The following is a 57,339-nucleotide window of genomic DNA, read 5'->3' on the forward strand; positions in this document are numbered from 1 at the left end:
GCGGCTCCAGCAATTGGCCGATCCAGCCGTTGGGGGCATAAAGCGTCGCCAGCGCAATGCCGGCGACCGCCGTCGGCAGCGCAAACGGCAGGTCGACCATGGCGTCGATCACCCGCTTGCCGGGGAAACGATAGCGCACCAGCACCCAGGCGAGGATGACGCCGAAGATGAGATTGACGATGGCGGCGACAAAGGCCGTGCCGAAGCTGATCCTGAGCGCATTCAAGGTGCGGGTGTCGAGCGCCAGCGTCATGAACTGCGACCAGCCAAGACTGCTCGAGCGCCAGATCAAGCCCGACAGCGGGATCAGGATGATCAGCACCAGCCAGGCCAGCGTGACGCCGAGCGCCAGACCGAACCCGGGAAGCACACTCGGCTGGCGAAACCGCCAGCGCCTGTTGTGGCCATGCTCACTCAAATCCAGCTCACCTCTTCCATGCGCCCGGTGAAACCGAAGCGGTCCCCTGATGCCCGCAATTCCCCTGCAGGCTTGTCAAAGCAATCGGCCGGATCGGATGGTCCGGCCGATTGCATCCTGTCGCAAGCAAGGTGCGATTATTGGCCCGGCTTGTAGATCTGATCGAACAGGCCACCTTCGCCGAAGAACTTCGGCTGCGCTTCCTTCCAGCCGCCGAAGTCGTCGATCGTCACGAGCTTGAGCTCACCGAAGCGGGCGACATCCTTGGGATCGGCGACCTCCGGCTTGAACGGGCGATAGTAGTGCTTCGCCGCGATTTTCTGGCCGGCATCACTGTAGAGGTAACCGAGATAGGCCTCGGCGACCTTGCGTGTGCCCTTGGCATCGACATTGCCGTCGACAAGCGCGACCGGAGGCTCGGCCTTGATCGAGATCGACGGCGTGACGATGTCGAAATTATCGGGCCCGAGTTCTTCAAGCGAAAGATAGGCTTCGTTTTCCCAAGCGAGCAACACGTCGCCAAGGCCGCGCTGGACGAAGGTGGTGGTCGAGCCACGTGCACCGGTATCGAGCACCGGCACGTGCTTGAACAGCTCCGTCACGAATTCCTGTGCCTTGCCATCGTCGCCGCTGTTGGCAGCGCGTGCGTAAGCCCAGGCTGCGAGGAAGTTCCAGCGCGCGCCGCCCGACGTCTTCGGGTTCGGCGTGATGACCTGGACGTCGTCCTTGACGAGATCGCCCCAGTCCTTGATGCCTTTCGGGTTGCCCTTGCGCACCAGGAAGACGATTGTCGACGTATAGGGTGCGCTGTTGTTTTCGAACTTGGTCTTCCAGTCGGCCGGGATCTTTCCGGTTTCCTTGGCGATCGCGTCGATATCTGCCTCAAGCGCGAGGGTTACGACATCGGCCTGCAGGCCATCGATCACGGAGCGGGCCTGTTTGCCCGAGCCACCATGCGACGTCTGGATCGTTACCGTTTCGCCTGTGTCCGCCTTCCACTTTTCAGCGAAGGCTGCGTTGAAGTCCTTGTAAAGTTCACGTGTCGGGTCATAGGACACGTTCAGGATCGTCGTATCGGCAAAAGCCACACTTGCAGCGCCAAGCTGCAGGCCTCCGACTACAATTGCCAGTCCCACAATTCCGGTAATTCGTCCAAAGCCCATCTCGACCTCCATCGGTTACCAGATAAAACTATCAATTTAATCGACTGTCACAACGCAAACTGATGATGCCGGAAGCGGCTATCGGGAAATGTCCTATCGTTATTGTGCCTTTTTCGGGAACGGTTTGCCCGATGCCGGTTTGCCCGCCGATCTTCGCTACTCGGCGAACGGGCTGGAGAATAGCATGGCGTCTTCTCAGCCGCGCCCCAAAATTCCGATTGGTGATTCTCCGGGGCTGCCGTTTGGCCGCGGCTTCGACAATGCGATTCACGGGTATCTGCCCCGTCAGGCGGACGGCCAGCGTTGGAAAGGTTGGCCATACGGCGATTGCGTCCGCTGAGGGACTAGAGGACGTGGCCGCGCGCGACGATCGGCCAAATGGTCTTGGGCTCGTCGCCTTCAACGATATGCACGGCGTCGACCATGTTGGTGACGACGCAGGCGTGGTTGGGAACGATCCGCAGTTGCTCTCCAACAGTCAAGCCGATCGGTCCGTCGCTCACCAGCCTGCCATGTTCCTCCGAGAGCTGGTCTATGCGGATGTCGTCGCGGCCGAGCACATGCCCATAGCCTGTCAGACCCAGAAGGTCGGCGGTCAGGACCTTGCTGCCGGCATCGATGATCGCGCGGTGTTCCGACGGCACAGAGACGACGGTGGCGAGCACGGTGAGGGCACAGTCGTCCCAGGTTGCGACGCCGCGCGAAACGAGGGAGCGGTCGTTGTAGATGTAGGTGCCGGGCCGATACTCGGTCGCAATCGGCGCGCCGGCCGCATGCATCATGCTGGGCGTGCCGCCGGAGGTAATCGCAGGCACGGCGATGCCGTCCGCCTCGATCAGGCGCTTGGCTTCGCTCATGAAGGCCTGGACCTTCGCCTCACCGGCGATCGGCGGATAGGTCATCAGTCCAGCAAATTCGATGCCCTTGGCATCGTTGATCCGCTTCGCCAGACGTGCGGCATCCTCGGGCGTGCCGACGCCGCAGCGGTCCGCGCCGGTATTGCATTCGACGAACACGCTGAGCGGCTTCACCTTGTCGGCGAAATGGCCGGAAAGCCCGTCGATGACCGTCTCATTGTCGGCGACGACGGCCAGCGCGATGCGCCGGTTGAGGCGTTCGAGCCGGTTAAGCTTTGGCGTGCCGAGGATGTTGTAGGTGATCAGTACGTCTGAGATCCGCTCGCTGCCGTCAACCATGGCTTCGGCTTCGGTCACCTTCTGGCAGGTGATGCCAACGGCGCCTGCCTCCAGTTGCAGCTCAGCCATCTGCGGCAGCTTGTGGGTCTTGATATGCGGCCGCACGCGGATGCCATGCGCGTCCGCGTAGCCTTGGAACGTGCGGATGTTGCGTTTGGCAATCTCGATATCCACCAGGACGGCGGGTGTTTCGATCGGCAGGGGCATCGCTCATCAATTCCTTTTGTCAGGCGCGGCACACGACGAAGCTACATCATCCGCCCTTGATAAGTTATGACCATCGGCTTTTCATACGTCAAACCATTGTTCAGGACTATAGTCCGTTGTATGGGAACAATAATCGGGAACCCAAAATGGGAGAATGCAGGTGATCAAGGGGCTCGCGGCGGACGGGATGAGCATGTTGCTCGTGACCCACGAGATGCGGTTCGCCTATGAGGTTGCTTCGCGTGTGATCTTCATGAACCAGGGATGCATCGGCGAAGAGGGCAGCCCGAGGGAAATGTTCCTGAAGCCGCAGACCGAGCGCTTGGCCGAGTTCCTGAAAACGTCGTCGTTCAATTGAGACCCGGGCACCGGTCGCAAGGGTCGGCCATGGGATGCGACGCGGAAACGCGCCATCGCCGCCCTTGCGGCCGTTCTAGACTCTGGACACGCAGCGAGACCGACTGAACCTTGCCTCGCATTAACCCAGAAGCAGCGATCGCCCCGTTTCCGAGTCGAACAGATGCAAGGCGCCCTCGTCGAAAGCGAATATTCGCTCCGCATCGATCGCCAGCTGCGTGCGCGGCGGCAGACAGGCGGTGATGCGCTGGCCGCCGATGCGTGCCGTTACCACCAGTTCGGGGCCGGTCAGTTCGACAACCTCGACGCGCGCCGTCAGTCGCAGCGCATTTGCCTTGTCTGTTGCAAGCCGCAGCGCCTCCGGGCGGATGCCGACCTTGACACGTTGGCCATTCGACACCTTGCCGTGAAAACGCGTCGGCAGGGCGATCGGAGCGTCGCCGCCTTCCACGCGCAAACCGCTGTCTGATACGTCGGCCTCGAAAATATTCATCGGCGGCGAGCCGACGAAGCCGGCGACATAGAGAGTTGCCGGGCGATCGTAGATCTCTTCCGGCGTGCCGAGCTGTTCGATACGGCCATCGCGCATGACGGCAATGCGCGTCGCAAGCGTCATCGCCTCGATCTGGTCGTGGGTGACATAGACCACGGTCGTCTTCAGCAATTGGTGCAGCCGCTTCAGCTCCGTGCGCATTTCCATGCGCAGCTTGGCGTCGAGGTTCGACAGCGGTTCGTCGAAGAGGAAAACCTGCGGGTTTCGCACCAGTGCGCGGCCGATGGCGACGCGCTGGCGCTGGCCGCCGGAAAGCTGGCTCGGCTTACGCTCGAGCAAGTTTTCGATCTGCAGCAGCTTTGCCGTTTCATTGACCGCCTTTTCTCGCTCAGGCGCCGGAACTTTACGCATTTCAAGGCCGAAGCCGATGTTTCGGGCGACGCTCATGTTCGGGTAGAGCGCATAGGATTGGAACACCATGGCGATGTCGCGATCCTTGGGATGCACGCCGACGATCGACCGGGTGCCGATACGAATGTCACCGCCGCTCGGCTCGGCAAGACCGGCAATGATATTGAGCAGGGTCGACTTGCCGCAGCCCGAAGAGCCGAGCAGCACAAGGAACTCACCGCTCTCCAGGGCGATGTCGATGCCCTTCAGCGTTTCGACTTCGCCGTAACGCTTGTGAATGTTGCGGATCTCAAGCGCGCTCATGCGATCGTCTCCTGAAGAAAGGCGGACAAGGGTTTTCCGTAGCTGCGCGGCAGCGTTGAGATCGCCTCCGAGGCGATGGTGACGCCGGTGCGCAGGCACTCTTCCAGCGGCATCCCGGCGGCAAGGGCGGCGAGGAAACCGGCGTTGAACACGTCACCCGCGCCGATCGTGTCGACCACTTTGACCAGGGGCGCGGCGACGGAGACGATGTCTCCGGTCGGGCCGAGGGCAAGCGCGCCATTCGGCCCGCGCTTGACGACGACGATCGCGTCGGCGGGCATGTGTGTCTTGAGCGCGCGCGCCGCCTCTGCGACATCGGCAAGGCCGGTCAGCGTCGTCGTCTCGACTTCGTTGAAGAGCGCGAGCCGGCAGCGCGTCAGCCAGCTGATGGTTGCGGCACAGTTGACATCCGTCCAGCCGTCGAGCGGCCAGCCGGTGTCGAGCGCCACGGCGATATCCCGCGCCTCGGCCCAGTCGAAGACATCGTCATAGGCGGCGGTCAGGGCATCGGTCAGGAACGAGCCGGCAAGCAGCGCCAGGCCGCCACGCAGGCGCTCACCGTCAAGCATCGCGCGGACTTCGTCGAAGCTGAAGAGCGGCAGGTGCCCGCGGGTGGTGAAAAAGGTACGCTCGCCATCTGGGTGGGTGATGCCGACCGACAGTGTCGTGCCGACGCTTTCCACCGGCCAGGCGCTTGCTCGCTCGGCAAAGGCTTCCTTCAGCCAGGTGCCGAACTGGTCGTTGCCGATATTGGCGGCGATCGCATAGTCGACGCCGAGCGAATCCCAGGCGAGCGCGCTGTTGCCGGCACACCCGCCGACGCGCAGCTCGTCGTGATCGACGATGATTTCGGTGCCGGCCTTCGGCCAGGGCGCAGCCGGCCCGAGAATAAGGTCGACGTTGACATTGCCGATGACGACAAGAGGACGCATGCTTTACTCGCTCCGGGTGATTTTGGTCGACCTGACCGGCGTTCCGGCATCGGCGACGCGTGCTTCGGCAAAGGCGATCATGAACAATTGCGCCACCGGCAGCATCGCAAAGATCGCCGCCATTCCGGCGGCTGGTTTGAAGGAAAGGGTGGTGACGCCAGGGATCGGCGCTTCGCCGGAGGCATCGAATACGACGACCGGCGAGCCGGCTTCGGCGGCGGAAACCGCCATGGCACTGACGAGGCCGGCGGTCGCATCGGCGGCGCGAAACAAGACGACGCCAACGGACGGGCCGAGCATTTCCATCGGCCCGTGCCGGAGTTGCCCGCCTTCGAGGGAGAAGCAGGGTAGCCGGGACAGCTCCGTCAGCCCGAGCCCGATCGCTTCGGCCAGTCCTTGCATCTGGCGCCCCGAGGTGACGACGGCGCGAACGTCCGCGAGCGTCGCCAGTGCTGCCGTCAGGTCAGGCGCTTGGCAGTTTTCAATCGCCTGTAGTGCCGATGAGGGATCGTCGCCAAGGGCGGCGAGGACCGAAAGATGCAGCGCAAAGCTGATCGTCAGGCTGCGTGTCGCGGCGAATGCCTTTTCGGTGCCGCCGACGCCGACCAGGGAGGGGGCGTTGCGGGCCAGGAACGAACCCCCTTCGAGGGTCAGACCGAAGATATCGCCGGTCGCACCATTCGTCTCGGCGAACCAGCGCAGAACCTCGGCGCTTTCTCCGGACTGGGAGGTGACGAGGATGGTTTTGCCTTCGATCGGCAGCGGCTGCCCAAGCTGTTCGGACAGCGGCAGCGCGATCGCATCGATGCCGTGGGCCCGGTAGAGCGGTTCGACGGCGCGGCCGACCGCATGCGAGCCGCCCATTCCCAGCAGCAGCAGCTTTCCGGTCGCTTTGAGCGACGCGGCGATCTCTCGGGCAAGCGCCTGTGCTTCGTGGAATGACGCGACGGCGTCAGCGGCCTGGCGGGCCATTTCGTGGTCGATTGCAATGAGCCCGGCCGGGCGGTTTCTGGTATCGGTCATGGTCATCCCTTGACGCCGCCGCTGGTGAGCCCGGAAATCAGGGCTTTCTGCATGACGAGGCCGATCAGCACCGGGGGCAGGGCGGCAAGCACGCCGGCGGTTGCGATCAATCCGTAGTCGGAAACCCGGCCGCCCGCGAGATCGGCGATGGCGACCGTCAGGGTCTTTGCGCGCAGGTCCGAGGTGAACAGCAGCGCATAGAAGAATTCGTCCCAGGCCAGCAGGAAGGCAAAGAGCGCCGATGTCGCCATCACGGGGGCGGCGAGCGGCAGGGTAATTAGCCTGAGGATCTGGTCGAGCCTGGCGCCGTCGATCATGGCAGCGCTCTCGATCTCCTTCGGAATGGAATCGAAGCCGGATTTCAACAGCCAGGTGGTGAAGGGCGCAAGGATGGTGAGATAGACGAGCGCCAGGCCGAAGACCGAATTCAACAGGCCGAGATAGGCAAGCCCCATATAGAGCGGCACGGCCAGCGCCACTGGTGGCAGCATGTAGGTCGCGATCACCGCATAGAGCGACCACGAGACTGAGGGCGTGCGCGACACAGCCCAGGCCGAGGGGATGGCGACGGCGATCGCCGCAAGCGTCGCCATGCCGGCGACCTTCAGGCTGTTGAAGATCGAAGCGACGAAGGCGGCGCCAGCGCTGTTTTCGAGCGTGCTCAGCAGCAGCCCGTAGCGTGAAAGGTCGATCTCATCAGGCCACCAGTTGAGCGGCTTTGCCGAAAGGTCGGCCGCAGACGAAATGCTCATGATGAAGAGCCACAGGACGGGCGCCAGGATGACGGCTGCCAGCAACAGGGCTGAGGCGTAGACGAAGGCGGTGAACAGCGGGCTCTGGCGTTCCATCAGGTGGCTCCTGCAGCTTTGCGGACCAGGGCCGCATAGGCGACCGCCAGGATCGTGACGAGCAAGGTGACGATCAGCGCCAGCGAGGCGCCGGATCCTGCCCGCTGAAACGAGAAGGCTTCCTGATAGACGAGGATCGACAGCGTGCGTGTGCTGTTGGCCGGACCGCCGCGGGTCATCACCCAGATGATGTCGAAAACCTTGAAGGCTTCGATCGTGCGCAGCACGAGTGCGACGAGCAGCGGGCCCGCGAGATAGGGCATGATGACATAGCGGAAGCGGTTGAACGGGCCGGCGCCGTCGACGAGCGAGGCGGCCGTGATGTCGCGTGGCACGGCCTGGAGGGCCGCAAGCGCGATCAAGGCCACGAGCGGAAAGTTCTTCCAACAGTCGGCGATGATCAGGGCCGTCAGCGCCGAGCTGGGTTCGCCGAGCCAGGAGCGATAGCTGTCGATCAGTCCGATCTGCGTCAGGGCCGCGTTGAGCGCGCCATATTCCGGATTATAGATCAGCCGCCACAGCGTCGCGTTGACGACTGTCGGCAAGGCCCAGGGCAGGATCATCAAAGCGCGTAGCGCCGTGCGGCCGCGGAACTGCTGGTTGAGCAGCAGCGCCGCCAGCACGCCGATCACCATTTCGGCGGTCACGGAGACAACCGCGAACCATGTGGTCGTGACCAATGCCCGCTGGAAGTTCGAACCGCCGAGAACTTTGGCATAGTTGTCGAGGCCGACGAAGCTGCCTTCGGTGCCGACGAGCTTTGCGTCGGTGAACGAAAGCCTGACGGTGTCGACCAGCGGCCAGCCGATGACAGCGATCATGACTACGAGCAGCGGCAGCATCAGAAGCCACGCGCGCGTTGTTATCCAGGTACCGGACATGGGATGGGAACCTTTTAGGCCATTTTGGCCATCATGCTATTGCCGGTGAAACCGTTCCGGCGAGTCCCGGGCGGCAATGCCACCCGGGAGGTCGAAACCGAAGCGATCAGAGTCCGCTGTTTTCCGCGGCGGTCTTGAGCGCATCCTCGGCGGATGCCTGGCCAAGCAACGCTTCCTGGATCGCCTGCTGCAGGGCTGTCGAAAGCTCCTGGTATTTCGGCGTCGTCGGGCGCGGATACATGGCTGCAAGACCGAGCTTGGCAGCGGCGATCAGCTCTTCCTGGCCCTTGGTGACGGTGGCATCTTCATAGGAAGAGGCCCAGATCGGCAGGCTCAGCTTGGCATAGGCGTTCTGCGTCTGCTGCGAGGTCATGTGGACGATATACTTCCACGCCTCGTCCGGGTGCTTGCTGGTCGAGGTAACGCCGAGGCCCATCGAGCCGTTGACGGCCGAAACCTCGCTCTTGCCTGCGACGCCCGGTGCCGGCACGACGCCGACCTTGCCGGCGACCTTGCTTTCCTTCGGGTCGTTGGCGAGGTTGTACATGTAGGTCCAGTTGAGCGCGAAGGCGGCTTCACCGTTCTGGAAGACCTTGCGAACGTCTTCCTCAAGGAATTCCTTCGAGTTCGGATTGGTCAGGCCCGACGAGTAGCTGGTCACCATGTAATTGAGCGCGTCGAGACCGCCGCCCGAGGTGAACGCCGGCTTGCCGCCGTCGATGAACTTGCCGCCATAGGCGCTGACAAGCGTGGTGTAGTCGCAGATCGCGGCTTCGGCTTGCGACCAGCTCCAGGCGATCGGCGCTGCGACCAGCCCCTTGTCCTTGATGATCTTGGCCTGTTCCGTCAGTTCGTCCCAGGTCTTCGGCGGCGCCTTGATGCCGGCCTTCTCAAGGATTTCCTTGTTATAGAACAGGTATTTGGTGTCGAGGATCCACGGCATGCCGTAGCGCTTGGCGTCATATTCGACCGTCGTCCAGGCGCCCGGCAGGATACCTGATTTCATCTCGTCGGTAATGCGGTCGGACACATCGACCAGCACCTTGTTGGCGGCGTATTCGGCCGGCCAGATCACGTCGAAGAGCACGACGTCGTAGCCGCCGCCGGAGCCCTGCGCCAGCACGGTCTTGTCGTGCAGGCCTTCATAGGGAACGAATTCGAGGTTCACCTTCACATCCGGGTTGGCCTTGGTGAAGGCCTCGGTCATGGCGCGCACGTCGGCCTCGCTATAGGCCGCCTGCGCCATGAACAGCGCGTTGAGCGTCGTTTCGGCATAGGCGTGGCCGGCAAAGGACAAGCCGAGCAAGGTCGCGCTGAGCAACGTGGTTTTAATGGATTTCAACATTCCTGCCTCCAATAGCTGAGTGGTTCAGTTTTCCCGGCGTACCTCCCCGGTGCACCGAATATGAGAAATCCGCCCGCTTGCGGACGGCCGTCGACATATCTATCGGAGCGTCTGTGACGACCTGGGGTCGTCGCCGTCGTTCCCCCGGAGCTCTTTGCGGCTCCCAATTAAGTCAATTGTCTTGACTTATTTCTTGTTCAATATTCTAACAGTGTCAAGAGGGGTTTTGGAGATGAATGATTTACGCCCGATCCGGGCCAAGAGCGGCACCAACCAGGAAGGGACGAGCGCCCACAACCGTCGCGTCATGATCGATGCGTTGCGGTTGAACGGGCAACTGTCCCGCGCCGACCTTGCCCGCGCCACGGCGCTGACGAAGCAGACGGTTTCCAACATCATCGAGGAGCTGGAGCGTGACGGGTTGGTCCAGTCGCTGGCAGTCGTGCGCAGCGGCCGGGGGCAGCCGTCGACGCCCTATCGCCTGGTTGCCGAAGGTGCCTTCGCCATCGGCCTGCAGATCGATCGTCACGTCACCCGCACCATCGCTGTCGACCTCGTGGGCACGGTTCTCGCACGGGGAGAGGCGAACCTTCCGGTCGGCGGGCCGGCGACCGGCGTGAAGACCCTTCTCGACCTGATCGAAAAGACTCGACGCGACCTTGCGTCGATCGCGCCGCAATCAGAGGATCGCCTGGTTGGCCTCGGTGCGGCGATGCCCGGTCCCTTCGGTATCGAAGGGGAGGACGACGATCCCTGGATGATGGCGGCCTGGCAGAATTTTCCGCTGCTTGAAACGCTTGCCGCCGGGACCGGCCTCGATGTTGGTCTGCAGAACGATTCCGCGGCGGCGGCAACGGCCGAGCGTTTGGTCGGCGCGGCGCATGGCGTCGATCACGCGATCTGCATCTATCTCGGCTACGGCCTCGGCGCCGGGCTGATCCTCAACGGCGAGCTTTATCGCGGCGCCAACGGCAATGCTGGCGAGATCGGCATGATCCTCAGCCTGCCGCGCGGTGCAAGCGAGCAAGAACGCACGCCGCTCGAACATCGCGCGTCGATCGCCTCCCTGTGCAAATTGCTCGAGCTCGATCCGGCCGACCCGGACCTTTATGCCCGCATCGATGCGGCCGTGACCGGCGAGGATGTCCGGTTGCCCGGTTGGCTGGACGCAGCGGTTTACGAGTTGCGTGCGGCCGTCCAAGCGCTCGAAACCATCTTCGACCCGCAGACCGTGATCCTTTGCGGCGGACTTCCGCCTGGCCTGGCGCGGCTGATCACGGATGCGATGCAGCCGCTGCTTCCGTCCCTCGCCGATCGCCGCGATCGCAGCCTGCCGCGCCTGCAGATCGGCTTTACCGATCCCTGGGCGGTCGCGATCGGCGCTGCCGCCGAGCCGATCAGTCGCACCTTCGACCCGCGCTTTTCCGCGATCCTGAAGATCCGTACAGCCGACCTTTCGTAAAGCTATCGTTCAGCGGTGCGTCCTGGGCTGCCGGCACCGATCATGTTTTCGGTTCGTCCAGGCGTGCGAGTTCGGCATATTCGGCCGCGAGGAAGTCGAGCAATGCCCTGACCGAGGGAAGCAGTCCGCGCCGGGATGGAAAAGCGGCGTGAATGATCCCGGCCCGAGGCGCCCAGTCGGGCAGCACGTCGACCAGCGTTCCATCCTTCAGGTCCTGCCGCACGACCATTGCAGGCAGTTGCGTGACGCCGACGCCTTTCAGGGCCGCAAGGCGCAGGGCGACCATGTCTTCGGTAACGAGCCGCGGGTAATGGCGCACGATGGCGCTGGCGCCATTCGGCCCGTCCAGGCACCAATCATGCTCCTGCCGGTTCGAATTCCAGGCCATGCTCGGGAGGGCCGTGAGATCGGCCGGCGTCAGCGGGCGGGTGTCATGGCCGAGCAATATGGGGCTGGCGACCAGACGTTGAGCGCTCTCGGCCAGCCTCTTGACGACGAGATCGCTCTCCTCGAGCGGCGGGAAACGGACGCGAATGGCGATGTCTATGCCTTCGCGCAGCACGTCCACCTGTCTGTTGGTGCTTTCGAGCACCACCTCGACCTTCGGGCAGCCGGCCATGAAGCGGGCAATCATCTCCCCTACCTGGAAATAGAGGACCGAGGAGGGACAGCTGACATGCACGATGCCCTGCGGCTCGGAGCGCGTACGGTCGATCACTTCTTGCGCGGCTTCCGCCTCCACCAGCATTGCCACGCAATGGCGGTAATACTCCCTGCCGATCTCTGTCACGACAAAGTGGCGCGTCGAGCGCTGGACAAGGCGGACGCCGAGCCGCTCTTCCAGCATACCGATGCGACGGCTCAGCCGCGAACGCGGCATGTTGAGCTTGCGCGCGGCAGCGGCGAAGCCGTTCTGCTCGACGACATCGACGAAAAGCTTAAGGTCGTTCAAGTCCTGCATGGTGAATTATTGTCCTATTGATAGGACACTATAGTCCCAATTGGCTGTCTACCGCCAGGTTTGTCGCGGGAATATGTTCCTCCCAACGTCATCGCTTGCAAGGCGATGCACACGGAGAAACAGACATGCGCAAGATACTCGGCATCTTTGGAAACCCCCGGCCACATTGGGTCGGTGATGGCTTTCCGGTCCGCTCGTTGCTTTCCCATGACAGTGTTGGCGAACATGCAAGCCCGTTCCTGCTGCTCGACTATGCGGGTCCGACAGAATTTCGGCCGGCGACCCGCCCGCGTGGCGTCGGCGTGCATCCGCATCGTGGCTTCGAGACGGTCACCATTGTCTATCGGGGAGAGGTGGACCACCGCGACTCCGCCGGCAATGGCGGCCATATCGGCCCGGGCGACGTGCAATGGATGACTGCCGCCAGCGGGATCCTGCACGAGGAACATCACTCCGAGGCATTCACCAAACAGGGCGGGACGCTGGAAATGGTCCAGCTCTGGGTCAACCTGCCGGCGCGCGCCAAGTCCGCAAAGCCGGGATATCAGACCTTGCTCAACCGCGACATTCCCGAGGTGATGCTACCGGAAGGGGCCGGCACGCTGCGGATCATTGCCGGCGAATTTGATGGTCGCGACGGACCGGCCCAGACATTCACGCCGATCAATCTTTGGGATCTTCGCCTGAGCGAGGGCGGTTCGCTCGGGCTCAATCTGCCCGAGGGGCATGCGGTCGGTCTGGCGGTGCTGCATGGTACCGTGCTCGTCAACGGCAGCGACCTGATCGGCGAAGCCCAGTTTGGGCTCATGAGCCGCGAAGGCGGTGCCATTACGCTCGACGCCAGCTCGGATGCGACCGTGCTTGTGCTGAGCGGCGAGCCGATCGACGAACCGGTGGTCATGCATGGCCCCTTCGTGATGAACACCGCCGACGAAATCCGCCAGGCCTTCGCCGACTTCCAGAACGGCAGCTTCGGTGCCGTCTCGGCACCAGCACTTTGAGTTCTCGGGGGGCTCGGATCTCCGCGCCGAGCCCATGACAACCGACAAACGGCCCGAGCACGCGGACATGACGAAAGACAAGGAGTCTTCACTATGGCAAAAACCTACAAGCGTCTCGATAAGGATCAGGCGGCGGTTCTGCTCGTCGACCACCAGGCGGGTCTGCTCTCGCTGGTGCGTGATATCGATCCCGACAAGTTCAAGAACAACGTTCTGGCGCTCGCCGACCTCGCGAAATACTTCAAGCTGCCGACGGTTCTGACGACCAGCTTCGAGGACGGGCCGAACGGGCCGATCGTGCCCGAACTGAAGGAAATGTTCCCGGACGCGCCTTTCATCCCGCGCCCCGGCCAGATCAATGCCTGGGATAATGAAGACTTCGTCAAGGCGATCAAGGCCACCGGCAAAAAGCAACTGATCATTGCCGGCGTCGTCACCGAGGTCTGCGTCGCATTCCCGGCGCTGTCCGCCATCGAGGAAGGCTTCGACGTCTTCGTCGCCACAGATGCCTCCGGCACGTTCAACGAAATCACCCGCCATTCTGCTTGGGATCGGATGTCGCAGGCCGGCGCCCAGTTGATGACCTGGTTTGGTGTCGCCTGCGAATTGCATCGCGATTGGCGCAACGACATCGAGGGCCTTGGAACGCTGTTCTCCAACCACATCCCCGACTACCGCAACCTGATCAACAGCTACACCACCACCACCAAGGCTTCCCGCTAGTCGCGGGCCAACCATAGGAGAAAAGCCATGACCAACGTCAACAACGTCGCCAATTTCAACGGCGCCCGTCCGGTCATCGATCCCGACGATGCGGTCATGCTTCTGATCGACCATCAGAGCGGGCTGTTCCAGACCGTCAACGATATGCCGATGCCGAAGCTGCGCGCCCACGCAGCAGCCCTTGCCAGCATGGCAACGCTGGCCAAGCTGCCGGTGATCACCACCGCGTCGGTGCCGCAGGGTCCGAACGGCCCACTGATCCCGGAAATTCATGCGAACGCGCCTCATGCCACCTATGTCGCCCGTCGTGGCGAGATCAACGCCTGGGACAATCCAGACTTCGTCGCAGCCGTTAAGGCGACGGGCCGCAAGACGCTTATCATTGCCGGCACCATCACCAGCGTCTGCATGGCGTTTCCGGCGATCAGTGCGGCGCATGAAGGTTACAAGGTCTTCGCCGTCGTCGACGCGTCGGGCACCTATTCGAAGATGGCACAGGAGATCACGCTCGCCCGTGTCGTTCAGGCGGGTGTTGTCCCGATGGACACGGCGGCCGTCGCCTCCGAGCTGCAGCGGACCTGGCACCGTGACGATGCGCAGCAATGGGCCGAGATCTACACCAAGATCTTCCCGGAATATCAGCTGCTGATCGAAAGCTACCTGAAGGCCCAACAGGTCGAGAAGGATCACGAGCAGCTGGATTCGGGCCGCGGCTGAATCAGCGTGTCGCGCAAAAGTGCGCAGCGGTTTTGCGATCACGACATGCGCAAAAACAAGAGCTAAAGCGCGATGCGCTTTAGCAAGTCTTGAAATCGGCGTCGCCGGCAGGGAAGCCCTGCCGGCGACGTTTGCCATTATTTCAGATCGATCTGCAGCACGGTCTGCAACAGAACCCCGGCACCGCGCGCACATTCCTCCGGCGAGGAGTATTCTGCCTCGTTGTGCGACAGCCCGTCCTTTGATGGCACGAAGATCATCGCGGTCGGGCAGATGCCGGCAATATGGGCCGCATCGTGACCGGCGCCGGAGACGACCTCGGTCGCGGAATAGCCGAGTGCCCCGGCGCTCGCGCGCACCGCATCGACGATGGCGGGATCGAAGACCACCGGTTGTTTCGACCAGATGGGATTGAGCACAACCTTGGCATCGATCGCGCCGACGGCCTGCTCCAGAGCCGCCTGCATCAGGTCAAGCCCTTCTTCCGATGGGTGGCGCATATCGATCTGCAATTGCACCGCGCCGGGCACGACATTGCGCGAATTGGGGCCGACCGCGACAAAGCCGACAGTGCCGACGCCGGGGGAATGTCGGCGCGCGATATCGCGCACGGCAAGCACGATCTGAGAGGCAGCGACCAGCGCGTCATCGCGCTGCGGCATCGGTGTGCTGCCCGCATGGGCTTCCGTCCCTGTGATGCCGACATCGAACCATCGCACACCCTGCACGCCGGTGACGATGCCGATCTCCGTTGCCGACGCCTCCAGTAGCGGGCCCTGCTCGATGTGGAGCTCGATATAGGCGGCAAAACCGACATGCCCGACAGGGGTTTCGCCGCGATAGCCGATAGTTTCGAGCGCCGTTTGCACGGTCGTTCCATCCTGGTCCTGCACTGCATCGATCGCTTCCAGGCGCGATGCGCCGGAGAAAACGCCGGAACCCATCATTGCCGGTGAGAAGCGCGAACCTTCCTCGTTCGTCCAGTTGACGACCGTGAGGTTGTGCCGCAACACCGTTGCCGTCTCTTTCAGCGTGCGGATCAGTTCAAGCCCGGCAAGAACGCCCAGGATGCCGTCGAACCTGCCGCCCTGCGGCTGGGTATCGAGATGGCTGCCGACAGCGATCGGCGGCAGTGACGGGTTTTCGCCAGGGTAGGTGGCGAAGATATTGCCGATCCGATCGATTTCGATCGTGCAGCCAAGGGAACGGCATTCTGCGACGAACCAGTCGCGGACCTGGCGGTCCTCTTCCGTCAGCGTCAACCGGGTGACACCACCCTTGTCGGTGCCACCGAAGCGGCCCGTGGAAACGATATCCGCCCACAGCCGGTCGCCGTTGATCTCAGGCATGTTGGTGCCGGTGGCCGGGGTGTTGCGGGCGTGTCCGGCCGCGGTCATTTCTGCTCTCCGGCCGCTTCAGTATTCAACCGGTAGCGGAAATCACAGTGGGACGCGCCCTGCATCACCGTTTGCGTGCGCTCAAGCGTGATGCGCGGATCGTAGCCGGTGCAGAACACGCCGTCGCGGTTGCAGGAAAGCAGGTGTCCGATATGGCCGAGCCCCATCTCGCGATAGGTCTCGGCGTATCGACAGCGCTTGACGTTGTAGTGGAATTCGTCGTCGGTCGCCTTCGTCACCTCGATCGTCAGGGCATCGTCCTGTGTCCAGAGATCCTGCAACTCCTGGAACGTGCGCAGATTGGTGCCGCCGGGCGTCTTGGCCGCAAATGCCTTGCCGGCCTCGATGGCGGCCTGGCTGACGGCCTTGTCGATGATCGCCTGGGCGCGCTCCTCGCCGATCTCTTCGCGCATTGCCTCATAGATCGGCGCGATGATCCCGGCCTCGATGCGCCGTCGTGCGAGAATGCCCAACTCGCCTTCCATCGCCGCTCGCGATGTCGCGGCGCTTGCTGCCTTGTCCTGGTCCGTCATGAAGATACCCTGCCTCCCTGCCCAACAGATGATTGGATCGATTGAGGTACAGAATACACCGCGAGCGGGGCCACTGTGTTGCAAATCCGTGCCATTCGCAAAGGCGGCTGCGCAAATATTTCGCGCCGCGTCGCATTTTCCGCGGAATTATTCTTGGCTCGACGGGGCTCTCCGAACGGTTTGCGCCCCTCTGGCGAAAATGCCGACCTAGCCAAGCGCTGCGGCAATCGAGCGCTCTTTTTCCTTGTACGGGCAGTTGCGGAAGCTGCCAGCGGGGCAAGGCCGCTCTTCAAGTCGATGCTCGTCTCATGCCTCCCTGAGTTCGGCGCCGAGCGCCGCGTTGAGGTCAGGCAGTTCGTTGGCCGGCGTCGGCTCGTCGTCGGAGGTTTGCTCGAGCCAGAGCCGCCTGGCCTTGCGGAGGCCGGTTCTGAGCGGCAGGAGATTGGCTTTTTGCGCTGCATCCTGTGTCTCTCGATAAAGCGACCGCTGGTGCTCGGCGAAGGCTGCCCTTGTCTCAGCGTCTGCGAAGCGGTCGAGCCAGCGGGCTAGCGGTATGTTCCCCGTCTTTCGCGACCACGCGTCGATCGCCGCCTCGAAACGTCGGGCGTCGCCGCTGCGGCATCCCTCATCGACGCGATGGAAAGCCATGGGCTCGGACTGCGCCCGACGCATCCGTGTTTCGTCAAACCACGCCTGGATACGGCCAGCTATGCCGGCGGCAACGCGGATCAGAAGCGCCAGCGCGGTCACGGCAAGGGCTGCCGCGCCCCACCATTGCCAATCGAAGGGTGCTTTCTCCGGTGGCGGGGGAGGCGGGGCTATAGCGGTCTCATTTGTTGGCGCTGCTGCAACCGACACCTTGGCCTCAGCTGCTTCGGCAGTTTGCATCTTGCCGAGCGACGGATCGAACCACTGCACGGTGATCGCGGGGATCGTGTAGTTTCCCGCCTTTGCGAAAACATAGGTGGCCGTGTCTTTGCGGACGCCGCCGCGAAATTCGCCGCGGTCCAATCTGTCCTCGGAGAGAACGGGGTCGTGAACATAGACCTGCACGCCGGTCGGCGCCTCGAACGCCGGTTCGGGGATCATCATCGCCGCCAGCCCTTCCGCACGGACGGTGACAGTGCGCACCAGCGCATCGCCGGCGCTGAGGCTCGCCGGGTCCCGGTCGAAGGCCTGGGTGATCGTCACTTTCGCGGCGGTGACGCCGGGCTGGCCGTCCGTGCCGCCAGGCACTGCCGTCACCGTCAGTCGCAGCGCCGGCAGTTTAACGCGGCCTTGCGTGGTCTGGCCGGGGACGGCTGCATAGCCGAACGGGATATCGACAGACGGCAACACGTAGTCGCCGGCGGCCTGCGGGGTAATGACGTAGGTCTTGCGTATACCCGAGAAATCGACCCCGTCGACGGTTTCGTTGAGGTTCAGGCCGCGTTCGTCTGGCATCGTCACGACGGCGCCGGGGAGGTCGAAGAGGGGAAACTGCGGCGGCGACAGGAAGTAGTTTGGCGCGAAAACATCGACGTCGACCTCTACCTGCTGTCCGGCGTAGATCGTTCCCTTGGTGGCGAGCGTGGCGCGCGCGAATGGCTCGGCTGCAAGCGCGACGTTTGCCAGCGACAGCCAGAGGGCGAAAAACCCGAGGAGAATGGGCCCGATGCGAAGATTCATGGTTCCGCGTCCTTCGCTTCGATTGCGAATTTCCGCGCCAACAGATCGGCGGGCGAGACCTGGATGTTGCGCATCCACATCTCGGCGGTTTGCGGCGCGCCCTGGACTGTGCCCTCCTTGCCCTGCTTTCCCTTGTCGTCGAACTGGACCTGATCGGGGTCGAGCCCGGCCGCCTCCTGCTGGGCATCCTGTTGCTGCTTGTCCTTGTCGGCCTTGCGTTTCTCGGCCACGGCCAGGTTCTGCTTGGCTTCGGGCCAGTCCGAGCGCCGCTTGAGGGCTTGCTGGTAGGCGGCGATCGCTTCTTCAGCCTTGTCGAGATGCATCAGGGCGTTGCCCTGATTGTAGTAGCTTTCGGCCGTGTCGCCTCGCGCAAAGGCGTCGATGGCATCCTGGTAACGCCCGATACGATAGGCCGCGACGCCTTGCCAGGCCGGATCGGTGAAATGACCGGCCGCCGCTTGGAAGTCGCCGCGCTCGAAGGCGCGCTGGCCCTGCTGGTCCGGGGTGAACCAGAGATCGGCAAAGCTGCGATCGGCTGCCTCCGCCTTTGCTCCCGATAGCACCGTGCCGACGGCAATCAGATAGACTGCCCAGCGCACCGTCCAGCCACGACGGAACCAGAACGCGGCGAGGAGTGCGATCGGGATGGTCAGCCACCAGCCGGCGTCGTACCAGCGCGTCACACCTTCGGCGGTCTTTTGCGCAAAGCTGCTCTGGATCCGCCGCACGATCCAACGCACGTCGCTGTCGTCGAGCGTGACCGTCGCGACCTCAGCCTTCGAGGCCGCCTGCAACGCCTTCAGTGCATCGATATCCAGTTTTGCGTGAACGCGCGCGCCCGTCGCATCGGTGAGGAACTGGCCTTCGGCGGTCTTCACCGGGCCGCCTTCGGCGGTGCCGATGCCGAGCACCATCAGGTCGTTGCGGCCCTTGTACTGCGCAAAGGCGTCGAACGCCGTGCGCTCGATGCCATCGGTCATGAACAGGATCGTGCCCGGCACCGTCTCGCCGGAAAGGGCGTTTTCCACCGCTTGCAGCGCTTTGCCGGTGTCCCTGCCGGCAACCGGCATGATGCCCGGCGACAAGGCTGCCAGATAGGTCTTGACGAGGTTCGCATCGTCTGTGAGCGGCAGCACCATGTGAGCCGTACCGGCATAGGCAAACAGGGCCGTACGTGCACCCTTTCGCAGCGAAAGGATGTCCTGCACCTTCAGCTTGGCCCGCTCGAGCCGCGTCGGCGAAACATCGGTGGCATTCATCGTTTCGGTCAGGTCGATCGCGATTGCCAGCGGCGCGGTATCCTCGACGAAGGGTGGCTTTTCGCGCTGCCATGTCGGACCGGCAGCCGCGATCGCGGCGATCACAATCAGGCCAGCCGTCAGATGAACGGGATGGAGGCGGCGCTTCCCGGCTTTCTCGATCAGCAGGTGATCGAGAAGATGCGGCGCAATCATGTCCCGCCATTGGGAGCGCACGTCGGTGCGTCTACCGATCAGAACGACCAGCAAGGGCGCTGCTGCGAGCGCCAGCAGCCAGAGAGGTCTGAGGAAATGGAAGTCGGCAATCATGCTCCGGCCTCCCGTTCGCGACGCCGGTCCGCACGCGCTGACAGCAGCCACATGATCGCGTGATAGACGAGGACGATGATCAACGCCGCGCCGAGCGGATAGTGGAACAGCTCGATACGCGGCCGCCAGGACAGGGTCTTCTGGTTGGCCGGCGTCAACTGGTCGAGAAGCTCGTAGATGGTCTGGAGTGACGCCTGGTCCTGGCCGAAGAAGTAGCGACCGTGCGTGGCCGTCGCGATCTTTTGCAGGACCGATGTGTCGAGCTTCTGCTCCCCTTGCGCATTGGGATCGCCGATGCCGACGGTGTGGATGACGATGTGCTTTTCGGCTGCGATGCCGGCGGCCTTGTCGGGCGGCATCTTGCTTGCCGTGTCGTTGCCGTCGGTCAAAAGGATCAGGACCTTATCCGGTGCCGTGCTCTGGTCGAACATCTTGATTGCAAGGCCGATCGCATCGCCGATCGCGGTGCGCGGCCCGGCCATGCCCGGCAGGCTGTCGGCCAGCATCGCCTTGACGGTCTTGTGGTCGAGCGTGAACGGCACGAGCGGGTAGGGCGCGTCGCCAAAGGCGACGAGGCCGAGGCGGTCGTCTGGGCGCTCGTCGATGAAATCGGAGACCACCTTGTGCACGGCATCGACACGGGCCTGCAGATTGCCGGCGGGATCGTGAAAGTCGCGCGTATCCATCGATTGCGACAGGTCGATCGCCAGCATCAGATCGCGCTGCGGTTCCGTCTTTTCGATCGGCGGTTCGATGTATTGCGGCCGTGCCAGCGCCAACACGATCAGGACCCAACAGATCGGCGCAATCAGCTTTTGCCCGAGATTCGACTTGGGCACGACCGATCCTTCGGTCGCGCCGATGCCCGCCGCCGCGGTGATGTCCTTGAAGAACGGGATCCGGACCGCCGCCGATTGCTCGCGATAGGCGGGCAAGAGCCACCAGATGACGACGGGAAGCGGCAGCAGGACGAGCAGCCAGGATTGATCAAGAACGTACATGGTGCGCCTCGATCCAGTGCCGCGCCGCAGCGACGTGAGCCTTCGCTTCGGCCTCGGGAACAGATGCCAATGCCGCCGGTCCGCGGTATTCCGCCTCTTCGAAGAAACGCGCCGCAGCTTCGGGAAGGACAGGGCCACCGGAATGGGCGTCGAGAAAGCCGGTCCAGCCTCTGCCGCTCAGATTGGCAATTGTCTCGCGGGGCCAGACCGCGAGCGCGGTGCGCTTGAGAAGGACGGGTAGGGCAGCGAGCGCATCGCCACGTGTTTGGGCCGTGCCGATGCGCTCTTCGATCAGACGAAGTTCGCCAAGCGCCTCGCGACGGTAGCGATTGATCTCACGGTAGCGATACCAGCGCCAGAGCGCGAAGGCGATTGCCAGGACAACGAGCGCGGTGAGCACGGCCCAGGCCCAGGTCTGCGGCAGCATGGAGACGGGCGGCGGCAAGGCGATATCGGCAAGACCGCGCAGCGCGGCAGCGAGCCCAGGATCGACCGATGGCGTGGCGCCTTCCATCGCTACCGTCTCCGCTGGCGCCAGGCCAATTGGCCGAGCATGTTGCGCAATTGCGGTGCGATCTCTTCCGCCGAAGAAACGGGCAGCATCGGCAGGCCGAGGTCCTGCTGCCATGCCTGCAGCGCACGCCCGCGCTTGCGGGCGAAGCTGTCGATCGCCTCGCGGACGTTTCCGTGGCCAAATTGAAGCCCGGCCTGCTGAGCGCCGCCGCTGACGACGATGTCGCCCTTGCGCGGCAATTCCAGCATGAAGGGGTCGTAGATCAGGATGGCGATCACGTCATTATGGGCCGACAGCTTGAGCAGCATGTCGCGCGTTTCCAGACCGTGCCCGTCGAAATCGCTGATGACGATGATCAAATGATCATGCTTGGCGATATTGGCGACGGTCGAAAGCACGAGGTCCAGTTGCTCGTCGCCCCTTGATACCTGAGAGGCAGCGGTGAGCGCCGTGTTGTGGCGAACGATGATGTCGGCAAAACGAATGACGGCTTCGCGGCTGCGATAGGGCCGGATCTCGTCGACGGTTTCATCGCCGAAGACGAAACCACCGACCCGGTCGCCGAGTGCCATTATGCGCCAGGCGCAGAGTGCCGCCACCTCGGCTGCTGCGACCGACTTCATGGCGCGGCGGCTGCCGAAGAACATGTTGATGCGCTGGTCGACGATAACAAGGGCTGGCCGATCCTTCTCCTCGTCATAGACCCGCACGACCGGCTTGCCGGTCCGCGCCGTCACTCTCCAGTCGATGGTGCGGATATCGTCGCCGGGCAGGTAGCCGCGAAGCTCCTCGAAGGAAAGCCCGCGGCCGCGCATGCGCGATTCATGGCGTCCGGCCAGCAAGCGCCGGACCGGCGCCTTGCGCAGGAAGGTCAGATCGCAGGCAATCGCTTCGAGGCCGACCAGTTCGTCGACGGAGGTGTAGGCGCCTGATGCCTCCCCTCTTCCGGGACGGGCGATGCCCTTCGACCTTGCGAATGCGGACAGGGATATTGCCATCGGGCCTTCTCCATCTCTCAGGCGACAGCGACCTGCTGCACGATCCGGTCCACGACCTGGTTGGCCGTCGTGCCGCCGGCATGGGCTTCATAGGAAAGGACGAGCCGGTGGCGGAAGACGTCGTGTACGGTTGCCTGCACGTCGTCCGGCGTTACGAAGTCTCTGCCCTTCAACCAGGCGTGAGCGCGCGAGACCTTGTCGAGACCGATGACACCGCGCGGACTGATGCCCACCTGGATCCATTTGGCCAGGTCCTTGTCGAGCTTGTCCGGGTAGCGCGTCGCCATGACGAGGGCGACGATGTAGTCCTCGATCGCGCTTGAGACGGTCACCGCCGAGATTTCCTTGCGTGCCGAAAATACCGCGGCCTGCGCCAGCTTTTCGTCGGATTTGGCCTTGGCGGCGGCGGCCGTTTCTTCCGACCGCACCAGCCGCATGATCTCGGCCTCCGACTTGGCGTCGGGGTAGTCGACCTGGATGTGCATCAGGAAGCGATCGAGCTGGGCCTCCGGCAAGGGGTAGGTGCCTTCCTGTTCGATCGGGTTCTGTGTTGCCATGACCATGAAGAGATCTGGTAGCTCATGGCTGGCCCCGCCGACCGTGACTTGTCGCTCCTCCATCGCCTCAAGCAGGGCGGACTGCACTTTCGCAGGTGCGCGGTTTACTTCGTCGGCAAGGATGAGATTGGCGAAGACCGGGCCTTGCTGAAAGCGGAACTCGCCCTTGCCGCCTTCCGTGAAATAGACTTCCGAACCGGTGATATCGGAGGGCAGAAGGTCCGGTGTGAACTGGATGCGTGATAGCTGGGCATCGAGGTTCTTCGCCATGCTCTTGATCGCCCTCGTCTTGGCAAGCCCGGGCAGGCCCTCGACGAGCAGGTGGCCGTTGCTGAGGAGACCGAGCAGCAGGCGCTCGATCATGCTCTCTTGGCCGACAATGGCTTCGCCGATCCGCTTGCCGAGCTGTTCGATGTCGTCACGTGTACCCATGAGATTTAGCCCCTGCCGCCGACCCGGCGTCGCCAGCCCTTGTGAACTCTTCGCTAAGATTAAGGTTACATGTGGCCCGATGGAAAGAACGTAACAGTAACGAAGCGGACGATTGCTGTACCCGATCACGCCGCAGACGCGGCAAGTGGCGCCCGAATTCAATTCATGTTCCGTCGTAACAGTTACGTACTTTGGAGTCGGAAAGTTTGCGTCTAGACTTCGGGATATCAGGATGGTCGAGACATCTGCCCGGGAGATCGAACCCATATGCAAGCACCAGCCGCAAGGCCGACCCCCGACGAAACGCCAATGGCGATCAGCGCGCGCGAGCCGATCTGGATCGAAGGCGGCACCTTCATCATGGGATCCGACAGTCATTACCCCGAAGAGGCGCCTGCCCACCCGGTGAAGGTCGACGGCTTCTGGATCGACGTCACGCCGGTCACCAACCGGCAGTTTGGCGCATTTGTCGAGGCGACCGGCTATGTCACCGTCGCCGAGAAGGCTCCTGATCCGAAAGACTATCCGGGTGCCAAGCCGGAAATGATGCGGGCGGGTTCGGTTATCTTCGACCCGCCCAAACGCGTCGTCAGTCGGGATTCCTCACAATGGTGGGATTTCAAGTTCGGCGCAGATTGGCGACGGCCCTACGGCCGGCAAAGCAACATTCGTGGCAAGCTCGACCATCCCGTCGTGCACATCTCCTATATCGATGCCATGGCCTATGCGGCCTGGGCCGGCAAGGATCTGCCGACGGAGGCCGAGTGGGAGTTTGCGGCACAGGGAGGCCTTGAGGGTGCGGAATACGCATGGGGCGACGAACTGGTTCCGGAAGGTCGCTTCATGGCCAATACCTGGCACGGCGCCTTCCCGACGGAGAACCTGCGCCCTGACGGCTTCGAGCGAACCTCGCCCGTCGCTAGCTTCCCACCCAACGGCTATGGCCTTTACGACATGATCGGCAATGTATGGGAATGGACGAGCGATTACTGGTCGAGCAACCACCCGGAACCCGCGCAAAAAAGCTGCTGCATTCCCTCCAATCCGCGTGGCGGCGGGCCCGAGGCGAGTTACGATCCGAGGCAACCCGAAATCCTGATCGCACGGCGGGTGGTGAAGGGCGGGTCGCATCTCTGCGCGCCGAATTACTGCCGGCGGTATCGTCCCGCAGCCCGCCATGCACATGAGGAGAATGCGGCGACAACCCATATCGGTTTCCGCTGCATCCGGCGGCCCTAGGCGCCTTGCTCCGATAGTCTTGTTTCAGTTGAGGGAGGACACCCAATGACTATGACGGCAGGACGATTCGCGTCGGTTGAGTTGAATGTGCATGGGAAGGGATGGCGGCGGCGAACCTTTATGGGTGCTGCGGCATCGCTCGCGTTGATGCTGGCCGCTCCGGCGCTTGTGGTGGCTGCCGATGCGCCTCCAGCCGGTCTTCCCTCCTGGAACGACAGCGAAGCGAAATCGGCCATCGTCGACTTCGTGACGCGGGTGACCACTGAGGGTGGCCCTGATTTTGTCGCTGAGGCAGACCGCATCGCCGTGTTCGACAATGACGGCACGCTCTGGACAGAGCAGCCGAACTATTTCCAGGCGATGTTCATCAACGATCGTATCAAGGCCATGGCTCCGGATCACCCGGAATGGAAGGACAAGGAACCGTTCGCGTCGCTGCTCAAGGGCGACATGGCGGGCGTTGCGGCGGCAGGTGAAAAAGGCCTTGTCGAGCTTGCCATGGCGACCCATGCGGGCATGACGACGGACGAATTCGCAAAGATCGTCAAGGATTGGTTCGCGAGCGCGAAGCACCCGCGCTTCGACCGGCCCTACAACGAGATTACCTATCTGCCAATGAGGGAGTTGCTGGACTATCTCCGGGAAAACGGCTTCAAGACCTACATCGTTTCGGGTGGCGGCATCGAGTTCATGCGGCCGATGACCGAGCAGATGTACGGGATTCCGCCGGAACAGGTTGTCGGCAGCACCATAGCAACCAAGTATGAGCTGCAGGGCGACACGCCAGTGCTCATGCGCGAGCCGAAGGTGGATTTCATCGATGATGGCCCGGGCAAGCCGGTCGGAATCAACAAGTTCATCGGTCGCCGCCCGATCTTTGCCGCGGGGAATTCCGACGGTGACTACGAGATGCTGCGGTGGGTTACGTCGGGCTCAGGCCCAAGCTTCGGGATGATTGTGCATCACACGGACGGCGAGAGGGAATGGGCCTACGATCGCCAGTCGCATGTCGGCAAGCTCGACAAGGCGATGACCGAGGCGGAGCAGCGAAAGTGGCTCCTCGTCGACATGAAGGCCGACTGGAACAGGATCTACGCTTTCGAGAAATAGACAGCGTCGCGGGTATACCCCTCGCCGCCAGCATGGCAGCGAGGGGTGCCAACATGCCTGCTATTTGGATGTCACCTGCGTGAAGGCGATGCCATCGATATGGCCGTCCTTCAGTCGATAAACGAGCGATTGCATGACCATCGTGTTCTGCTCGCCTTGCTGCTCATGGGCGTAGCGCACCATGCCTTGCTGCGGAGCTGCACCGAAGCGTTTCTCCAGGGCTTCCGTGCCGTCCTTCAAAGTGGGAACCGGTAGCAGCAGCGGCGCGAGCGCCACGGTTGGGGTGTCGCACTTGTCGGCATCGCCGGAAACTTCTTCGGTGGAGATGAACGTCACCGGCTTTTCGGCGGGCGCTGCGGCATCTCTACCGTTGGCGACGAACCAGATCCGCCGGGGCAGATCACCGGTCGAAAGCTCGTAGCACAGCCAGCCGATCGACAGGCCCTCGACAGACCGGCTGCGGATGTTGCCTCCGAACGCGGCCTTGACCTCGTCGAGAGTCGTCTTCTCGAGCACGATCGCGAGCTTGCCGGCATTGACGAGATTGTCGAAAGGCGTTTCGAATTGCAGCGTCTGCGCTGTGGCCGTCTGTCCGCCAAGGACGAGTGAGGGCAGGCCGCTCAATTTGTCGTCGCTTGCCGCAAGCTCCGTGCTCGCCAGCGTCAGAAAGAGTGCAGTGGTCCCGGCGGAAAAGAACGCCGCCACGCGTCGGTCATGAGATGTCTTGTCCAAGGATCGCATAGAAATCTCTCCGTTGTACTCAGCATGCGATACGGCCTGTGGCCGCATGTCGTCGTGCGCATTCTAGGCATCGCAGTCGTCCGCATCGAAGTACGTAACAGTTACAATCGGCGGCAATCCAACGTCGACGCGCGCCATATCTCGGCTGTGTCACCCTGCTGAGCCAACAATAGCGCACTATCCAAACCAGACAAGTTGCGGCGATGGCGGTCAAGCGGCGCTCCGCCGGCCCATGACAAGGCGGTTGCGGCGGAAGTCGCCGGACCCTAGGCCGACGAGACGTTAGCGATACGCTTCCGGCCCGCGATCTGGCGTGGTCGAGCACGCGGAGCCAATGTTACTGTTACGTACTTCCGGAAACGAACGGTTCCTGCGATTTTGTGGGACTGGAGAGGTATAGGCAGAAGTTGGTCATCTGCCTGACCCAGGACTGCATCCGTCAGGCAGGCATGTCTCAACGCGACGTTGGCAATCAGGGGAGCGGTGGCACTCTGGATCTGTGCAAGAGGCATGCACGAGTTCTTCGTGCGCAGGCATGGCATGAAGCATCGATCATCGTTCAAGCGGGTAGAGCACAATGCCCAACGAAGCCAAGCAACGCGGACTGTTGAAACTGATGCTCAAGCTTCCGGCGTTGCGCGGCCAGTTGCAACTCCTGAGCGTCAAGAACATGCCGCTCGCCAGCCTTTGCGAGGCATATGACGAGGCGACTTCCATGCTGGATCGGCAGCGTCGGCGTGATCCGCAGGATACTTCGATGGTGGCGGAGTACGAACTCATCTGTCTTGAGATCGAGGAAGAAGTGATTTCGATCTGCCTATCCAGTGCAGGCAGTGAATCTAATCCGTTATGATTAGTAATTTATTCGCCCGGAATCGAAGTTTCTATCGCGTTACCCCTGTAATCTCACTGGGTTTCCAGTTTACTTGTTGTTTCATTTCGAGCCTCCGGTATTTCATTGAAGAATGTTTTGTGGCGGCCCGATATTTTTCTTTCCGCTGTCGGTTCTGTGATCTAGAGTTCGCTTCGCATTTGCACTCTCTTTTGGGTTGTAGGTAAATGGGGGCGCGTTATGAACGCAGGACAAGACGCGGACCGAGCGGCTTACTGCACTGTTGTCGAGCGCGCGGCACGCGCCGAGCTCGACCGCATGTTGGGCGACCCGCGCTTTCATGGGACCGAGCGACACCGCAAGCTGTTGCGATACCTGGTTGACGAGTTCTTCGCCGGGCGTTCAGCGTCGGTAAAAGCCTATACGATCGCGATCGACGTCTTCGCCCGGCCGAGTTCTTTCGACCCGGCGACCGATCCGATCGTGCGCGTCGAAGCGTCTCGACTGCGCGCGGCCCTGGCACAATATTACGAGGCGCTTGGCGATGAAGTCGTCCTGCGCATTGAACTCCCGAAGGGCAACTACGTACCGCTCTTCGTCAGGGCAGAAGGCAAACCGTCGGAAGCCTTGCTCGCTTCGCCGACGGTGCCACTTGGTGTCGCCGAGCCGGCGCCGCAATTGCCTTCGGCTGCCGTTGTCGGCCGCCGTATATCGATGGCGAATGTTGCCATTGGGGGTGCCGGGGTTTTGGCGATCGCGGTCGCGTTCTACACTTCGACGGCCGACCATTTCCCGTGGAAGCCGGTCTTGTCCGAAAAGCCGACCGTCGTTGTCGATGTTCAGCCGCAACGGCCGAAGGATCACCAGGAGCTGAGGAAAGCTGGTGGCTATCTGGTGCATGCGCTGTCACAGTTCTCCTCGGTGCGGACGCTGGCGCAGGAACAGCCTGCCGGCATCGACGTCGCTTCGGTGACGGGGTGGGTTGCGCCTGGTCCGGCTGTCCGGCTAGCGGGCAGCAAGGAATACAGACTGTCGATCAACTACACCATGGCGAACGATGTTCAAGAACTCACCTGGCAGGTGGTGGACCCGCAAAGCAACGAGGCTCTGCGTTCCGGTGTGTCGAAGGTGCCGAACGAAGGCGGCGACGCCGACGAGATTCAACAGATGCTGCTGGTGAGGCTTGCACGCGCGCTTGCCGGCGAAGACGGTGTCATCACCAGTCTGGAGGCGGCACGTCAGATCACCGCACCGTCCCTCGGTTACGGCTGTGTGTTGCAGGCGGATATGGCCTTGGCGCGGACCGACCCTGACAATCTCGCGAGCGCGCTTGCTTGCCTCGAGCGGTCGCTTGCCTACAAGGCAAACGACCCGGATGTCTCGGCAAGCCTGGCAATGATCCTCGTGGCGACGGGCGAGGCGAGCACCTCAGCGATCACCGGCAACAGGGCATTGAAGCTTGCCGACAGGGCCGTCGCGCTCGCCCCTCAGGCGAGCCAGAGTTACGTGGCACAGATGATGGCGCGCTTTGCGGCGGGAGATATTGAGGCTGCCTTTCTTTCCGGCCAGCGCGCCAGCGCACTCAATCCGCTGGACGAAGCCATTCCGGCGAGACTTGGCCTGTTGCAGTATATCTCGGGTCACTGGGCCGAAGGTGTCAGATTGGCGCGCCTGGCCGAAACGAATGGCGAATATATGCACCACGATGCTGCCCTCACGCTGGCACTCGATGCCTATCGCGGGCGCCGTTATGATGAGGCCCTGCTTCGTTTGCGCCAGCTTGCAAACTCGTCGGATCGGGCTGTCAATCTGCTGCGCCTGGCCGTCGCCGGACAGCTCGGCTTGACGCAGGAGGCGGCCAGCGCACTTGAGGAAGTCCGCTCGCAGATGGGGTCCACCGAAATCTCGCTGTTGGCAGAGCCGGTCAAAAGAGGCTATGCGCCCGAACTATCAGCGCTCATCGAAGATGGTCTCGGCAAGGCCGGTATCCGGCTTGCCGGAAATCCGTAGAGCAGAGGCAATGGCGGCAAGACTTGCTGCCGCTCCAGCCCTCAGTTTTCGTCGGCGACGCGAATGACGAGCTTGCCGAAGTTGCGGCCCTCCAGCAGTCCGATGAAGGCGGTCGGCGCATTCTCCAGGCCGTCGACGATGTCCTCCCGGTAACGAATCTGGCCCGAAGCAATCCATCCAGCCATTTCACGATAAAAGTCGGGGCGCTGGTCGACGAACTCCCTTTGGATGAAGCCGCGAATTTGGAGGCTCTTGCTTAGAACGTCACGCATGACAAGCGGCAGGCGATCGGCACCGGTCTGTTCGTTGGGGCGGTTGTTGTATTGCGCGATCAATCCGCAAACGGGAATTCGGGCGAAATCGTTGAGGAGCGGAAACACCGCGTCCCACACATGTCCGCCGACATTTTCGAAATAGACGTCGATCCCACCCGGGCAGGCGGCTGCCAGTTGTTCGGCAAAATCGGCCGCGTGGTGATCGATCACCGCGTCAAAGCCGAGCTCGTCGCGAACGAAAGCGCATTTCGCAGCGCCACCTGCAATCCCAACCGCACGTGCGCCCTTGATGCGGGCGATCTGCCCGACTGCTGAGCCGACCGCCCCGCTCGCCGCGGCAACCACCACGGTCTCGCCCGGCTTCGGCCTGCCGATCGTCAGGAGGCCGGAATAGGCGGTAAAGCCGGGCATCCCCAGAACGCCGAGCGCGGTTGACAGCGGCGCCGCCGACGGGTCGAGCTTGCGCAGACCCGCGCCATCGGACAGCGCGTAACTCTGCCAGCCGGAATGGGAAAGCACGAAATCACCCTCGCGGAATTCGGGATGGCGCGAGCGCACCACGCGCGCCACCGTTCCGCCCTCCATCACGTCGCCGATCTCGACGGGCTTGGCATAGGATTTTCCGGCGTTCATGCGACCGCGCATATAGGGGTCCAGCGACAGGTAGATGATCTTCAGCGACACCTGGCCATCGGCAGGCTCAGGAATCGCTGCGTGCCGGACCCTGAAATCGTCCTGTGTCGGCTTGCCGATCGGGCGGGCGGCGAGAAGGATCTGGGTGTTCTGGGCGGTCATGGCGTTTCCTTTCGCCGCGGACGTATGCGTCCGGCGGCAGCATGGCGGGTATGGTGTTTTTGGTCGGGCCTACCTTCGCGGGCGTGTCTCAACACGGCAAGCCGCGACTTCTGACCCTGGGTCCGGATGTTCGAACTGACCAAGCATTGAGCCGATCATCGAAGATGTCAAAAGCCCAACCGCTGCTGACGGTTGGGCCAAAGAGCGCAGTGTTAATCACGCCGGGCTAGGCGGCGTCGATCGCCTGTTTCAGGTCGGCGATAATATCGTCGGGATGCTCGATGCCGATCGACAGTCTGACATAGCCGGGCGTCACCCCGGTTCTCAATTGGTCTGCCTCGGACAGCTGCGAGTGGGTGGTAGTTGCTGGATGGATCGCCAGCGACCGCGCGTCACCAATGTTGGCGACGTGGTAGAGCAGTTGCAGCCCGTCGATAAAGCGACGGCCGGCCTTGCGTCCGTCCTTCAATTCAAAGCCGACCAATGCGCCATAGTGGCCGTTGCGCAGGTATTTTTCACCACGCGCCTTGGCTTCTCCATCCTGGAACTTCGGAAAGATCACCCGTGCCACCTTGGGGTGGGCGCGCAGGAAGTCCGCGACCTTGATGGCGTTTTCGCTGTGCTGGCGGATGCGCAGCGGCAAGGTTTCCAGCCCCTGGATGAATTGAAACGCATTCTGTGGACTGATCGCGGCGCCGAGGTCGCGCAGCAGAACGGCGCGGGCACGCAGGATATACGGATGAAAGTCGATCGTAGCGGCCTTTTCCAGCCATGTCTTGCCCTGATAGCTCGTATCCGGATCATGCAGATTGGGATGGCGTTCGGCATGTTCGTGCCACGGGAAGGCGCCGCTATCGATGATGGCGCCGCCGATAGAGGTGCCGTGCCCGCCGATATACTTCGTGGTGGAATAGACCACGATCGCCGCGCCGTGATCGAATGGCCGGATGGTCAAGGGCGCCGCCGTGTTGTCGACGATCAGCGGTATGCCGAACCGGCGGCCGATCTCGGCGACTTCGCCGATCGGGAAGACCTCGAGGCTCGGATTGGGAAGCGATTCCGCGTAGTAGGCACGCGTCCGGTCGTCGGTCGCCTTCGCAAATGCCTCCGGATCGGACGCGTCGACGAAACGCACCTGGATGCCGAAGCTTTTCATCGTTGAGGCAAAGAGCGCCCAGGTTCCGCCGTAGAGCCCAGCCGCGCTGACGATATTGTCGCCCGAGCGGGCGAGGTTAAGTACCGCAAACGCCGACGCCGCCTGGCCGGAGCCAAGCGCCAGCGCCGCCGCACCGCCCTCGATTTCAGCAAGGCGCTGCTCGAATGCGTCTTGCGTTGGGTTGGAGACGCGTGTGTAGAGATGTCCGGCAGCCTCAAGCGCAAACAGCTTGTCTGCACCATCGGTGCCCGGCAACTGGTAGGAGCTCGTCTGGTAGATCGGCACGGCGACAGCGCCGCTCACCGGATCGAAACGATAGCTGCCGCCATGAAGCGCCAGCGTTTCGGGCTGAAGCGACCGCGACGTATCGCGCAGGCCGCTCGGCGCCGTGATTTCGACTGCAGGTTCCTCAGGCTTTTGATGGATCGTCATGGATTGCTTCCTTCAGCTTTTGAGTGGTTGCAGTAGGATCGATCAGGCCGGCACCGGCGCCTTTAGCTGCTCGACAAGATCGGCATGGTGGGCGGCGGCGACGTCGGGGTGCGATCTGAGGCGTGATTTCAGGACATTGCGCCCGACCTCGTGGAACAGCGGGTTGAGCGGATCCTGCGTCACGCCGCGGACTTCGGCCGCAAGTTCGGTTGGCAGATCGAGAACCGGAATGGTGGAGGCGAGGTTGGCGCCGAGGAAGAAGGCGACCGACCGGCGATCGCCGCCGGCGGGCGGCGTGACGACGCGATGAATGTTGGCGAGCAGGTAGCCGTTCGATGCCAGTTCCAGCAGTTCGCCGACATTGATGACGAAGGTGCCGCGCTTCGGCGGCGCGTCGATCCAGCCACCCTTGCCGTCGTCGACCTGAAGGCCGCCGACTTCGTCCTGAAGCAGGATGGTGACGAAACCGCCGTCCTTGTGAGCGCCGACCCCCTGGTCGCTTTCGGTCTTGTCGCGGCCGGGATAGCGGATGATCTTCAGCAGCTGGTTGGGGCCGTCGCGATAGATCGGCTCGAACACATCGGCACGCTGTCCGAGCGCCTCGGCGAAAACCTCGATCAGTCGGATACCAAGCCGGGTCACCGCCTCGATCCAGGCGAGGATTGCCGGTTTCAGTTCGGGCAGGGCGTCCGGAAACTGATTGGGACCCACCAGCCGCCTCCACGGCGCATCGCTTGCCTTGTTCTCGAGGCGTGCGCGCTCAGGTCCAAAATCCACCTGCTCCCGCCAGTCCTGCGTTCCGCGGGTATATTCCAGACCGGCGCGGTTGTAGCCGCGAAAGTGCGGCGACTTGCGCATCTCGATCGCCAGCTTGTCCTGTTCCGGCAGGGCGAAGAAGCGCCTGGAGAGATCGAGGACGCCATCGATCTGCTCCTGGGGAATACCGTGACCTTCGAGATAGAAGAAGCCGACCGAGCGGGCGACGGAACGCAATTCTTCAAGCGCCGCCGCCCGCTCGGGGTGGCCCGCCGCAAAGCGTGTCAAATCGAGAACGGGCAAGGATGAGTTGGCGTCGGTCAATGGTGGCTCCTTCATTTTCTGTGCTGCGGCGCTCGGGCGGTGCCGTCATCACCTGTGTGAAGCGGAACCGCTGAAATGGCCGGTCGCAAATGGTGAGGGAAAGCCTACCTGTCGCAGTCATTTATTCAATATTGTCTATTGAAAATATAGACTAAAAATTGCGTCATAGGCGCAGAAGCATTTGGGCAACGACCGGCTCGCGAGAATTTCCATCCTGCTGCGGTTGGCCAAAGTATCTCCGCACGCCCGCCCTGACGCTGCATGGCCAGCATAAAGTTGCGATCGGCACGCGCAGGTCGCGACGGATATGCCGAAGCAAAGCGAAAATGCGACCTCGGTGACCGTGGAATGACGAGGGTGGCGCGGCTTTCGTCAGTCCGAATATTTGTCTGAATGGCGTGCCGGGGAGCCGCCAATCAAGGTTGCTCCCCGGTGGCTTCATTCAACGCAATGCAAAACCGCCGTCGGGGTAAAGCGTCGAACCGTTCATGAAACCGTTCTCCATGAGGTAAATGACGGTGCGCGCGACCTCGTCTGTGGTGCCGACCCGTTTCAGCAGTGCAGCTTCGCCGTAGCTGGAGAGCGACGCCTCCCTGATGGCGTCCGGTTGACGGCGCCACAGGTCGCTGTCGATCGTGCCAGGCGAGATGACATTCACCCGGATCGGCGCAAGCTCGACGGCAAGTGCCCGGCCAAGGCCTTCGATCGCGGCATTGCAGGCGCCGTACGCAGCACCCTCGGCCGCCGGCCTGACGCTGTAGGCGCCTGCCATCAAGGTGACGGACCCGTTGTTGTCCAGATACGGCAAGGCATGCCTGACCGCGTAATATTGCCCCCAGAACTTCGATCGGAAGGAGCTTTCGGCGACCTCGTCGGAAGCCTTGTCGATCGGTCCGCGCGAATAGGAAGCGTCTGGCGTAAAGGGGTGGTTGATAGGTCCGGATTGCTCGAAGAAGCGGCGCAGGGAGTCTTGATCGACGTTGTCGACCAGTACGGCGTGGCTGGCCGGATCAAGCCTGCTGGTTGCGCGCTGCAGCCTTTCCGGGTCGCGCCCGCCAATGACCACCTCCGCGCCAAGGTCGATCGCGCGCTCGGCAACGCGCAGACCGATGCCGGAACTGCCGCCGATGATTGCTACTCTCTGCTTTCTCATTCTGTCGGCTCCCTGAGATGTGAATGCCTGATCCGCACTATATCTGCGAACGCAAATCGCTTACGAGAGCACTTATCGCAGTACCTGCGATCCGCATTCTGGAGTGTGCCATGCTTCCCGGCGATCATCTCAGTGCCATCCGTGCGTTCATGCAGGCGTCGCGGTCCTCCAGCTTTTCCGAGGCGGCCGAGCGGCTCGGCCTTTCCACCTCGACGGTGGGCAAGGCGGTTTCCCGGCTCGAGGGGCAGCTGGGCGTACGCCTGTTCCACCGCAGCACGCGCCACCTGGCGCTGACGGAGGAGGGCAGGGTGTTCCTCGATGGGTGCGAGCGCGCGGTGGCGGAACTGGCAGCAGTCGAGGCAGCGCTTGCCTCGCGCATGGAGGAGCCGGCCGGTCGGCTCCGGGTGAGCTTGCCGGAGCTACTCGGCAGGCGCATTGCCGGGCCATGCCTGATCGCCTTGGCAGCCGACTATCCGAAGCTCGAACTCGACATTGCCTTCACCAACCGGCTCGTCGATCTGATCGAGGAGAACATCGATCTTTGCGTGCGTGTCGGCGAGCTTGCCGGCGGGAGTGACCTGATGGTCCGAAAGCTCGGTTTGCAGCGCCTGACGGTTTGCGGCGCGCCGGACTATCTGGCGAAGCACGGGACGCCGTCGCGCCCCTCGGAGCTTGCTGCGCATCTCTGCGTGACCCAATCGCGTGGGCCGGCGGCAGAGACCTGGCGGTTTGCCGAATCCGGACAGGCAAGGCATATCAGCGTGCGTAGCGCCCTCAGCATTGCGGATCATGCATTGACGGCGGACGCCGCCTGCCGTGGACATGGATTGGTGCAATTGCCGCGCTGGATTGTCGCCGATGAGATCGGCGTCGGTCGCCTCGTTCCCGTCCTCGAGGCCCATGCGCCGGCGCCTCTTCCGATTTATGCACTCTGGCCGCATCGGCTTGGCACGACCCCGCGCGTACGCCTTGCGGTCGACGCGCTGGTCGATCGGTTTCGCGATTTGTAGAACGGCGTGGCGGCAAACCGCCAGCGATACAGGTCGGCCCGCCTATTCTGACTTTCTAACTCGAGCGTCATTGTCTAGGTTTCGGCGATAAACGGGCCCAGGTCCCGTTGGGCAGATATTGAATGGCTGATACGTCCCACAAAGCGATCGACATCCAGCGAGACGAGCTTCTGCGGCGAATCGTGACCGCGGCCGAACCAATCGCGGTTCTGGACGCCGTTGCCGGCATGGGAAAGTCGACACTGTTGTCTCAGCTGGCGTCAAGGCTTCAATGTCGGATATGGCGCTCGGCACATCCTCCTGACGAGGACGACACCTTCGGCGAGGTGCTGCTCTGGGACGTGCCGCCGGACGTCCATGAGGCCGAATTGCCTGCCAGCTGGCGGGACGAGGGACGACGTATCGTCATTGCGAAACGGCCGCGAACCCGGCTCTGCGGTCTGGACCGGGCGATTGCGTATGGCAAGGCGCTCTGTCTCGGCGCTGGTGACCTCTGCTTGTCAGCCGGCGAACTCGAAGGGTCCTATGGCAAGATCGAGGCGGGCCGGCTCCTGGCCGAGACTGGAGGATGGCCGTTTCTGGTTGGGTTGCTGTCCCGGCAATCGCGAGACGAGGCGGCAGTCACCCGCTTTCTGGCAAACGATGTCCTGACCGACATGGAAGATGCCGAGCTCGTCCAGCTCAGCCTTGCCCGGCATCCTGCAAAGTCGACGGCCAGGGCGAAAGAAACTGTGCCCGCCTATCTGCAGGCAAGCGGCATCGGTGGCGCGCTTGCCGCAGCGCTTGACATGGTGCTGGCCGAGCGTCTCGAAGACAGCGCCCGCGTACCGGCGATCTCGGCGGCCTATTCCGCGCACGGCATGCAAACGGAAGCGATCCTTGTCCTGCAGCAGGCAGGGCTTCACGAACTGGCAGTCCGCGCTTTCGTCGCCGCTTTCGGGCGGTATTACATCTTCTTCCACGGATCGGAGGCGTTCGACCGGGTTCTCGCCGGGTTTCCGGCCGAGTTGGCCGCGCAGAACGAAGGCATCGTCACGGCGCTTGCCATGCAGGCGCTGAAGCGCGGCGAGGTCCTGCGCGCGCAGCGGCTGCTTGCCGATTGTTACGGATCGCGCGCCAACAATGTCCTGAAGGTTCTGAGCGACCGTGCTGCGTTCTCGGCCGCATTCCGCTCGTTTCGCCTCGTGATGCTCATCTACGAGGACGTCGTGCTTGGCGACGATCTGCTGGAGCAATCGACAACGCTGCTGTCTGAGTTTCCGCTGGGCGCCGATCTGGAACGCGGCAGCATCTACAATTCGATCCTGGAATTCTACATTCGCCGGCGGCGGTTCGCCGTCGCGCAGGACATCGCCGATCGAGCACTCTTCCATTATGAACGCGCCGGCGTGCCGCTCCTGTGCTTCTACATCAACCTGCATCAGGCAATGATGCATCTGATGAGCGGCGACGCCGTGCGCGCCCGCAAGAACGCGACCGATGCTGCTGAACAATTGTCGCGCGTGCCCTTTGACAGCCCGATGGACGCGCGCCTCCTGGCTCTGCTGCAGGCATGCGTCGAGTATGAGGACGGCAAGCCGGAGCCGCTCGCGCGCTTCCTGACCTCCGAGATGGATGATTTCTCGCATGGGGAGATCTGGCCGAGCCTGATCGAGTTCGCGCTGCAATACGGCAGCCAGGCGCTGAGCGAGCATTTTTCGATGATCGCCGCGCGAGGCTTCCTCGATCGCTGGCGCGCCTATCAGGTCTACAACAGGCAGTTTCGCCTGATGATCGAGGTCAGGGATGCCGTCATTCTTCAGAACGGCAACCGCTGGCAGGAAGCCGCGGAAAAGCTTGCGGCGGTGCAGGCCCGCATCAATCGAACCTGGGTGGAAGCGGCCGTCGATGAACTGACCCGTCTGCAGGACCGAGACGAGATTGCACTGGCTGTAGTCTGGCTACGCCATATCGTCTTCGAAATGCCGGGTCGCGTGCATCTCGACCGGCAGCTTGCGGCGCTGGCGAGCAACCTCAACCTGACGGGCCGTCAGCGATTGTGCATCGAGGTCTGGCAGGCCTATGTCGCCCGTCGCCGGCACAACCTCACCAGCGCGCGCGCCATTCTGCAAAAGACCTTCGAAAATGCGGCGCGGCTCGGCACTATTGCGCCGCTGTCGGAGGAGCGCCAGTTTCTGCGGGAGTTGACCGGCGACCGACGCATCAGCGACTTCCTGCAGACGACGCCCATGGCGCAACAGATCCTGCGGCGCCTGCGCGATACCGGCCTGCCCAATACGACGCTCGGCGAAAAGAGCGGGCTCACCCGGCGTGAAACGCGTCTGCTGCTGATGATCGCTGAGGGTGCCTCGAACAAGTCCATCGCCCATGCCCTGGGCTTGAGTGAAGCGACGGTGAAATCCCCCCTCGGCAATCTCTATCGCAAGCTCGGCTGCAACAGCCGGGGGGAAGCGATCACCGCCGCAAAGGCGCTCGGCGTCATTTCCTGACTAGGTTGCAGTCCGCGCGGCACGCGCATTCCTCCGTGCGGCTGAGATGAAAACCTATACCTTTCTTGTCAAAACCTAGCCTTTCAAGCCGTTGTGCAAATGACCCTTTCGGCTTGAAACTGCCCTCGACCGCAAAAAGCGGCAGACAGGCCGGACGCTAACCGGCCGAGGGGAAAGGGTTGCCAATGGGCAATTATTACGTCGCATTGTTTGCGCGGCGCGCGGTCGGCTTCCTCATGGTGCTGTTCGTGTTGTCGCTTATGATTTTCGTCCTCGCTCGCATCGTGCCGGGCGACCCGGCACGCATGGCGCTCGGTCCGAGCGCAACCCAGGAGCAGGTCGACCAGCTCCGCCAGCGCATGGGGCTCGATGAGCCGCTCATCACCCAATATGTCAGCTACGTCGGCCATGCGGTGACCGGCGACCTTGGGCGCTCGATCGTGTCCGACCGGGAGGTCAGCGCCGACATCGCCACCTTCCTGCCGGCGACGCTCGAGCTTGTGATCGTCACCATCGTCATCATCTTCGCAGTGGCCGTGCCGCTTGGCGTCTTGACGGCGCGTTACAGAAACAGCTGGATCGACAATAGCGGTCGCTTCTTCTCGCTCATCGGCGTCACCATACCGAGCTTTCTCTTCGCCGTGACCCTGCAGATCATCGCCGCGGACCACTTCCCCTCCTGGCCCACACTCGGCCGGGTCGACTTCCAGCTCGGCGCGCCCGCTGGCCCGACAGGCTTCCTGTTGGTCGACAGCCTGCTTTCCGGCCGCCCCGACGTGTTTCTGAGCGCGCTTCAGCATCTGGTCTTTCCGGCGCTGGCACTGGCAATGGCCGGCATCGGGCAGATCACCCGCATCACCCGCTCGGCAATGATCGACCATCAGCGCCGTGATCATGTGCTGACGCTTAAATCCTTCGGCGTGCCGGACCGCGTCATCGTGTTTCGCTATCTGCTGAAGCTTTCGTCGATCGCGCCATTGACGATCATGGGGCTCGAATTTGCCTCGCTGATCGGCAACGCCTTCGTCGTCGAAATGGTCTTCTCCTGGGGCGGCTTTGCCTCCTACGGTCTCGACGCCATCCTGCAGAAGGACCTCAATGCCGTCATGGCCGTGGTCCTCGTCTCGGGCATTTTCTTCATCGCCGCCAATCTCGTCATCGACCTGATCATCAGCATCCTTGATCCGCGGCTTCGCTTCAAGGAGGCCCGCTGATGCAGGATATGACCCGCTTGTCCGCCGGCTACATGACCTGGTACCGGTTCAGCCGAAACCCAGCCGCCGTCATCGGCGCGCTCATTGTGCTCTCGGTCATTGTCATGGCCGTCTTCGCACCTCTGATCGCGCGTTTTCCCGAGCATGTCGGCGCCGTCGTCGACTTCCGCAACCGCCATATGCCGCCGGATGTCGACAACTGGTTCGGCACCGACAAGGCTGGCCGCGACATCTTCTCGCGTACCGTCTTCGGTTTTCGCGTGTCGCTGCTGCTCGTCATCGGCGTGCTCGGCGTGGCGGTGCCGATAGGCTCGGCGCTGGGCATGATCGCCGGTTATGCCGGCGGCCTGACCGAACGGCTCCTGACCGGCTTCACGGACATCATGCTGGCAATCCCGCCGCTGGTGATGGCGCTCGCCATCGGCAACGTGCTCGAGCCCAACCTGGTCAATGCCATGCTCGCGATCACGCTGCTCTGGTGGACCTGGCACGCGCGCCTTGTCTATCGCGTCACGAAGTCGATCGCGGCGGAAGACTATATCGAGGCAGCGCGGCTCGCCGGCGCCAGCCACTTTCATATCCTTGCCAAGGAGATCCTGCCGAACTGCATCTCGGTTATCTCGGTCAAGACCACGCTCGACGCCGCCTTCGTCATCCTCTTCGGCGCGACGCTCTCCTTCCTCGGCCTCGGCGTGAAGCCGCCGACACCGGACCTCGGCTCGATGGTCGCCGACGGCCGGCAGTTCCTGCCGGAAAAGTGGTGGGAGGTGCTGGCCCCCGGCTTTGCCATCTTCTACGCCACGCTCGGCTTCAACCTGCTCGGCGACGGGCTGCGCGACATGTTCGATGTGGAGGCCTGAGACCATGAGCCATCCTCTCCTCAAGGTCGAAGACCTCAATATCGCCTTCACCACCTACGGCCGCCGCCAGCATATCCTGAAGGATGTTTCCTTCCAGATCGGCAGGGGCGAGCGGGTGGCGCTGATCGGCGAGACCGGTTCGGGCAAGTCGGTCACCTCAAAGGCGATCCTCGGCACGCTTCCGGACAATGCCCGCATCGAAAGCGGCAACATCGAATATGACGGCAGGCGGGTGCTCGATATGCCCGGCCGCGAGCGCGAGGCGCTGAAAGGCACGGCGTTCTCGATCATCATGCAGGACCCATTGTCGTCATTCAATCCGGTCTTCCGGATCGGCCGGCACCTCGACGATGTGATGTTTTATGCCGATCGGCGCGAGGGTGTGCGCAGCTCGGCGAAAGACCGCAAGCAGCGCATCTTCGACGTCCTGCGCCGCGTACAGCTCCAGGATCCGGAGCGGGTGTTCGACGCCTATCCCTCGCAACTTTCTGGCGGCATGCGCCAGCGCGTGCTGATCGGCCTTGCGCTGCTGCACCAGCCGCAACTGCTGATCGCCGATGAACCCGGCACGGCGCTCGACGTGACCACGCAGGACGAGATCCTCAAGCTGATCAATCGCCTGGTCGACAGCGAGGGACTTTCCCTGCTGATGATCACCCATAACCTTGGTGTTGTCCGGCAAACCGCCGATCGCGTCTTCGTCATGCGTCATGGCGAGATCGTCGAAAGCGGCAACTTGCGCCAGATCTTCCAGGCGCCGCAGCAGCGCTACACGATCGATCTGATCGATGCGATCCCGCCGCTTTATGGACCGAAGGTGGTCGATCAGCCGGTTTCGTCGAATGCGCCGATCATCAGACTTGAAGCGGCCGGCAAGGTCTATGTCGAAAAGCCGTTCCTCGGCCGCATGAAGCGTCACGAGGCGGTCAAGCCGGTGACGCTGTCGGTGCCTGAGGGCGAGATCTTCGGGCTTGCGGGCGAATCCGGCTCCGGCAAGACGACGATTGCCCGCATGGTGATGGGGCTGATTGCGCCGAGTTCCGGGACGATCAGCGTCGGCTCGCCGGCGCAAGCAAGAGCATCGCAGCGGCTAACCCAGATCGTCTACCAGAATCCCGGCACGTCGCTGAACCCCAAGCGCACGGTGACGCAGACCTTGGCGGTCCCGCTCAGCCATGTCGGCCTGCGCGGCAAGGCGGCGACGGCCCGGATGGAAGAGCTGATGGCGCTGGTCAACCTGCCGTCCGCCTACCTCTCGAAATATCCGCACGAGCTTTCAGGTGGGCAGAAGCAGCGCGTGGCAATCGCCCGGGCGCTTGCGGCCGAACCGAAGATCATCGTGCTCGACGAGCCGACGTCGGCGCTCGACGTCTCCGTTCAGAAGCAGGTGATCGCCCTGCTGCAGCGCCTGCGTGACGAGCTTGGGCTGACCTATTTCTTCATCTCCCACGACCTTTCGCTGATGCGCAATTTCTGCAGCCGCATCGCCATCATGCTGAAGGGCGAGATCGTCGAGGAGGGGCGAACGGCGGATGTCTTTGCCGATCCCCGCCATCCCTACACCCGTGCGCTCATCTCGGCGATCCCGGTGATGAGCGACGAGGAGGAAGCATTGAAACCCACTGTAAGCGTCGAGGAGAGAGCGCGCTTTCTGGTGAGATCAACGGCCTGAGGCCGAACGAGGAAACAGGGCCGAAGGCCCGCCAACAAGGAGACTGTCCGTGTACCGATTGGGAATAGATGTCGGGGGTACGAACACCGACGCCGTCATCATGGAAGGACGGCACGTCCTGTCGGGCGTCAAGGCGTCGACGACGGAAGACGTGACGACAGGTGTCATCGAGGCGCTGGAGGGTGCGATCGCCAAGGCCGGTATCGATCGGTCCAAGATCAGCACCGTGATGATCGGCACGACGCATTTCACCAATGCGGTGATCGAGCGCAAGCACATCAACCACGTCGCCGCCATCCGGCTCGGCCTGCCGGCGACCGCCTGCCTGCCGCCGATGGTCGACTGGCCGAACGATCTTGCCGAGGCCGTCGGCCATCACACCTACCTGGTGCGCGGCGGCTACGAATTCGACGGCCGTGCCATCGCGCCGCTCGATGAAGAGGAGCTGGTCCGCATTGCCGCCGACATCCGCCTCAAGAATGTCAAGGCGGCGGCCATCACCTGCGTCTTCAGCCCGATCAATGCCGAGATGGAGCAGCGCGCCAAGGCTGTCATCGAGAAGCATTGCCCCGGCCTCCCGATCGTCGTTTCCGGCGATATCGGCCGCATTGGCCTCCTGGAGCGCGAAAGCGCCGCCATCATGAACGCAAGCCTGCTGTCGCTTGCGGCCAAGACGGTGGATGCCTTCGCCAAGGCGCTGAAAGACGCCGGGCTTTCCTGCCCGTTCTTCATCACCCAGAACGACGGCACGCTGATGGCGGCAGCCACCGTCAGAAGTTTTCCGGTCCTAACCTTCGCCTCCGGCCCGACCAACTCGATGCGCGGCGCGGCGTTCCTGACCGGCCGCAAGGAAGCGATCGTCGTCGACATCGGCGGCACGACCTCCGACGTCGGCGCGCTGCACCACGGCTTTCCCCGCCAGGCGGCGACCATTGTCGACGTTGGCGGTGTGCGCACCAACTTCCGCATGCCCGACGTTTTCTCGATCGGTCTCGGCGGCGGCTCGCTGGTGCGCGAGCTCGCCAATGGCGAGGTGACGGTCGGTCCGCAATCAGTCGGCTATCGCATCGCCAAGGATGCTTTGGTCTTCGGCGGCCAGACCCTGACGACGACGGATATCGCCGTCGCACTCGGCAAGGCCGATATCGGCGATGCGTCGAAGGTCGCGCATCTCGATCGGACGCTGGCCGAAAAGGCCCATGCCAGGATCGTGCAGATGCTTGAGAACTCGGTCGAACGCAGCCGCGTCTCGGCCGATCCGATCCCTGTCATCGCCGTCGGAGGCGGCTCGATCCTGATGCCGGACAGGCTTGGAGATCTGGACGTCATCCGCCCTGAGAACTTCGCCGTTGCCAACGCCGTCGGTGCGGCCATCGCTCAGATCAGCGGCGAAGTCGATCGCGTCTTTGCGCTTGAAAAGGGCCTGACCCGCGAAATCTGCCTGAAGCAGGCAGAGCAGGAAGCGACGGAACGTGCGCTTTCGGCCGGCGCCATTGCCGAAACCATTCAGGTGATCGAGCGGGAAGACGTGCCGCTTGCCTATCTGCCGGGCAATGCCACCCGCATCCACGTCAAGGTCGTCGGCGAGATGGGAGGCTTCCATGGCTGAGCGTGCATTGAAGGCCCTGAACTACGATCCGTCCGATCTCTGGGTGCTCGACGAAGAGGATCTGGAGGCGCTGGAAATCGGCGCCGGCATTCTCGGCACCGGCGGCGGCGGCAACCCCTATATCGGCAAGCTGCGGGCGCGGCTCGCGATGCGCAGCGGCTACAACCTGTCGATCCTGCCGCTCGACCGGCTGGCGGACGACGCGCGCTGCATCTCGCTCGGTGGGATCGGCGCACCGGTCGTCGCCTATGAGCGACTGAAGGAAGGGCGCGAAGGTTTGCGTTGCGTGCGCGCACTCGAAGAGCATCTCGGAATCGCAATTGACGCCATTGTCTGCGAGGAAATTGGCGGTGCGAACTCGATGGAGCCGTTGATCGCGGCCGCCTTCGCCGGCCTGCCCGTTGTCGATTGCGACGGCATGGGGCGCGCTTTCCCGGAAATGCAGATGACCACCTTCTCGATCTACGGTCACCGCTCGACCCCCAGCGTCATGTGCGATCTGCACGGCAATGTCGTCCTGTTCCAGCATGCGGCATCCGAACTCTGGCACGAGCGCATGGCGCGTGCCTGCGTCGTCTCGCAAGGCGGCGCCTCGACGCTTGCCTCGGCGCCGATGACGGGGGCCTTCCTCAAGAAGTACTCGATCCCGCATTCCTACACCCAGGCGGTCTCACTCGGACGCGCGGTGCTGAAGGCGCGGCGTGAGCACGCCGATCCCGTGGCGGCCATCTGCGCCCAGGAAAACGGCCGTCAGGTCTTTTCCGGCAAGATCGTCGATCTCGAACGCCACCTGCGTGGCGGTTTCGTCATCGGTGAGGCCAAGCTTGCCGGCATCGACGCCTTCAACGGCGATACCGCCTCGGTGATGATCCAGAACGAAAACCTTGTCTTCAGCCGCAATGGCGAGGTCGAAGTGTCGGTGCCGGATCTGATCATCGTTCTGGATGTCGACAGCGGCAACGCAATCACCACCGAAATGCTGCGCTACGGCCAACGGGTCGCGATCGTGGCGTTGCCGTGCCACTCCTTGCTGCGCTCGACCGCGGCACTTGAGGTTGTCGGCCCGAAAGCCTTCGGCTTCGACGACATCACCTTCCGGCCGATCGAGGAGATGCAGCCATGACCGAGCAGCTTATTACCGCTGCCGACATGGAGGCGATCGCCATCGGCGGTGCCTATCTCGGCACCGGCGGCGGTGGCGATCCCTATATCGGCAAGCTGATGGCCAGGACCGCGATCGAGGCGAATGGCCCTGTCCGTGTGGTCCAGCCCGAAGCTGTTGCCGATGACGCGCTTTGTGTTCCCGTCTTCATGATGGGGGCGCCGACGGTGATGGTGGAGAAGCTGCCGCGCGGTGACGAAGCGCTAGAGGCGCTGCACCAGCTTGAGAGGTTTCTCGGGCGCAAGGCCGATGCCCTGATCTGCGTGGAGGCCGGCGGTCTGAACTCGACCATCCCGTTTGCAGTGGCCGCCGCAACGGGCCTGCCGCTCATCGACGGCGACGGCATGGGCCGGGCTTTCCCTGAGTTGCAGATGGTGAGCTTCACCATGCATGACATCAGCGCCACGCCGCTGGTTCATGCCGACGACAAGGGCAACAGCTCGATCATCAATGCGGTCTCGAACCTGTGGACCGAACGCTTGGCTCGCGTCCAGGCGATCCAGATGGGCGGTGCCAGCCTTGTGGCTGCCTATCCGATGACCGGGGCGCAGATGAAGGCAGGGATCCTGCGCGGCACGCTCAGTCTCATTAAGGGCATCGGCGAGACGATTGCCGCCGAGCGCGCCGCCAAGCGCCACCCCGGTATCGAGCTTCGCGAGCAGTTCGATGGGCGGCATCTGTTCACCGGCCGGGTCGTCGACGTCGACCGGGCGACGACCGGCGGTTTTGCGCGGGGCAGGGCCGTGCTCAAGGGAATCGACGGCTTTGCTGGCCGCACGTTCGAAGTCGCGTTCCAGAACGAGTTTCTGGTCGCCCGTAGCGACGGCGGACAGGTCATCGCGTCCACGCCGGATCTCATCTGCGCGCTCGACGCCGATGGCGGACTGCCGGTCACGACCGAACAACTGCGTTACGGCCTGACGGTCGAATTCACCGGGCTTCCGTGCGATCGCCAGTGGCGGACGGCGAAGGGGCTCGAACTCGCTGGCCCCGGATACTTTGGTTACGACCACGCCTACGAACCGGTCGAGGCGCTCAATCCGGCCGCCTGACGGCGACCGCACCCAAAGCAATGAAAATCAACGACAATCAACGAAAAGGGAACTGAGACATGAAGAGAACACTCATCACAGGGCTGCTTCTGGGGCTGGTGCAGACGACGGCACTCACCGCCCCGGCCGCGGCTCAGGAGAAGGTGTCGATCGTCGTCAACGCGACGCAGGAATTCGGCACCATCGATCCCGGCAAGATCAACGACTACACCGAATACATGGCGGCCGTGAACCTCTATTCGGGCCTGACGACCGTGAACCCGGACGGTTCCGTGGTGCCGGAACTTGCCGAAAGCTGGAGCGTTTCCGACGACGACAAGACCTATACCTTCAAGCTGAAGGAAGGTACGACATTTCAGGATGGTACGCCGGTCAAGGCCTCCGATGTCGTCTACACCGTCAAGCGCCTGCTCGCGATCAACGAAGGTCCATCCTACCTCTTCACCGATATCGTCGATCCGGCCAAACTGAAAGTCGTCGATGACAGGACCGTCGAGATCGGGCTGAAGAAAGTCTACGCACCGTTCATCAGCAACACGCCGCTGATCCTCGTTCTCAACGAAAAGCTGATCCGGGAAAACAGCAAGGAGGAATGGGGCACGGACTACCTGACGGATCATCCGGCCGGCGCTGGGCCTTACATGCTGTCATCCTGGCAGCGCGCCTCGCAGATGGTCGTCAATCGCTACGAGGGCTATCACGGCGGCTGGACCAAGGGTAAGCCGATCGACGAGATCCGTTTCGTCATCACCCATGACGAAGCAACGGTGAAGGCGCTTGCGGCAAAGGGCGAACTCGGCATGTCGGCACGCGCTCAGGCGAACGAGACCTTCGAGGCGATCGAGAAGATGCCGGGCTACAAGATCTTGCGCGGCACGACGGCGACCGGCTTCTACATCAAGATGAACACCAAAATCCCACCGACCGACGATATTCACGTCAGGCGTGCGATAGCGCTTGCAACCGACTACGAGACGGTGCGCAACGTCATACATCCGGGCGAGCCGATGAACGGACCTTTGGCATCCGTGTTCAAGGATGCCTATCTCAACGACCTGCCCGCACCGGAGTACAACCTGGAGAAGGCGAAGGAAGAGCTTGCCAAGTCGAAATATGCCGGCAAGGGGCCGATCAAACTCAGCCACACCTACGTCACGGGTCTGGCCTTCGAAGAAGACATCGCGCTCTTGATGCAGGCCAATCTCGAACAGATCGGCATCGAGCTCGACATCAAGCCGGAGCCTTGGAACCGCATCACCGAACTGGCCGCCAAGGTGGAGACGACGCCTGCGACCACCCAGGTCTTCTACGGCCCGACGTATCCGTCGCCCGACAGCGTCTTCTACGTGCAGTATCACTCCAAGGCGAAAGGCACCTGGGCCTCTATGGAGTGGCTGCAGGATCCGGAAGTCGATACCTTGATCGACAAGTCACGCGAGACGCTGGATGCCAGAGCGCAGAATGACCTTTACAAGGAGATCCAACGCAAGGTCACCGAGGCGCAGGCTGATGTGTTCCTGACGGTGGAGTCCCAACGTTACGCGGCAAGCAAATGCTTGCAGGGTTACGCCTACATCCCGATGCAAAGCTGGGACCTGAACTTCTCGCGCTTCTGGTGGGATTGCCAAGCCGACTAACGCATGTCGCCCGACGTGTGCAGCGGTTTCGGGAAAACGGCATGCGAAAAAGCCAAGACCTGAAGCAGGTTACATGAATCCGTTCGGGTGCAGCGTACTTTAAATGGAAAGCCCTGCTTTGCGGGAGCGCAAAGCAGGGCCCTTTCTGTGCCACCGGCGAAATTGATATCGACCCCGCCTGCTCAGCAGTTTCCGAGGCTGGCGCGGCTCATGAGTTCGTTGGTCAGCAGTGCGGTCTTGTCGCCGCATTCCTCGACTTCCTTGAGCAGAGCGGCAAGCGCCAGCTCGAGGCAATATTGAACGCCTTCGATATTCAGTGTGCGCGAAGAATCGCGTGCGTAGGTGACAAGGCGGGCCAGCGCCAGCAGCTCCTTTTCCTTGTCTTCAGGTTCAAAGGACATGGCGATCGAAGATTGCATGATTTTCCCCAGTTCCCTGCGGATCAGCGCGATCCACTTCAACATGTCAAATCATAGCGTGACTTTTTGTCAGCGCGCGTGACACGAGCGTGACACACGTTGCATGGGAAATTCGTACGCTTAAGATGAAGCGGCAAGTTGATTGAGCAACCGCTTCCAAAGGCTTGTAGAATTGAATGCCCAGCCTTCCGGCGTCGCTCGCCGCCGGTCAGGGGCAGAGCAAATGGTATCGAGCAGTTCCAGGGCGTCGAGGCGCTTCTGGTTGATCGCCCCGCCCGCCAGAAGCGCTTCCATCCGTTTGTGATCAGTGCCTTCTGGAAGCTTTGCACGCGCCACGATCGTCGGCCAGCGGCGCTGCTTGTAAAAGATCTCGGCCGCCGCCATCCGCAGTTGTGCGGCAGAGGCGGCGTCGATCTGTTGACGCGCGTGCAAATCCTCAAGCGTCGCCACGACATTGACCAGCGGCAGGGTCAAAGGCAGATAACCCAGTTCCGCAGGGCCGTGCAGAAGGGCGACATCGGCATCGTCATCAAGCTCGCCTGCCGCATATTGCCGATAGATCCTGCCGATGCCGATCATGCCGAAGGCTGCGCATTCGGCGGCGCGAAGCGCGCCCATGCTGGCCGCGCCGTAGACGCCCACACCTTGGGAAAGCGCAAACAGGATCTCCTTGTGCCAGACGGGCGCTACCTGTTCGAAGTGGCCGTCAACGAGCCCGATGACAGTTGCGCCGTCCTGCGTGGCTCGCAAGATGTCGCCTTGCACGGCCGGCGGTCGCAGCTCGATGTCGGTGCCGACAAGCGCTTGCGCGTCCGGCAAGGTCGGCCCGGCAAAGAGGATCTTCATGCGATCTCCAGGGCGTGCGACAGTGCCCGTGCGCCGAAACGGCGCTTGCGTGCTCCATCAGGATTTTCGAGTTCCGGCACGAAGACCTTGACCACGGAAAACGGTAGCGGCTCGGCGAGCAGCGGAACCGCAACCACGGTGGAGATGCCGGCGCGCATGAGGGCTTCAATGACGTGCGCGAGCAAAGCGTTTTCGCCCTTGCCTGCAGCCCAGGCAAGTGGGTTTCGGGTGCAAGGCGAGGCCTCGAACAGTTGCTGTGTCTCGCGCGGCAGCCTGCGGGTGAAGGTTTCCGGAAAAACGTCGTCGCGCGCGCCGCTGATATAGGTGAGGCGCGACTGCGCGGCCTCGGTAATGGCCCGGATCGCGGCGCATCGCGGATCGGGATGGGCGCCATGCCCGATGGTGACGTCATGGTAGCGCGGCTCTTTGGCGTCGCGGATGCCGGCATCCGCGATAACGGCGGACAGGCAGGGAATGCCGATGTCGCTTGTCATGTCGAACAGGCGAAGCGTCAGGCCCGCGGTGGCGATCCGGCTTGTCATGTCGTTAATGATGGGATCGTCGAACAGATCCGCGTCGATGCAGGTGCGCAGTCGCGCCGTCAGGGGCAGTAGTCGCCACAAGGTTTCGGCATCGCGTTCGATCCGCTCCAGCAGGCCGTGCAGAACCGCCTCGCCTTCGGTGTTGCCGGAGGCAAGCCCGTCCGACGATTGCCAGTAGCGGCAGCGCTCAAGTGTGCGGTCGAGCAGTGCGGCATGAAACGGTACGAATGTCGTTTGCTGACGGAGAAGATCGACACCGCGCAGCCACGCCGTCGGTTCGGCATCGCTAAGGTCGGCCTCGCCCGCTGCCACAAGGCCGGGAAGGGTGAGCGCTCGTTCGCCCTTTTCCAATAGTGTACGTCGCGTCGCGTGCACTATTGGTGCTGACGGGTTGCAGGCGACCGCGCGCTCCAGCGCTTCCATCGCCGCCGATACCTTTGCGCCGATATCGGTGATGCCTTTGCCCTGGTTGATGACGATCGACTTCGCATTTGGCGAAACCGCGTTCCACACGGGTATGCCGATGCTGTCGAGCCCGGTCAGACGGGCAAGCCGGCTGATGCCGAAAGCGGGCAACAGAGGAGCGACGCGCGCGAAGGTCTCTTCGGGCGCGCAGACACGGTCGGAGTAATGATCTGCAGTGAAAGGATTGCCTGAAATCGGGCGGCTTTCGCTCGCCCGATCTGGATGTGTGGCCGAAACCATGCGCTAGCGCGCCGAGACTTAGCCGTCCATGAACCCGCCGGACACTGAGCCGGCGGAGTTGGCGCGGACGGCGAAGTTGACGCCCTTCACCACCGTGGCGCCGGCATTTCTGTGCTCATTGGCCGAAGCCAAGGCGCCCGTGAGCGGGTCTACGATGCGCGTGACGGTGCCCGTCCCGAGATCGGCCAGCCACAGGCCATCGTCGCCCTCAACGCCAAATACAACTACCTGAGTTGTCGTCGTCATCAACTTTCCCCTTGTCCCTCATGTGGTGATGATACTTAGAAACCGGCCTTGCGCAGGCCTTCGCAGTAATGAGTGCGTTGCCATTCCTCGCGGAACGGAACGATCGTGATCCACTTGTCCAGGTTGAAGTCCGGGTGGACCTCAAACGTCTTGCGCACGTATTGGCCAGCCTTCTTGCGATTGCCGAGCATACCCCAGCTCGCCGCGGCGAGACGATCGGCCGGGGTGGGATCGCGCATGCGTTCGATATAATCAAGTGCTTGATCGTATTGAGAAAGTGAGTAGCAGGCGCCGGCGGCGGTCCAGAAATATTCGTCCGGAGCCATCGGATTGAGATTGATCGCCGCTTCGATCTTGCGCAGGCCGCCATCCGGGCGCGAGGCCTGCACCAGCGTATCGGCGTAGCTGGCAATCACATTGGCATGCTGCGGGCTGAGCGCTTCGGCTCTCTCATGGAATTCGATGCTTTCGTCGAACTGCCGGCTGTAGAGCTTGACGACGCCGAGTTCGCGGTAGCCCGCCGCAAGCGTATCGTCGATCGCAATCGCATCTCGAGCGTGCTGTTCGGCGAGAGCCAGAAGTTCGCTGTCGCCGCGGGCGGTCAGAAGCCACTCCACGAAGTAGCTTCGGGCAAGCCCGCTCATCGCCGGAGCCAGATCGGCATTCTGACTGAGCGCCTCGCGGAAGCTCTTTCGGGCACGCCGGACCTCCGGCAGATTGAGTTGCTTGAGATAGCGTTGGCCGAGCAGGTAGCTGCGATAGGATCCGCCGTTGCTCTCATAGGCCTTGCGCATGGTCTCATTGCGCTCGACCTGGCTGGCAATGGCAAATGCGATCTGTCGGGCGATCTCCTGGCGCGACTTCATCAAGCCATCGTCATCCAGCGTGAAGCGGTCGGCCCAGATCACTTCGTCATTGGCAAAGAAGATCAGCTGCGTGAACAGCGTTTGTCGATTGCCCTCGTTCGTCAGCCGGGTATCGAGGATATAGCTGATGGCGTGTTGTTCGTAGGTGCTGGCCTTGTCTGCCTGCAGGCTGATCTGCGCTGCCGTGTAGGGCGCAATCACCGAGACCGAACGGAGCGCGCAAAGTCCAATCGTGACGTCCTCGATCAGGCAATGAGCGAAAAGCGTGGCAGCCGCGTCGGCATTGCCGGCACCCGGCGGCAGCAGCACCACGCGCGGCGGGCGCGTCTCGCCCATGGTCTCCAGCAGTGGGCCGTTGGTCAAGGCGGACAGTGGCGACGCCTTGGCAGTTGCTGCCACCAGTCCGCCGCCCGGCAGAAGGCGCGCGTCATACTGGCGGCCCTCCGAGGCCAGGACGGTCTTAAGGATCTTGCGAACCTCGTCGTCGGGGTTCTGTTCTAGAAGCTTGACCGCAGCGGATTTGACGAGCTTTCGATCTGTGCCGGTGGCATTCTCGGCCGCGTTGACCAGGCTCTCGCGCAGCAGCGCCGAATGATCGGCGCGTTGCTGCTCGATCCAGTCGTGAAGCGCTCGGCCCTGCGACTTCAAGTCCTTGAGAAAATCGTCACGGAATTTCTCCGCGGCCCACCGCAAGCGCGATAGCGCGTCCTGGTCGGCGTTCCGGCCGATGTCGTCGAGATCGCTCGCAACCGCATCCGGCTCCAGCCGGACCGTCGACGGCGAGAAGCTGAGGAACGTGTGGCCGAGTTCTTCCTGCCGTGACGTTACGCGGGAGATCGTCTTGCGCAGATTGACGAAGGCCTGGCTCGGAACGATTTCGTCCCACAGAAGCTTGGCCACATCGTTTCGAGACTGCTCGCGATGGCCGCCGGCGATCGCTTGAGCGAGAATAAGCAGACCCTTTTCCGGGAAGGCAACATCGCACTCGTCTTCGTCGACAAGGCGCAACCGCCCCAGGGTCTGCAATCTGAATTTCATCTGGCTATCTCATCGGCAACCGGTGACGCCTATCCATGCAGGTCAGGGGCGTGCGCAGTGCTGCCGTGGGCGGCGACTGTTTCTGCCTCGGGCGTCTGTGCGACGGCGGCCACCAGCGAAATGATCTTCTTGCGCAGGATCGGGTCGGTAATCTTCAAAAAGGCCCGATTGAGCGCAATACCCTCCTTCGACGACACGAAGGACGAGATTTCGTTGGGCTCGCGCACATCGCCAAGGCCTGCCCGGGGAGCCGCACCCTCTTCGCCTTCCTGGAAGAAAAAGCTTGGGTGAACGCCGAGAACATCGGCGATTGCCTGCAACCGGCTCGCTCCGATGCGATTCGTGCCCTTTTCATACTTCTGAACCTGCTGGAACGTGATGCCAAGGCCGTCTGCCAGCTTCTCCTGGCTCAACCCGGCCATCAACCGACGCATCCTGACGCGGGAACCGACAAAGACATCAATCTGGCTGGGTGCTTTTGTGTTCACGTGTGTTTCCTCCGCATGTAAGCGTGATCAAATCATACATATGAGTTTGCTCGAATAAATGACTCGATGCAATCACTACGCGCCAAAACATGGATAATTGCGCTGTGTGACGCCGAACGCTCCCTTTGCATGGCCGACGTTACGGCCGTTGTTACTGTTACGTACTTGCGCCGGGTCGGGGTGGAGCGATGTTGTTGAGCAATGCGGGCCATGCCCGCCTGCAACAAAGTCAATTGCGGCAACGTCGGAGATGCGAGATGCGCGGAATATCCTTGACCTTCACCCTGCTCGCCATTGCCGCCGCTCCGGCGTGGGCAGGCCCTGCCACGGCGACGGCATCGGTCAATTTTCGGGCAGGGCCGGGCACCGGGTTCGACAGCCTCGGCAAGATCGCCGCGGGGGGGCAGGTCGACGTCAAGGAGTGTGACGATGCCGGGACCTGGTGCGCCGTCAGCTTCGAAGGGAAAGACGGTTTCGTCAGCGGCAAGTACCTGGCCGATGCCGATCCGACGGGCCTCGGCTGGCCGCGCGCCTACAAGACCGACAAGGGGGCGACAATTACGCTCTATCAGCCGCAGGTGAACGCCTGGAAGGATTTTACCGATCTCGATGCCCTGATCGCCGCCGAATACAAGCGGTCCGACGATGCCAAGCCGATCTTCGGTGTCATCGGGGTGACGGGCAAGACCGTGACGGACAGCGGCTCGGACGAGGTGGTCGTCTCCGACATCAAGGTCGACGAGATCAATTTCTCGGTTCTCGATCGCCAGGAACTGGCCGACCTCGCCTTGGAGGTCGGCAAGGTGATGCCCGTCGGCACCCTAACGCTGTCGGAGGACAAGCTGACCGCGAGCCTTGCCGACTATGAGCGGCTCGGCAATGTCGAAGGGCTGAAGGCCGATCCGCCGCCGATCTATGTCAGCAAGGAGCCGGCGCTGCTGGTGCAGACCGACGGCAAGGCGGTGTTCGCGCCGGTCAAGGGCGCCGAAGGCCTGTCCTTTGCCGTCAACACCAATTGGGATCTGTTCAAGCTCGACGCCGACGGCAGCTACTATCTTCGCAACGAAAAGGCATGGCTGCAGTCGAAAGACCTGTCGGGCGGCTGGCAGTCGGCAACGTCGCTTCCCGATCTCTTCGGCAAATTGCCGGATGACGACAACTGGAAGGATGCGAAGGGGGCCATTCCGCCGGCGGCCGGCGAGGGCGCGGCGCCGAAGGTCATCTATTCGGACAAGCCGTCGGAACTGTTCGTGTTCGACGGCGAGCCGAAGCTCGAAGCCGTGCCGGGTACCGGACTGAAGATTGCGACGAACACCGAGAGCGATGTGTTCTATCTCGCTCAGGATTCGAATTGGTACGTGCTCGTCTCCGGCCGCTGGTTCTCGGCTGCGTCGCTCGATGGCCCCTGGACCTTCGCCACCCCCAACCTTCCCCAGGACTTCCAGAATATTCCGGAGGATGCCGCCTATTACACGGTCCGCTCGTCGGTTCCGGGCGCCTCGGAAAATGCCGAAGCCAGGTTGAAGGCCAGCATCCCCGAAAAGGCCCGCGTCTCGCTGGACGGTTCGGTGAAGGTTGAGGTCGCCTATAGCGGCGACCCGAAATTCGAGAAGATCGACGGAACGGCGCTCACCTATGCCGTCAATACCAATGAAACGGTGATCCAGGTTGCCGACAAGTACTTCGTGTTGAATGACGGCATCTGGTTCGTCGGCGATACGCCGACCGGTCCGTTCACCGTGGCAAAGGCCGTCCCCGACGAGATCTACACGATCCCGCCGTCGTCGCCGGTCTACAACGCCACCTATGTCCGCATCTACGACACCGAGCCGGACGCGGTTTGGGTCGGATACACCATGGGTTATCTCGGGGCCTATCTCGCCTGGGACACGTTCGTCTACGGCACCGGTTGGTACTATGACGACTACTGGGACTATGGCTGGGCCGGCGGCGGCTACTGGCCCTATTATCCACGGCCGGTAAGCTATGGCGTCGGCGCGTTCTACAATCCGGCGGTCGGCACGTTCGGTCGTTACGGCTATGCCTACGGTCCCTATCGCGGCATCGCGGCCGGCGCGGCCTACAACCCGCGCACCGGCACTTACATCAGGGGCGCGGCCGGTTATGGGCCGGCGGGTGAGCGCGGCTTTGTCGCTGCCTATAATCCCCGCACCGGTAATGCGGCGATCGCGCGCGGCGGGCACAATGTCTACGGCAGCTGGGGGACGGCTGCGGTCAAGCGCGGTTCGGATTTTGCCCGGATCAGCGGCGGCTCGACCGCCGGCGGCGCCGGTGCCCATTGGCGCACCTCCGACGGCAATCACGGCTTTGTTGCAGGCGGCAAGGGCGGCGACGTCTATGCCGGACGCGATGGCAACGTCTATCGTCGCGACGATGGCCAATGGCAGAAGCATACGCCGGACGGCTGGCAGCCGATTCAAAAGCCGTCGATCCAGGATGCGAAGAAAGCCGGTCAGCAGTTCGCAACCCAGCACCCGGATGCGGCGCAGAACCTGAACAAGCGCATCGACGATCGCCGCCCGGCTAGTGGCGGGAACGCCATCGGCAATCGCGCGCCCGACCATCTGGCGATCGATCGTGCCGGCCGCCAGATCGGCAACCAGCGCTCCTTCGAGCATCAATCGTTCAACCAGCGTCCGTTGAACCTGCCGAGCGGCGGTAATTTCGGTGGGGGCGGGTTTGATCGTCCCGGGGCTTTGGTGGCGGCGGTTTCCACGGCGGAGGTGGGTTCTCAGGCGGCGGGGGCTTCCATGGCGGAGGTGGCGGCTTTCATGGTGGTGGTGGCGGCGGCTTCCGCCGCCGTTGACGGCAGAAAGCGAACCGGAAACGGAAGTTGGCATAAACGCCAGGGACTGTGTTAGCGTTTGTACGGATAAGGACAGGAATCGATCGGCGTTCCGCCGGTCGCTGGGGGTATGATCAGCATGATCGGTGTCAGTTCGTCACGTGGATTCTGGGCCCCCGTGGCCCGTATTCTAGCTTTTTTGATGGTGTTTCTGGGGCTTATGTCCGCAAGCCAGGCCCAGTCCCAAGGCACCGCGCCCACTGCCGAGCCCGCCAAGGTTCAACAGCTGATCGAACTGCTCGATGATCCGGAGGTCAGGCAATGGTTGGCCACCAAACAGCCGGCGACGCCTGCCGGGACGACACCTGCGGCAACGACACCCGCAGATGCGGCGCCGGCGAGCGGGCTTGCTGCACGCTGGACGGCTGAACTCCGCCGCCATATGACCGGCATCACGAACGCGTTTCCGCGCGTCGGTCCCGAAATCGATGCGGCGCGGACCAGCCTCTCGGGAGCCATGGAAAACCATGGCACTGCGCCAATCCTCAAAGGGTTCTTCTTCATCCTGTTGATTGGCTACGGCGCCGAATACCTGCTGCGCTATCTGCTGAGACAGACATTGAGTTCAGCGCAATTGACCGGTCCCGCGCGTTCGATGCTCGTCAAAGTGCTGCCGCTGCTCGTGTTCGCGATCGCCACGACCACCGTGCTGGCCGTGGCCGGCTGGCCCTCGCGGCTTGAAGAGACCATCGCGCCGCTCCTGGTTGCCTGGATCGGAGCTCGCCTGCTGATCACGATCGCATCCGCCGTGCTTTCCGGCGGACCGGTTGACGCGACGGATCCGGCCGGTCGGACCGGCTATCTTTCGCTGACGACCGAGGATGCACGTTTCTGGTACCGCTCGTCCGTGGGGATTATTTGTGCGGCCGCCGCGATCTGGGGCATCGGCGACGCCATGCGCGCCCTTTCAATCTCCGCCGACGTTCGCAATCTTATTGCAGCAGTTCTCGGCCTTGTCGTGCTTGCGCTTGCGATCGTCACAGTGCTGCGGCGACCTGTCGGCGTCACAACGCGCTCACGCCGAGTGGTCGGCAATATCCTGATGGTTGCGTTCCTGGTCCTATTGTGGCTGCTGTGGGTGGCGGACATGCGGGTTCTGTTCTGGATCGGCCTTTACATCATCGGTCTGCCGCTGCTTCTGCGTTTCACCAGTGCCTTTGCCAAGACGATGCTCGACACGTCGGCAGACGACGACATGCGTGTGATGCGCAACGTGCTGATCGAACGCGGCGCCAGACTTGTGATCATTGCCTTAGCGGCGGGTTGGCTTGCGCTTGTCTTCCGCGTCAACGCGTCGATGATGATTCAGGACGATGCAGTCAATCGGATCTTTCGCGGTGTGCTTGCCGGCGTCGTCATACTGCTGACGGCTGATCTGGTGTGGCAGTTGACCAAGAGCCTGATCAGCCTTCGCGTCAAGCATGCCGCCGTCGAAACGACGGACCCCGCTGAACGTGCCCGCAACACCCGCCTGCTGACGCTGATGCCGATCCTGCGCAATTTCCTAGCGGCCTTCATTCTTGTGGTGGCGGTGCTGATGGTGCTTTCCGGCCTTGGTGTCCAGATCGGCCCGCTGATCGCAGGCGCTGGCGTTTTTGGCGTCGCCATCGGCTTCGGTTCCCAGACCCTGGTCAAGGACGTCATCAGCGGGATCTTCTACATGACGGATGATGCGTTCCGTATCGGGGAATACATTCAAAGCGGCAGCTACAAGGGCACCGTGGAATCCTTCAGCATCCGATCGGTGAAGCTCAGGCATCATCGCGGCCCGGTCTTCACCGTGCCATTCGGCTCCCTTGGTGCGGTTCAGAACATGAGCCGCGACTGGGTGATCGACAAGTTCATGATTAACGTGTCCTACGATGCCGATATCGCCAAGGTAAAGAAGGTGGTGAAAGGCATCGGCGCGGCACTTCTCGAAGATCCCGAATTGGGGCCGATGATTAGCGAGACGGTGAAGATGAAGGGCGTCGAGACCTTCGGCGACTACGGCATCACCTTGAGCTTCGCGATGACGACCAAACCGGGACATCAGACGCAGATCAGACGCCGGGCGCAAGCCATGATCAAGGAGGCATTTGACAAGAACGGCATCTCCTTCGCCTCGCCGACGGTGCAGGTGGCGGGTGATGAGCAGCATACGGCTGCGGCTGCGGCAACGCGCGATGCGATCGCCAAGAAGAATGCAGCGGCGGCGCTCGGCGAGGGCGCTCCGCCGGAATAGGTTTTCTCGGGCTGGGGAGGCCAAGATGAGACGCCTTGCATTGTTTATTCTGCTCTTCGCGATCGTTGGGATCGGGAACCTGCAGGCGCAATCGAACGAAAGCACATTCGAGGCGATCACCGCCCCGCACCTCGGCGATCTCGACGTCATGCAGAAGCGGCGCCTCATTCGGATCGTCGTTCCGTTCAGCAAGACCGTCTACTTCATCGATCGCGGCCGGCAGCTTGGCACCGCGGTGGAATTCGGGATGGCCTTGGAGAAGGAGCTCAATGCCGGGCGGAAGAAGGAGATCGAGAAAATTCGCATCGCCTTCGTGCCTGTGCCCCGACCGCGGCTATTGACGGCGTTGGAGGACGGGCGTGGCGACATCGTGATGGGCAACCTGACGATAACGGAAGCACGATTGGCGAAGGTTGATTTCACCGCCCCTTTGTTCGATGAGGCCAGGGAGGTACTGGTAAC

The 57,339-nt window shown here is 62.6% G+C and carries 50 protein-coding genes and 1 pseudogene (1 of these 51 only partly in view); 22 read left to right on the plus strand and 29 right to left on the minus strand.

The annotated features are described in order from the left end of the window. On the minus strand, positions 1-418 hold a 418-nt coding region (locus tag AC244_RS30635), incomplete at its 3' end, for an ABC transporter permease (RefSeq protein ID WP_414735971.1). Positions 419-555: 137 nt separating this feature from the next. Then, positions 556-1,593: a sulfate ABC transporter substrate-binding protein gene (locus AC244_RS30640; protein ID WP_414735972.1), complete on the minus strand. Its 1,038-nt coding sequence runs from the start codon at positions 1,591-1,593 to the stop codon at positions 556-558. A 76-nt stretch (positions 1,594-1,669) separates the two neighbouring features. On the opposite strand from AC244_RS30640, the gene AC244_RS30645 reads away from it, so the two are divergent. Continuing rightward, positions 1,670-1,921: a hypothetical protein gene (locus tag AC244_RS30645; RefSeq protein WP_053252607.1), complete on the plus strand. Its 252-nt coding sequence runs from the start codon at positions 1,670-1,672 to the stop codon at positions 1,919-1,921. A 4-nt stretch (positions 1,922-1,925) separates the two neighbouring features. On the opposite strand, the gene AC244_RS30650 is transcribed toward AC244_RS30645, so the two are convergent. Next, positions 1,926-2,984, minus strand: coding sequence for a D-TA family PLP-dependent enzyme (locus AC244_RS30650; protein ID WP_053252608.1), 1,059 nt, complete (start codon positions 2,982-2,984; stop codon positions 1,926-1,928). A gap of 145 nt (positions 2,985-3,129) precedes the next feature. On the opposite strand from AC244_RS30650, the pseudogene AC244_RS30655 reads away from it, so the two are divergent. Then, positions 3,130-3,342 (plus strand): annotated as a pseudogene (locus AC244_RS30655) (amino acid ABC transporter ATP-binding protein); the annotation flags it as partial. Positions 3,343-3,462: 120 nt separating this feature from the next. Here AC244_RS30655 and AC244_RS30660 read toward each other — a convergent pair. The 6 genes from AC244_RS30660 to AC244_RS30685 form a co-directional block, all read right to left on the minus strand. Further along, a complete protein-coding gene (locus AC244_RS30660; RefSeq protein WP_053252610.1) occupies positions 3,463-4,548 on the minus strand; it encodes an ABC transporter ATP-binding protein in 1,086 nt (361 codons plus the stop codon). After that, on the minus strand, positions 4,545-5,480 hold the full coding sequence (locus AC244_RS30665; protein ID WP_053252611.1) for a PfkB family carbohydrate kinase: 936 nt from the start codon (positions 5,478-5,480) through the stop codon (positions 4,545-4,547). Before AC244_RS30665 ends, AC244_RS30660 begins: the two co-directional genes overlap by 4 nt. Positions 5,481-5,483: 3 nt before the next feature. Further along, positions 5,484-6,509 (minus strand): SIS domain-containing protein, encoded by a 1,026-nt coding sequence (locus AC244_RS30670; protein ID WP_053252612.1) that lies wholly within the window; start codon positions 6,507-6,509, stop codon positions 5,484-5,486. Next, positions 6,506-7,351, minus strand: coding sequence for a carbohydrate ABC transporter permease (locus AC244_RS30675; protein ID WP_053252613.1), 846 nt, complete (start codon positions 7,349-7,351; stop codon positions 6,506-6,508). The genes AC244_RS30670 and AC244_RS30675 overlap by 4 nt, the downstream gene beginning before the upstream one ends. Next, positions 7,351-8,232: a carbohydrate ABC transporter permease gene (locus AC244_RS30680; RefSeq protein ID WP_053252614.1), complete on the minus strand. Its 882-nt coding sequence runs from the start codon at positions 8,230-8,232 to the stop codon at positions 7,351-7,353. Before AC244_RS30680 ends, AC244_RS30675 begins: the two co-directional genes overlap by 1 nt. Before the next feature lie 106 nt (positions 8,233-8,338). Further along, positions 8,339-9,577 (minus strand): extracellular solute-binding protein, encoded by a 1,239-nt coding sequence (locus AC244_RS30685; protein WP_053252615.1) that lies wholly within the window; start codon positions 9,575-9,577, stop codon positions 8,339-8,341. Between the two features lie 232 nt (positions 9,578-9,809). Between AC244_RS30685 and AC244_RS30690 the strand changes: the two genes are divergently transcribed. Further along, the gene (locus AC244_RS30690) at positions 9,810-11,039 is read left to right on the plus strand and encodes an ROK family transcriptional regulator (protein WP_053252616.1); all 1,230 of its coding nucleotides are present in this window, start codon (positions 9,810-9,812) and stop codon (positions 11,037-11,039) included. A gap of 40 nt (positions 11,040-11,079) precedes the next feature. Here AC244_RS30690 and AC244_RS30695 read toward each other — a convergent pair whose 3' ends face one another. Beyond that, a complete protein-coding gene (locus AC244_RS30695; RefSeq protein ID WP_053252617.1) occupies positions 11,080-12,000 on the minus strand; it encodes a LysR family transcriptional regulator in 921 nt (306 codons plus the stop codon). Between the two features lie 125 nt (positions 12,001-12,125). Here AC244_RS30695 and AC244_RS30700 point away from each other — a divergent pair, with 125 nt between their 5' ends. The 3 genes from AC244_RS30700 (at position 12,126) to AC244_RS30710 (ending at position 14,441) form a co-directional block, all read left to right on the plus strand. Then, a complete protein-coding gene (locus tag AC244_RS30700; protein ID WP_053252618.1) occupies positions 12,126-13,001 on the plus strand; it encodes a pirin family protein in 876 nt (291 codons plus the stop codon). 93 nt (positions 13,002-13,094) lie between these two features. After that, entirely contained in the window at positions 13,095-13,724 is a 630-nt protein-coding gene (gene ycaC / locus AC244_RS30705) for an isochorismate family cysteine hydrolase YcaC (RefSeq protein ID WP_053252619.1), read from the plus strand. A 27-nt stretch (positions 13,725-13,751) separates the two neighbouring features. Continuing rightward, complete coding sequence (locus tag AC244_RS30710) at positions 13,752-14,441, plus strand: isochorismatase family protein (RefSeq protein WP_053252620.1); 690 nt, start codon at positions 13,752-13,754, stop codon at positions 14,439-14,441. A gap of 137 nt (positions 14,442-14,578) precedes the next feature. Here the strand turns inward: AC244_RS30710 and AC244_RS30715 are convergent, their stop codons facing one another. The 8 genes from AC244_RS30715 to AC244_RS30750 form a co-directional block, all read right to left on the minus strand. Further along, a complete protein-coding gene (locus AC244_RS30715) occupies positions 14,579-15,838 on the minus strand; it encodes a M20 family metallo-hydrolase (protein ID WP_053252621.1) in 1,260 nt (419 codons plus the stop codon). Next, complete coding sequence (locus AC244_RS30720; protein ID WP_053252622.1) at positions 15,835-16,371, minus strand: L-2-amino-thiazoline-4-carboxylic acid hydrolase; 537 nt, start codon at positions 16,369-16,371, stop codon at positions 15,835-15,837. Before AC244_RS30720 ends, AC244_RS30715 begins: the two co-directional genes overlap by 4 nt. Positions 16,372-16,677: 306 nt before the next feature. After that, the gene (locus AC244_RS30725) at positions 16,678-18,039 is read right to left on the minus strand and encodes a BatD family protein (protein WP_063934175.1); all 1,362 of its coding nucleotides are present in this window, start codon (positions 18,037-18,039) and stop codon (positions 16,678-16,680) included. Further along, positions 18,036-19,607 (minus strand): VWA domain-containing protein, encoded by a 1,572-nt coding sequence (locus tag AC244_RS30730; RefSeq protein WP_053252623.1) that lies wholly within the window; start codon positions 19,605-19,607, stop codon positions 18,036-18,038. Before AC244_RS30730 ends, AC244_RS30725 begins: the two co-directional genes overlap by 4 nt. Further along, the gene (locus AC244_RS30735) at positions 19,604-20,608 is read right to left on the minus strand and encodes a vWA domain-containing protein (RefSeq protein WP_053252624.1); all 1,005 of its coding nucleotides are present in this window, start codon (positions 20,606-20,608) and stop codon (positions 19,604-19,606) included. The genes AC244_RS30730 and AC244_RS30735 overlap by 4 nt, the downstream gene beginning before the upstream one ends. Further along, entirely contained in the window at positions 20,595-21,122 is a 528-nt protein-coding gene (locus AC244_RS30740) for a DUF4381 domain-containing protein (RefSeq protein ID WP_053252625.1), read from the minus strand. The genes AC244_RS30735 and AC244_RS30740 overlap by 14 nt, the downstream gene beginning before the upstream one ends. A 2-nt stretch (positions 21,123-21,124) precedes the next feature. Further along, positions 21,125-22,120, minus strand: a complete 996-nt coding sequence (locus AC244_RS30745) for a DUF58 domain-containing protein (RefSeq protein WP_082367278.1) — start codon at positions 22,118-22,120, stop codon at positions 21,125-21,127. A gap of 17 nt (positions 22,121-22,137) precedes the next feature. Further along, on the minus strand, positions 22,138-23,109 hold the full coding sequence (locus tag AC244_RS30750) for an AAA family ATPase (RefSeq protein WP_053252626.1): 972 nt from the start codon (positions 23,107-23,109) through the stop codon (positions 22,138-22,140). 309 nt (positions 23,110-23,418) lie between these two features. Here AC244_RS30750 and AC244_RS30755 point away from each other — a divergent pair, with 309 nt between their 5' ends. After that, complete coding sequence (locus AC244_RS30755) at positions 23,419-24,348, plus strand: formylglycine-generating enzyme family protein (protein WP_053252627.1); 930 nt, start codon at positions 23,419-23,421, stop codon at positions 24,346-24,348. Between the two features lie 147 nt (positions 24,349-24,495). Beyond that, the gene (locus AC244_RS30760) at positions 24,496-25,458 is read left to right on the plus strand and encodes an HAD family hydrolase (RefSeq protein ID WP_053252653.1); all 963 of its coding nucleotides are present in this window, start codon (positions 24,496-24,498) and stop codon (positions 25,456-25,458) included. 60 nt (positions 25,459-25,518) lie between these two features. On the opposite strand, the gene AC244_RS30765 is transcribed toward AC244_RS30760, so the two are convergent. Beyond that, positions 25,519-26,199, minus strand: coding sequence for a PQ-loop repeat-containing protein (locus AC244_RS30765; protein WP_053252628.1), 681 nt, complete (start codon positions 26,197-26,199; stop codon positions 25,519-25,521). Between the two features lie 577 nt (positions 26,200-26,776). On the opposite strand from AC244_RS30765, the gene AC244_RS30770 reads away from it, so the two are divergent. After that, a complete protein-coding gene (locus AC244_RS30770; protein ID WP_053252629.1) occupies positions 26,777-27,052 on the plus strand; it encodes a hypothetical protein in 276 nt (91 codons plus the stop codon). A 219-nt stretch (positions 27,053-27,271) separates the two neighbouring features. After that, positions 27,272-29,041 (plus strand): tetratricopeptide repeat protein, encoded by a 1,770-nt coding sequence (locus AC244_RS30775; RefSeq protein WP_053252630.1) that lies wholly within the window; start codon positions 27,272-27,274, stop codon positions 29,039-29,041. A 41-nt stretch (positions 29,042-29,082) separates the two neighbouring features. Here the strand turns inward: AC244_RS30775 and AC244_RS30780 are convergent, their stop codons facing one another. From AC244_RS30780 to AC244_RS30795, 4 genes are all read right to left on the minus strand, one after another. Beyond that, positions 29,083-30,111 carry an NADP-dependent oxidoreductase gene (locus AC244_RS30780; RefSeq protein WP_053252631.1) on the minus strand — a complete coding sequence of 343 codons (1,029 nt, stop codon included), beginning with the start codon at positions 30,109-30,111 and terminating at the stop codon, positions 29,083-29,085. Positions 30,112-30,337: 226 nt separating this feature from the next. Beyond that, positions 30,338-31,699, minus strand: a complete 1,362-nt coding sequence (locus tag AC244_RS30785) for an O-acetylhomoserine aminocarboxypropyltransferase/cysteine synthase family protein (RefSeq protein WP_082367279.1) — start codon at positions 31,697-31,699, stop codon at positions 30,338-30,340. A 42-nt stretch (positions 31,700-31,741) separates the two neighbouring features. Next, on the minus strand, positions 31,742-32,794 hold the full coding sequence (locus tag AC244_RS30790; RefSeq protein ID WP_053252632.1) for an isopenicillin N synthase family dioxygenase: 1,053 nt from the start codon (positions 32,792-32,794) through the stop codon (positions 31,742-31,744). Positions 32,795-33,221: 427 nt separating this feature from the next. Further along, positions 33,222-33,932: an SDR family oxidoreductase gene (locus tag AC244_RS30795; protein ID WP_053252633.1), complete on the minus strand. Its 711-nt coding sequence runs from the start codon at positions 33,930-33,932 to the stop codon at positions 33,222-33,224. A gap of 110 nt (positions 33,933-34,042) precedes the next feature. Here AC244_RS30795 and AC244_RS30800 point away from each other — a divergent pair, with 110 nt between their 5' ends. From AC244_RS30800 to AC244_RS30840, 9 genes are all read left to right on the plus strand, one after another. Then, on the plus strand, positions 34,043-34,942 hold the full coding sequence (locus AC244_RS30800) for a LysR family transcriptional regulator (protein WP_063934176.1): 900 nt from the start codon (positions 34,043-34,045) through the stop codon (positions 34,940-34,942). A gap of 122 nt (positions 34,943-35,064) precedes the next feature. Beyond that, positions 35,065-37,431, plus strand: coding sequence for a helix-turn-helix transcriptional regulator (locus tag AC244_RS30805; RefSeq protein ID WP_053252635.1), 2,367 nt, complete (start codon positions 35,065-35,067; stop codon positions 37,429-37,431). A gap of 185 nt (positions 37,432-37,616) precedes the next feature. Then, positions 37,617-38,645, plus strand: coding sequence for an ABC transporter permease (locus AC244_RS30810; RefSeq protein WP_053252636.1), 1,029 nt, complete (start codon positions 37,617-37,619; stop codon positions 38,643-38,645). After that, on the plus strand, positions 38,645-39,505 hold the full coding sequence (locus AC244_RS30815) for an ABC transporter permease (protein WP_053252637.1): 861 nt from the start codon (positions 38,645-38,647) through the stop codon (positions 39,503-39,505). Before AC244_RS30810 ends, AC244_RS30815 begins: the two co-directional genes overlap by 1 nt. A 4-nt stretch (positions 39,506-39,509) precedes the next feature. Continuing rightward, positions 39,510-41,177 (plus strand): nickel ABC transporter ATP-binding protein NikE, encoded by a 1,668-nt coding sequence (gene nikE, locus AC244_RS30820; protein ID WP_053252638.1) that lies wholly within the window; start codon positions 39,510-39,512, stop codon positions 41,175-41,177. Between the two features lie 49 nt (positions 41,178-41,226). Beyond that, positions 41,227-42,786 carry a hydantoinase/oxoprolinase N-terminal domain-containing protein gene (locus tag AC244_RS30825; RefSeq protein WP_053252639.1) on the plus strand — a complete coding sequence of 520 codons (1,560 nt, stop codon included), beginning with the start codon at positions 41,227-41,229 and terminating at the stop codon, positions 42,784-42,786. Beyond that, entirely contained in the window at positions 42,779-43,909 is a 1,131-nt protein-coding gene (locus AC244_RS30830) for a DUF917 domain-containing protein (protein ID WP_053252640.1), read from the plus strand. Before AC244_RS30825 ends, AC244_RS30830 begins: the two co-directional genes overlap by 8 nt. Then, positions 43,906-45,000, plus strand: coding sequence for a DUF917 domain-containing protein (locus AC244_RS30835; protein ID WP_053252641.1), 1,095 nt, complete (start codon positions 43,906-43,908; stop codon positions 44,998-45,000). Before AC244_RS30830 ends, AC244_RS30835 begins: the two co-directional genes overlap by 4 nt. 59 nt (positions 45,001-45,059) lie before the next feature. Then, complete coding sequence (locus AC244_RS30840; protein ID WP_053252642.1) at positions 45,060-46,637, plus strand: ABC transporter substrate-binding protein; 1,578 nt, start codon at positions 45,060-45,062, stop codon at positions 46,635-46,637. 182 nt (positions 46,638-46,819) lie between these two features. Here AC244_RS30840 and AC244_RS30845 read toward each other — a convergent pair whose 3' ends face one another. From AC244_RS30845 to AC244_RS30870, 6 genes are all read right to left on the minus strand, one after another. Continuing rightward, on the minus strand, positions 46,820-47,056 hold the full coding sequence (locus tag AC244_RS30845) for a hypothetical protein (RefSeq protein ID WP_063934177.1): 237 nt from the start codon (positions 47,054-47,056) through the stop codon (positions 46,820-46,822). Positions 47,057-47,176: 120 nt separating this feature from the next. Beyond that, positions 47,177-47,902, minus strand: coding sequence for a TfuA-like protein (locus AC244_RS30850; RefSeq protein WP_053252644.1), 726 nt, complete (start codon positions 47,900-47,902; stop codon positions 47,177-47,179). Further along, positions 47,899-49,149, minus strand: a complete 1,251-nt coding sequence (locus tag AC244_RS30855; protein ID WP_082367281.1) for a YcaO-like family protein — start codon at positions 49,147-49,149, stop codon at positions 47,899-47,901. Before AC244_RS30855 ends, AC244_RS30850 begins: the two co-directional genes overlap by 4 nt. Before the next feature lie 18 nt (positions 49,150-49,167). After that, a complete protein-coding gene (locus AC244_RS30860) occupies positions 49,168-49,395 on the minus strand; it encodes a hypothetical protein (protein WP_053252645.1) in 228 nt (75 codons plus the stop codon). 35 nt (positions 49,396-49,430) lie between these two features. Next, positions 49,431-51,299: a hypothetical protein gene (locus tag AC244_RS30865; RefSeq protein ID WP_053252646.1), complete on the minus strand. Its 1,869-nt coding sequence runs from the start codon at positions 51,297-51,299 to the stop codon at positions 49,431-49,433. A 29-nt stretch (positions 51,300-51,328) separates the two neighbouring features. Continuing rightward, entirely contained in the window at positions 51,329-51,787 is a 459-nt protein-coding gene (locus AC244_RS30870; RefSeq protein WP_053252647.1) for a helix-turn-helix domain-containing protein, read from the minus strand. 257 nt (positions 51,788-52,044) lie between these two features. On the opposite strand from AC244_RS30870, the gene AC244_RS30875 reads away from it, so the two are divergent. The 3 genes from AC244_RS30875 to AC244_RS30885 form a co-directional block, all read left to right on the plus strand. Beyond that, entirely contained in the window at positions 52,045-54,669 is a 2,625-nt protein-coding gene (locus AC244_RS30875; RefSeq protein ID WP_053252648.1) for an SH3 domain-containing protein, read from the plus strand. Positions 54,670-54,732: 63 nt separating this feature from the next. Further along, positions 54,733-56,877 carry a mechanosensitive ion channel family protein gene (locus AC244_RS30880; protein WP_161807923.1) on the plus strand — a complete coding sequence of 715 codons (2,145 nt, stop codon included), beginning with the start codon at positions 54,733-54,735 and terminating at the stop codon, positions 56,875-56,877. 25 nt (positions 56,878-56,902) lie between these two features. Next, positions 56,903-57,339: the 5' portion of a lytic transglycosylase F gene (locus tag AC244_RS30885; RefSeq protein WP_053252650.1), read on the plus strand. The gene runs 1,018 nt beyond the window's last position; only the first 437 of its 1,455 coding nucleotides appear in the window; the start codon lies at positions 56,903-56,905; the stop codon falls past the right edge of the window.

It is taken from the genome of Ensifer adhaerens (assembly GCF_001270265.1).
Lineage (GTDB): Bacteria > Pseudomonadota > Alphaproteobacteria > Rhizobiales > Rhizobiaceae > Ensifer > Ensifer adhaerens_B.

Coding starts and splice junctions, on each gene's coding strand:
- AC244_RS30640 (WP_414735972.1), bottom strand. CDS start 1,593: ATGGAGGTCGAGATGGGCTTTGGACGAATTACCGGAATTGTGGGACTG.
- AC244_RS30645 (WP_053252607.1), top strand. CDS start 1,670: ATGTCCTATCGTTATTGTGCCTTTTTCGGGAACGGTTTGCCCGATGCC.
- AC244_RS30650 (WP_053252608.1), bottom strand. CDS start 2,984: ATGCCCCTGCCGATCGAAACACCCGCCGTCCTGGTGGATATCGAGATT.
- AC244_RS30660 (WP_053252610.1), bottom strand. CDS start 4,548: ATGAGCGCGCTTGAGATCCGCAACATTCACAAGCGTTACGGCGAAGTC.
- AC244_RS30665 (WP_053252611.1), bottom strand. CDS start 5,480: ATGCGTCCTCTTGTCGTCATCGGCAATGTCAACGTCGACCTTATTCTC.
- AC244_RS30670 (WP_053252612.1), bottom strand. CDS start 6,509: ATGACCATGACCGATACCAGAAACCGCCCGGCCGGGCTCATTGCAATC.
- AC244_RS30675 (WP_053252613.1), bottom strand. CDS start 7,351: ATGGAACGCCAGAGCCCGCTGTTCACCGCCTTCGTCTACGCCTCAGCC.
- AC244_RS30680 (WP_053252614.1), bottom strand. CDS start 8,232: ATGTCCGGTACCTGGATAACAACGCGCGCGTGGCTTCTGATGCTGCCG.
- AC244_RS30685 (WP_053252615.1), bottom strand. CDS start 9,577: ATGTTGAAATCCATTAAAACCACGTTGCTCAGCGCGACCTTGCTCGGC.
- AC244_RS30690 (WP_053252616.1), top strand. CDS start 9,810: ATGAATGATTTACGCCCGATCCGGGCCAAGAGCGGCACCAACCAGGAA.
- AC244_RS30695 (WP_053252617.1), bottom strand. CDS start 12,000: ATGCAGGACTTGAACGACCTTAAGCTTTTCGTCGATGTCGTCGAGCAG.
- AC244_RS30700 (WP_053252618.1), top strand. CDS start 12,126: ATGCGCAAGATACTCGGCATCTTTGGAAACCCCCGGCCACATTGGGTC.
- ycaC (WP_053252619.1), top strand. CDS start 13,095: ATGGCAAAAACCTACAAGCGTCTCGATAAGGATCAGGCGGCGGTTCTG.
- AC244_RS30710 (WP_053252620.1), top strand. CDS start 13,752: ATGACCAACGTCAACAACGTCGCCAATTTCAACGGCGCCCGTCCGGTC.
- AC244_RS30715 (WP_053252621.1), bottom strand. CDS start 15,838: ATGACCGCGGCCGGACACGCCCGCAACACCCCGGCCACCGGCACCAAC.
- AC244_RS30720 (WP_053252622.1), bottom strand. CDS start 16,371: ATGACGGACCAGGACAAGGCAGCAAGCGCCGCGACATCGCGAGCGGCG.
- AC244_RS30725 (WP_063934175.1), bottom strand. CDS start 18,039: ATGAATCTTCGCATCGGGCCCATTCTCCTCGGGTTTTTCGCCCTCTGG.
- AC244_RS30730 (WP_053252623.1), bottom strand. CDS start 19,607: ATGATTGCCGACTTCCATTTCCTCAGACCTCTCTGGCTGCTGGCGCTC.
- AC244_RS30735 (WP_053252624.1), bottom strand. CDS start 20,608: ATGTACGTTCTTGATCAATCCTGGCTGCTCGTCCTGCTGCCGCTTCCC.
- AC244_RS30740 (WP_053252625.1), bottom strand. CDS start 21,122: ATGGAAGGCGCCACGCCATCGGTCGATCCTGGGCTCGCTGCCGCGCTG.
- AC244_RS30745 (WP_082367278.1), bottom strand. CDS start 22,120: ATGGCAATATCCCTGTCCGCATTCGCAAGGTCGAAGGGCATCGCCCGT.
- AC244_RS30750 (WP_053252626.1), bottom strand. CDS start 23,109: ATGGGTACACGTGACGACATCGAACAGCTCGGCAAGCGGATCGGCGAA.
- AC244_RS30755 (WP_053252627.1), top strand. CDS start 23,419: ATGGCGATCAGCGCGCGCGAGCCGATCTGGATCGAAGGCGGCACCTTC.
- AC244_RS30760 (WP_053252653.1), top strand. CDS start 24,496: ATGCTGGCCGCTCCGGCGCTTGTGGTGGCTGCCGATGCGCCTCCAGCC.
- AC244_RS30765 (WP_053252628.1), bottom strand. CDS start 26,199: ATGCGATCCTTGGACAAGACATCTCATGACCGACGCGTGGCGGCGTTC.
- AC244_RS30770 (WP_053252629.1), top strand. CDS start 26,777: ATGCCCAACGAAGCCAAGCAACGCGGACTGTTGAAACTGATGCTCAAG.
- AC244_RS30775 (WP_053252630.1), top strand. CDS start 27,272: ATGAACGCAGGACAAGACGCGGACCGAGCGGCTTACTGCACTGTTGTC.
- AC244_RS30780 (WP_053252631.1), bottom strand. CDS start 30,111: ATGACCGCCCAGAACACCCAGATCCTTCTCGCCGCCCGCCCGATCGGC.
- AC244_RS30785 (WP_082367279.1), bottom strand. CDS start 31,699: ATGACGATCCATCAAAAGCCTGAGGAACCTGCAGTCGAAATCACGGCG.
- AC244_RS30790 (WP_053252632.1), bottom strand. CDS start 32,794: ATGAAGGAGCCACCATTGACCGACGCCAACTCATCCTTGCCCGTTCTC.
- AC244_RS30795 (WP_053252633.1), bottom strand. CDS start 33,932: ATGAGAAAGCAGAGAGTAGCAATCATCGGCGGCAGTTCCGGCATCGGT.
- AC244_RS30800 (WP_063934176.1), top strand. CDS start 34,043: ATGCTTCCCGGCGATCATCTCAGTGCCATCCGTGCGTTCATGCAGGCG.
- AC244_RS30805 (WP_053252635.1), top strand. CDS start 35,065: ATGGCTGATACGTCCCACAAAGCGATCGACATCCAGCGAGACGAGCTT.
- AC244_RS30810 (WP_053252636.1), top strand. CDS start 37,617: ATGGGCAATTATTACGTCGCATTGTTTGCGCGGCGCGCGGTCGGCTTC.
- AC244_RS30815 (WP_053252637.1), top strand. CDS start 38,645: ATGCAGGATATGACCCGCTTGTCCGCCGGCTACATGACCTGGTACCGG.
- nikE (WP_053252638.1), top strand. CDS start 39,510: ATGAGCCATCCTCTCCTCAAGGTCGAAGACCTCAATATCGCCTTCACC.
- AC244_RS30830 (WP_053252640.1), top strand. CDS start 42,779: ATGGCTGAGCGTGCATTGAAGGCCCTGAACTACGATCCGTCCGATCTC.
- AC244_RS30835 (WP_053252641.1), top strand. CDS start 43,906: ATGACCGAGCAGCTTATTACCGCTGCCGACATGGAGGCGATCGCCATC.
- AC244_RS30840 (WP_053252642.1), top strand. CDS start 45,060: ATGAAGAGAACACTCATCACAGGGCTGCTTCTGGGGCTGGTGCAGACG.
- AC244_RS30845 (WP_063934177.1), bottom strand. CDS start 47,056: ATGCAATCTTCGATCGCCATGTCCTTTGAACCTGAAGACAAGGAAAAG.
- AC244_RS30850 (WP_053252644.1), bottom strand. CDS start 47,902: ATGAAGATCCTCTTTGCCGGGCCGACCTTGCCGGACGCGCAAGCGCTT.
- AC244_RS30855 (WP_082367281.1), bottom strand. CDS start 49,149: ATGGTTTCGGCCACACATCCAGATCGGGCGAGCGAAAGCCGCCCGATT.
- AC244_RS30860 (WP_053252645.1), bottom strand. CDS start 49,395: ATGACGACGACAACTCAGGTAGTTGTATTTGGCGTTGAGGGCGACGAT.
- AC244_RS30865 (WP_053252646.1), bottom strand. CDS start 51,299: ATGAAATTCAGATTGCAGACCCTGGGGCGGTTGCGCCTTGTCGACGAA.
- AC244_RS30875 (WP_053252648.1), top strand. CDS start 52,045: ATGCGCGGAATATCCTTGACCTTCACCCTGCTCGCCATTGCCGCCGCT.
- AC244_RS30880 (WP_161807923.1), top strand. CDS start 54,733: ATGATCGGTGTCAGTTCGTCACGTGGATTCTGGGCCCCCGTGGCCCGT.